The sequence below is a fragment of the Alicyclobacillus sp. ALC3 genome, from assembly GCF_028751195.1.
Taxonomy (GTDB): Bacteria; Bacillota; Bacilli; order Alicyclobacillales; family Alicyclobacillaceae; genus Alicyclobacillus_L.
On the sequence record NZ_CP066784.1, the window covers coordinates 3,629,051 to 3,686,721 of the forward strand.

Consider the following 57,671-nt stretch of genomic DNA (forward strand, 5'->3'; position numbering starts at 1 on the left):
GGTGTCCCGCGCAAGGTCGTGGGGTTGCAGATGACGGAGCGCGGCATTCCGCGGGCAGGCTATGCCGTCTACGACGGTGACCGTGAAGTCGGCTTCATTACGTCCGGTACGATGTCACCGACCTTGCACCAGGCCATCGGCCTCGCCCTCGTCGCAACGGACGTGGCGACGGTTGGGAATCCGCTCTACGTCGACATTCGCGGCAAACGAACCGCGTGCGAGATTGTGAAGACGCCGTTTTACAAGCGGCCCAAGGCGTAAGCCGTACCTAGAGGAGGCGCACCAGTGAGCACATTCAGCTACATTCCTCACACAGAGGAAGACCAAAAGGCCATGCTGTCCGCGCTTGGCCTGACCGACATCTCCGGCCTCTTCGCTGACATTCCGGAGAGCGTGCGTATGAACCGCCCGCTCGATTTGCCGAAGTCCATGCCGGAGGTTGAACTCGAGCGCCACATGCAGACGCTTGCACGCAGGAACCTCGACCTCAGCCAGGTCACCAGCTTTCTCGGCGCTGGCGCATATGAACACTATCAGCCGAGTGTGGTTGATGCCATCATCAGTCGTTCTGAGTTTTACACGTCGTACACGCCATACCAGCCAGAGATTAGCCAAGGCCTGCTTCAGGCGACCTTTGAGTACCAGACGATGGTCGCCGAGTTGACGGGCATGGACCTCGCCAATGCGTCGATGTACGACGGCCCGACGGCACTCGCCGAGGCGGGGCTCGTCTGCTGCGCACAGACAGGGCGCAACAAACTGCTCGTGGCCCGCTCGGTGCACCCGGAATACCGAGCCGTACTCCAAACTTACGCTTCCGGACAGTCTGTGGAAGTCGTCGAAATTCCATATCTAGACGGCGTGCTTGACCTCGACGAGCTCTCGGCTGCCTGCGACGACACGGTGGCTGGAGTGCTCGTGCAGTACCCGAACTTCTTTGGCGCCATCGAAGACCTTGCGGCCATCAACGATGTCGCACACAAGGCGGGGGCGCTGTTTGTGACGAGTGTCTACCCAATCGCGCTCGGCCTGCTCGAACCGCCAGGCAGCTTCGGCGCCGACATCGTGGTGGCAGAGGGCCAGTCGCTTGGCAACGGGATCTCGTTTGGCGGCCCTTACCTCGGCGTCATGGCCGCGAAGCACGACCTGATGCGCAAGATGCCAGGGCGCATTGTTGGTCAGACGACTGATCACGATGGTCGTCGCGGCTTCGTCCTCACCCTGCAAGCCCGTGAGCAGCACATCCGGCGCGAGAAGGCGACGTCGAACATCTGCTCCAACCAGGCACTGAACGCCATCGCGGCCGCCGTCTTTCTCAGCTACGTTGGCAAGCAGGGGATTGGCGAACTTGCCGAGCAAAACTACCACAAGGCACACTACCTGGCGAAACGCCTGGGGTCCCTGCCTGGCGTTGAGCGCGTGTTTGACCGGCCGTTCTTCAACGAGTTCGTCGTCCGCCTCGACCGCCCGGTCGCCGAAGTGCAAGAGAGAATGCTGACCGGTGGTTACCTCTTCGGACTTGACCTCGGCCGGTACTACGAAGAGTTGCCGAACACGGTGCTCTTGAACGTGACAGAACTGCGCACGCGAGAAGAACTCGACGCCGTGTGCGACGCTTGGGAGGCGATCCGATGAGTCTCGTCAAAGAGGGAGATTTGCCGCTTGTCTTCGAACGCAGCCACGCGGGGCGCACGGCCTGCCGCTTGCCTGAGCTCGACGTGCCGGTCGCAGATACGAGTAGTCTCGGCGCCTATCAGCGCAAAGAAGCCCCGCATCTGCCGGAGCTTTCGGAAGTGGACGTGATCCGCCACTTCACCGCTCTGTCGACACGCAACCACGGCGTCGACTCTGGGTTCTACCCGCTTGGCTCCTGCACGATGAAGTACAACCCAAAGCGCAACGAACGCGCCGCCCGTCTGCCAGGGTTTGCGCAGATTCACCCGTATCAGCCGGAGTCGACCGTGCAGGGTGCTTTGGCGTTGCTGTATCGCTTGCAACTTGACCTCGCCGAAATCACAGGCATGGATGCCATTAGCTTGCAGCCGGCCGCCGGCGCGCAGGGGGAGTGGACGGGTCTGATGATGATCTCGGCCTATCACCGCGCGAACGGTCAGCACCGAGACAAGGTCATTGTGCCGGACTCCTCCCACGGCACAAACCCGGCGAGCGTGTCGATGGCGGGCCTCAAAGCGGTGACGATTCCGTCGACGCCAGACGGCTCGGTCGACCTTGCGGCACTGCGCGATGCGGTCGGTCCGGACACCGCCGCTTTGATGTTGACCAACCCGAGCACGCTTGGGCTGTTTGAGCAGGACATTATCGAGATCGCGGAAATTGTCCACGCGGCTGGCGGCCTGCTGTACTACGACGGTGCGAACGCGAACGCCATTCTCGGCAAAGCGCGCCCTGGCGACATGGGCTTTGACGTCGTGCATCTCAACCTGCACAAGACGTTTTCGACGCCGCACGGCGGCGGCGGGCCAGGCGCTGGCCCGGTCGGCGTGAAGGCGCACCTTGCACCGTACCTGCCGAAACCGGTCGTGGCACAGGAAGTGGACGGTGTGTACCGGCTCGATTGGGACCGGCCGCAGTCCATTGGCAAGGTGAAAGGGTTCTACGGCAACTTCGGGATCCTCGTACGTGCCTACAGCTACATCCGCACGATGGGACCGGACGGCCTGCAGCAGGTGTCGGAGTCGGCGGTGCTGTCGGCGAACTACCTGATGAAGCGGTTGTCGGAGGCCTACGACGTACCGTTCAATCGCGTCTGCAAGCACGAGTTCGTGCTCTCCGGGCGGCGGCAGAAGAAATCTGGTGTGCGGACACTTGATATCGCGAAGCGACTGCTCGACTTTGGCGTCCACCCGCCGACGATTTACTTCCCGCTCATCGTTGAGGAGTGCCTAATGATTGAGCCAACCGAGAGCGAGAGCCTCGAGACGCTCGACGAGTTTGCGGACATCATGCTGCAGATTGCGAAGGAAGCCGAGGAGAATCCGGAGCACGTGAAGTCGGCGCCGCACCGCACGGTGGTGGGACGCTTGGACGAGACGAAGGCTGCTCGGAGTCCGGTCCTGCGCTACGAGTGGAAGTAGGTTAGAACTGCACGGAGAATTTCATCGGGACTGTCCGCCAAGATGCTGGTGGGCAGTCCCTTTTCATGTGCTGAAAAGGACATATAGATTTGGGAAACTGCATCGATGTAGGCCTGCTGTAATGACTAAATATTGAGAATAACTTCCGCGTGAGGCTCATATTCGTATTGATATGAACAACATTTTCGTTGCCGAAGCGCGCTCTGCTGTGAGCGGTGGTCCTGTTGCGCCCATATCATTACCCCACCCGGTATGTTTAAGTTGCCTTGCCTGGATTTGTGTGTGATGGCAAGGATCGCATGTGAGCGCGGGCGAGCCTGGGCGCGGTGGGGCGCGGTGGGGCGCCTATGTGATCGAAAGGATCGCATGTGAGCGCGACTGCGGGCCCTATGTGATCGAAAGGATCGCATGTGAGCGCGACCTGGGGCGCTATGTGATCGAAAGGATCACATGTGAGCGCGACTGCGGGCCCTATGTGATCGAAAGGATCGCATGTGAGCGCGACCTGGGGCGCTATGTGATCGAAAGGATCACATGTCAGCACGACTGCGGGCGCTATGCGATCGAAAGGATCGCATGTGAGCGCGATCACGCCGCCTATGTGATCGAAAGGACCGCATGCCAGCGCGACTGCCGCACCATGCTGCCTGTAAGCGTCCTCGCTGAACACTTTCACGGAAAGGGGTGTACCAAAATGGCTGAGCGGAACAATCGTGTTGCCATTATCGCTTCTGGCCCAGGCATCGAGACAGCGTACAAGGTATTAAACATTGCCACAGCCGCAGCTGCAAGTGACGCGGAAGTAACTGTCTTCTGCACATTTGATGGTTTGATGATGATTCACAAGGACGCTGCAAACATGCTTCACCTTGGGCCAGGAAGAGAGCATTTGGCCGCCGGGTTTAAGCAAGCCAATGTGCTCACCGTACCAGAGATGCTGGAACTGGCGAAGGACACCGGTGTCAAATTTATTGCCTGCCAGATGACGATGGATGTGATGGGCATTCGTCGCGAGGATCTGATGGACGGCATTGAAGTTGGCGGAGCCGTGGCATTTTTAGACTTTGCCTTTGATGCGGACATCTCGGTGACTTTTTGAGGCAAGGTGCACACACCGTGTTACGTGGATAAATTCCTGGCAGGGGGGAGTAACTTGGACGGTTCTCAATATACAGCTAGCAAAACGATCGACTGTCAAGGACTATCATGCCCACTTCCTGTGGTAAGAGCCAAGAAAGCGATTGACGAAATTGCTGTCGGGGAGGTACTTGAGGTTCTTGCGACCGACCCAGGGTCGGTGAAAGACGTGCCAGGTTGGGCCAGACGAGTTGGCCATGTCTTTCTGGAAACCATTCATGACGGAAAGGTCTACAAGCACTACATTCGCAAGGCCGGGAAGGGGGCCGTTCATTCGTGACAGAGCCGGAGGCGTCACCGACTCCAAGGACTTCCGTAGCGGAAGTGTTTGCGCATATTATTCAGCACGATCCGCTGTTTATTCTCGATGTGCGAAATGAAGAGGACTACCGGGATTGGCGAATTGAAGGGCCGTCCGTACAATCTGTCAACGTGCCGTACTTCGATTTGCTTGATGACCTAGGCCCACTCGAAGGAAAGCTTCCATCAGACACCTCTGTGCTTGTTGTCTGTGCGAAGGAGGGGTCGTCCGACTACGTCGCGTTGCAATTGCGCGAACAAGGGCGACACGACGTGTCTGTCCTTGAGGGTGGGATGAAACAGTGGAGTCAGCACTTGCACGTGGTGAAAGTTGGGGACCTTTCTGGTGGTGGAGCGCTGTATCAGTGTGTGCGGGTCGGCAAAGGCTGCTTGTCCTACATCATTGCCGGAGGAGGAGAAGCAGTCGTCGTCGATGCCGCTCGGATGACTCAGGTGTATGAGTCGTTTGCGAAGGAGTTAGGCGTGCAAATCCGTCACTTGATGGACACACACCTGCACGCCGATCATATTTCAGGGGGCCGGAGACTGGCAGCGGGAATAGGTGCGGACTATTGGTTGCCGCCAGGGGATGCAGAAAACGTGAACTATTCATATAGCCCATTAGGTGACGGGATCACGGTCACAATCGCGGACGGGACGATCAGTATCAGGGCTGTTGCCTCACCAGGGCATACGTCTGGGAGTACAAGTTTGGTGGTCGACAATACCTACCTGTTGTCTGGCGACACCCTGTTTGTCAAATCCATCGGTCGACCAGACCTTGCTGGTAAAGCTGGCGACTGGGCATACGATTTGTACACTACACTCTACCGGACCTATCAAAACTTGAATCCAGACTTGACCGTGCTGCCGGCGCACTACGCCAATTCAGACGAGTTAGACGGGGCAGGGCGTGTACTGTCGAAACTTGGCACTTTGTTTCAGGAGAACCGTGCCCTGTCGGTTACAGATGCATCCGAGTTTCATCGCCTCGTCACGGAACACCTGCCTCAGCAGCCGAACGCATACCAACAAATTCGGGAGGTCAACATGGGCAGATTTAGCGTCTTGGAGGACGCTCAACTCGAGGAGATGGAGATCGGCCCTAATCGTTGCGCTGTCAGCGGTTAGCGCGAGGCCGCACGAGCAAAGCGGCCACTTGGGCCCGGCGGTCCGGTCCCCACCGAAGGTCTGGGTCCCCCCCGAAGGTCCGGTCCCCACCGAAGGACCGGGCCCCCACCGAAGGACCGGGCCCCTACCGAATGGGCTGTCCTGCCAGGCATCTGTTGCCTGGCAGGCAGCCTCCACTTTGGTCTTTGAAGTCCGGGGTCATCTTGCTGGTACCGCTGAAGAGTGGTTTTAAGTGTGCTGTGGCGACAGTTCGCGCCACAAGATGCGGACGTTGCTTTTGTGGAAGGATGTGATTCCCTTGGCTAACGGCTGCCCGTCAAACGTCAGCACCTGCGCAGATACGTTTGCCACGTCGTCGACGGCACGACCTTGTTGCAGGCCTTCACGAACCGTAGTTTCCAACGCAGCAAGGTAGTCCTCAGCAATGGCAAATCGCCGCTCGACCTCCGCGCTCCCCTCCGCGTACGGCCCGTGTTGTGGAATCACGAGATTGACCTGATGCTGTACAAACACTCCCCGGAGTCCCTTCAGAGTCGCGCAGTAGTCGTAATATGATGTGTAGATAAATGGAAACTCCAGCGCCGACAGGTAGTCGCCGACCACTGCCACGTGGTTCTTGATGGTGACGAGACCATCGTTTGTGTGCCCCTTGGCATGCACAAAGTGTACGTCCTGATACGACTCTCCGTCCGCAAAGTGCCGCGCAAATTGGATGCGGTTCAACACCCCGTGCCAGGGGCGGTTCACGTAGTACTGACTGTCAAACAGTTCAATTTTCGCCGCAGCACGCTGTTCGTTGTCCGTGTCCCAGGTCGATGCTCCCCAGACCCCGTACTCCGGCGCAAAATAGGGAACGCCAGCAATGTGGTCAAAGTCCGAGTGAGTGAGAATCAGATTCAACTCGCGTCCGTGTTGATATGGTGCGACAAAAGAGCGGATCTCCCGGATTTCATCGTCGAAGTAGCACGGGTCAAACAGGTACACTCCACCGTCGTCTATCACCATCACGCTCTGCAACTGCTGCATGTGACTCGTTCGCACGTACACGCCGTCTCGCACGGACTCAATCACTCGAATTCCCCCGATTTTCCTCTGTTCAGCGCATCTCACTGGCTGGTATGATTCTATCAAACAATGGACGTAGGGGGTGAGCAGGTGCTACCCGAGAGTCATATGGCGGGAAAGCTCGAGCGAGTCGAGCAAACGAACCAGGAACTCGAGATGATCCTCGATTCTGTCTATGACGACATCCTCATTGCAGACGGACAGGGGGTTGTCCTGCGTGCATCCAAGTCCATGGAGAGCAGTTACAAGCTGTCGATTGAATCGATCATCGGTCAGAGCGTGTTTGAACTAGAACGGCAGAAAATTTTCTACCCCTCTGTGACAGCGCGTGTGATTCGAGAGCGCACGCGGCAGTCCATGATTCAGGAAAGCGCGAGCGGCAAGAAGTTCCTCGTGACCGGCATCCCGGTCTTTGACGACGAGGGTGAAATCTATAGGATTGTCACATACTCGCACGACGTGACAGAGCTGGTAGAACTCCGGACGCTGACGGCAGAGATGTCATCGGAAATGGAGAAGGTCCGGACGGAACTCGAGCAGTTGCAGACCCGCGATGCGCAACTGCATGGCTTAATCGCTGTCAGTCACGTGAGCCAGTCGTTTGTACGCACTGCGCTGCAAGTCAGTAAGCACGATGTACCCGTGCTGCTGCTCGGAGAATCGGGCGTGGGGAAAGGTGCGTTTGCGCGCTTCATTCACCGTGCGTCACCTCGGTCGGATGGGCCGTTTATCGAGATCAACTGCGGGGCCATCCCAGAATCCCTGGTCGAGTCGGAGCTGTTTGGCTATGAGGAAGGTGCGTTCACAGGCGCGCGCCGTCGAGGCAAGCCCGGCTTGCTCGAGTTGGCAGAGAACGGGACGCTGTTTTTGGACGAGATCGCGGAACTGCCGCTACGCGTCCAAGTCAAGCTGCTGCACGTGATTCAAAACAGACAGTTCATCCGCGTCGGCGGCAGTCAGACGCTCACGGCAAACTTTCGGCTGATCACGGCGACGAACCGCAACCTTGAGCAGATGGTCGAAGACCGGCTCTTCCGCGACGACCTGTACTTTCGACTGAACATTGTCTGCCTGCAGATTGAGCCAGTTCGCGAACGCAAGGACGACATAGTTGCGCTGACTCGGCACTTCCTTGACGCCATCAATGACAAGCACGGTCTTCACAAGGCCTTGTCACCGGCCGTCCTGCGGCGGTTTTTGGAGTACGATTGGCCGGGCAACGTTCGAGAGCTAGAGAACCTCATTGAGCGTTTGGTTGTGCTGTCGGAGGAAGACCTGATTCTGGAGCGCGACCTCCCGGCTCGCATGGTGCCATCTGACGTGTTGAATCGGTCGGAGAGTGTCGAGACAGTAAGCTTGCCCGAGCGGCTGGAACAATACGAGCGAGAACTCGTCGCCGAGGCGAGACGCCGTGCCAAGACGACTACCGAGTTAGCGGAGTTACTCGGGGTCAGTCAACCAACGGCTGTGCGAAAGCTCCACAAGTACTTTCCGCAAGACCCGCGCCTCTCTTAACTAATCACATGTGAATAACATTATTCAACACTGCATAGACGGTTCAAACCCTTGCGCTAACTCAAAATTCTTGCAAGTCGCTACGTGATGGGAGCGTGAGTACCCTGCTGGGTATTCGCTCCTGAATAAAACCGACCCGCTGAAAAGGGGCTGGGAAGCCTCGCAACCGACATTTTCTCTGTCCGTGTGCGCATTTTGGCAACATTCTTCGGATTGGCATAGTTCTTGCGAGAGTTATGAGGCAGTGAGAAAGCGTATTCAGTCACAAGGGGGTATGGAAATTGCCGAAGTACGAACCCAGGAATTCGTTTGAATCACCACGGTTCTCCGGTCCAAGAACGTTTATGAGGTTGCCCTGGGTCGAGAAAGCCGAGGAGGGGGTGGATTTCGCAGTCACTGGCATCCCGTTTGATGGAGGACAGTCGTTTCGCACTGGCGCTCGGTTTGGTCCGGAGGCGATTCGCGACTTTTCCGTCCTACTGCGTCCGTACAACCCGGTGCAGGACATCAGTATCTTCGACTACCTGTCTGGCATCGACTACGGAGACATCCCGATTATCCCGGGGTACATCCAGGAGAGCTACGACAAGATGGTGGAGGGGTTAACGCCGCTGCTCCAAGCTGGCATTAAACCGATTGTCCTCGGCGGTGACCACTCTATCACGCTTGGCGAACTGCGCGCGGTCGCGAAACAGTACGGCCCGGTTGGATTGGTCCACTTTGACGCCCACTCTGACACCTGGGACGCCTATTTCGGGATGAAGTACAACCACGGGACCCCGTTCCGGCGTGCCATTGAGGAAGGGTTAATCGTCCCTGAGCGTTCTATCCAGGTCGGGATGCGTGGACCCCTCTACGCACCGGATGACCTCGATGTGGCAAAGAACCTCGGACTCGAGGTCTACACAACGAACGAACTGCGCCAAGTCGGCATCGAAGCGATGATTGACACGATTAAGGAGCGCGTCGGGCAAGGCCCAACTTTCTTCTCGTTCGATATCGACTTCCTCGACCCGGTTTACGCGCCAGGTACCGGTACTCCCGAAGTCGGTGGCGTCACGACGACGGAGGCGCTGGAGTTGGTGCGGGGACTGACCGGGATCAACTTTGTGGCCTTCGACCTAGTCGAAGTGTTGCCGGCGTTCGACCACGGGCAGTTGACCGCGTGTGCGGCGGCGAACGTGGTGTACGAGTTTATCTCACTCATCGCTTTGCAAAAAAAGGCCAAAATGGCCAAGGACATGGGGGTGGCCACGCATGCAGGTTGAACAGCGCAGTATTGAGTTTATCCCGGAAGGGGAGCGCCACGGCAAAGCTCGTGACCTGTTTAACGTCTGGTTCAGCGGCAACATGGTTTTGACGAACATCACTGTCGGAGCCGGCGTTTTTGCACTCGGATTAAACGTCTTCTGGTCCATCGTGGCTGTTGTGCTCGGTAACATTATTGGTGGTTTGTTTATGGCAACTCACTCTGCGCAGGGGCCAAAGCTAGGTGTCCCGCAGATGATCCAAAGCCGCGCGCAGTTTGGCACCATTGGTGCCATTCTGCCGCTCCTGCTCGCACTCTTCATGTACATTGGGTTTTTGTACTACACTGGACTTTTGGCAGCGATGTCGATTCACAGCGCGTTTCCATGGATTTCGGTTTCGATGTCTCTGGTCATCGCCAATGCCATCACGCTCATCATCACGGTGTACGGTTATGACCTGATTCACAAGGTGTACAAGTACTTTGCGTTTCTTGCTGGCATTGTCTTCTTGATTGTCACGGTTGCGCTGTTCCGCGTTCACGTTCCGGCAGGCAGTTGGTCTGTCTCAGACTTTCATATGGGGCCATTCCTCGAAGGGCTCAGCATTGCAACGACGTTCCTGCTCACGTTCGCGCCGTACGTCGCTGACTACTCGCGCTACCTGCCGAAGAAGACCTCGACTGCAGCGACGTTTGGGTGGACGTACTTCGGGAGTGTGCTGAGCAGCGGCTGGACGATGATTCTGGGTGTCGTCCTGTTGGCAAGCGCTGCGAAGTTTGGTTCGGACCCATCTGGGTACTTTGCACAGTTCCTCGGGCGTGGGTTTGCGCCCATCATGTACGTCGTCATCATCTTCGGTGTGATTTTTGCGAACATCCTCAACTTGTACTGCGCCTACATGGCGATTGTGACAACCGTCGAACCGTTCACAAAAGCGAAGTTCACGCCGGGTAAGCGCTTTGGCATCACGGTCGGTGTAGCGATTGTCGCGACGTTCATCGGCATTGCCGGTCAGGGCGAATTGCTGAAAATCATCAACGACTTCATGTTGATGCTGCAGTATGTGATGGTGCCGTGGAGCGCCATCAACCTTGTCGACTTCTATTTGCTCCGCCACGGAAATTACGATATCAAGGAGATTTTCAAGCTGCGCGGACGGTATGGGATGTTCAACTGGATCGCAGTCTTTGCGTACTTTGTGACGTTTGCCGCGGAAATTCCGTTCATGAACGTGTCATTTTTCGAAGGGCCCATCTCGAGAGCGCTTGGCCACGGTGACATTGCTTGGGTTGTAGCGCTCATCTTGCCGAGCATGTTGTATTACTTCCCAATGAAAGCGAGACTGTCGAGAAATGGTGAGTTGGCTGAGATTCACGGTGGCTTGTCGGCGAGTTAACGCTGAACTGAGCAACTCTCATTGACAAACGTAAGCTTTGCAACGCCTGGCCTGAACAGTGGCATTGGAAGTCACTGTTCAGGCCAGTTGACGTCCGTGTGGCTGTAGTCAGTTCGGTTCAGGGACTGGACGGCATGAGAAGGAGTGGAGACTCATCATCTTTGGATTCTGATGGTAGGATAACTGTAAGCCGTGAGAGAACGACTTAAGGAGGCTAGCGATGGCTACACTTGGTGCTTGGCCTAGTGAAGCAGCCTCCTTTTGAACCGAAAGCCAACGGGGGATTGATTTGAACACCTTTCCGGTCATGCACAGCTTGCTCGCGAGTGAGGCGCTGGCGAACTTCGTGAGTGAGAATTACAGCGTAGGTCAAGTGGTCACGTGCAAATTACTGAGCAAAGGGTTAAACGACACGTATCTCATTGGCACCAGTGACGACAGCTATGTTCTACGCGTGTACCGCACACCGTGGAGAAGTAAATCTGAGGTGCTGTATGAACTGGAAGTACTGGACTTCCTCGCTCACCACGGGGCGTCCGTGTCAGCCCCAGTCCCAAACGGGTTCGGCCAACTTGCCTGCGAAGTGCCTGCGCCCGAGGGTATGCGCTGTCTGGCCTTGTTTACGTACGCCGAAGGAAGACGGACACGTCTAAACCCTGACATCAGTTTTGCTTATGGGCAGACGGTCGGTCAGCTTCACAGCCTAACCGATGACTTCGTGTCTACACATACCCGTCCGGGGTTGGACTTTGCACAGTTGTTGGACGAGCCAATCAGACGCTTTTCGTCGGTCATGACGGAGTTCGGTGGGGACATCGCGTACGTCCAGGCCTTCGCGTGTGCCATCCGTGATCAGCTGTCTCAGTGCGATTTAAACGTTGGCTTTTGTCACGGAGATGTTCATGACTGGAATGCCCATTGGAATGGGAATGAGTTGACGTTTTTCGACTTCGACTGTTGTGGGCCAGGTTATCGTGCCTATGACCTGGCGGTGTTTCTGTGGAATCTGAAAACGAACTACAAAGGAGAAGAAGCACAGAACTGGGCGTCCTTCATCGACGGATACCGAACGGTGAGAACCCTGACCGACAGTGAGCTTCAGTCCATTCCTTGGTTTGTAGCGGCAAGAAGGATATGGCTTGCCGGTGTGTACTTGTCCAATGAGGACGTCTGGGGAACGGGGATTATAAACGAGGGGTTCTTCCGCGCCTTTGTTGACCAACTCAAAGGGGACGAAAGTGACCTCGGTGTGCAGATTGGATAGTACGGCCAGCTGTGTGTCACCTTGTCGCGCTTGGTACTCCGTTCAGTGGCACTCGAACTTGACGCTTGTCTGGGGTATCCGAGATACTGGAAGGTGGAACTGCTGGAAACTAAAATGTGGGGCGGAGGGATACATGTGAAGATGCGTAAACTTGGCAACCAAGGCTTGGTCGTCTCTGAGCTTGGACTCGGGTGCATGGGCATGTCCGACTTCTATGGCGGGCGCAATGACGAGGAGTCCATCGAGACCATCCACCGCGCCATGGAACTTGGCGTCACGTTCTTCGATACCGCCGATATGTATGGTGTCGGGAAGAACGAAGAACTCGTCGGCAAGGCGCTCAAGGGTCGGCGCGACGACGTCATCATAGCGACAAAGTTTGGCAACGTCCGGGATGCAGAAGGCCGCTTTCTCGGCATTAACGGTCGCCCAGAGTACGTGAAGAGTGCCTGCGACGCGAGCTTGAAGCGGCTCGCTGTGGACCACATTGACCTCTACTACCAACACCGGGTCGATCCCGATGTTCCGATCGAAGAGACGGTCGGCGCGATGGCGGAACTGGTGCAGGCTGGTAAGGTGCGGTACATAGGCCTGTCGGAAGCTGCAGCAGGCACGATTCGCCGTGCGGCAACAGTCCATCCAATCACGGCGCTGCAAACGGAGTACTCGCTTTGGACGCGTGACATTGAGGATGAGATTCTGCCGACGTGCCGCGAACTCGGCATCGGCTTTGTCCCGTATAGCCCGCTTGGGCGGGGGTTCTTGACGGGGCAGATTCAGACCCCGGACGACTTCGAAGACGGGGATACGCGGAAGACCTCTCCGCGCTTTCAGGGTGAGAACTTCCAGAAGAACCTCGACCTTGTCGATCGCATTAAGGAGATGGCGGCTGAGAAAGGAGTGCAGCCGTCACAGTTGGCACTGGCCTGGCTACTCGCGCAAGGGGAAGACATTGTGCCGATTCCGGGCACCAAGCGCCGCAAGTACCTGGAGGAGAACATCGCAGCGGCCAACATCACGTTGAGCCAGCACGACCTGGCACGGATCGACGAGATCGCCCCGCAAGGCATTACGGCCGGTGCACGGTACCCTGAGCACGCCATGCGGGCGGTCAACCGCTAATATATGCCAGAGTGCATCACATAGAGGCGCGGCCGCGGCGGGGATGTGGCCATGCCAGCCGCCCGGGGCCGTCTATGTGATCGAAAGGATCACATAGAGGCGCGCCCGCGGCGGGGATGTGATCGAAAGGATCACATAGCCGCGCGCCCGCGGCGGGGATGTGATCGAAAGGATCACATAGCAGCGCGCCCGCGGCGGGGATGTGATCGAAAGGATCACATAGGGGCGCGCCCGCGGCGGGGATGTGATCGAAAGGATCACATAGCCGCGCGATCACGGCCGGGATGTGATCGAAAGGATCACATAGAGGCGCGATCCCGGCGGGGATGTGATCGAAAGGATCACATAGAGGCGCAATCCCGGCGGGGATGTGATCGAAAGGATCACATAGAGGCGCGATCCCGGCGGGGATGTGATCGAAAGGATCACATAGAGGCGCAATCCCGGCGGCGATGTGATCGAAAGGATCACATAGCCGCGCGATCCCGGCGGGGATGTGATCGAAAGGATCACATAGAGGCGCGCCCGCGGCGGGGATGTGATCGAAAGGATCACATAGCCGCGCAATCCCGGCGGGGATGTGATCGAAAGGATCACATAGAGGCGCGCCCGCGGCGGCTATGTGCCGCGCCCGCGCCCGCGGCGAGATCACGTTGGACAATCCCGCCAATGTGGCGCAAATGGCCCCGCAACGCCAAAATGCCTCATGCTCCTGCGGAGCACAAATTATGATCAAAATAGCCGCAAACGGCTATTTTCCCATCAATGCCGCCGACCAGGTGGCCCCTAGTCCCCCTCGTAGACTACGGCACTGTCGCGTAACAGTCTCGGCGACAGGCAGGCCCTCAATGCCCACTAATCTATCGAATTCCGCGACGTTTGCCCGCTGTGTTATGATCATATTTCGAGAAAATAATAGGCGGAGGGTGGAACGAAGTGTCTTCATCTCAGAAATCGGAGGCGACGGGTCACGTCCCTGCGTCGCAGTCCGAACACCAGCCCGACCACCGCCAGCCGAGTCACGACTGCCAGCCGAGTCACGACTGCCAGCCGAGTCACGACTGCCAGCCCGACCACCGTCAGCCGAGTCACGACCGCCGGCATGAATCCGAACACCCCGACCACCACCACGCCCCCGAGCATAAATCCGACCGCCGGCCCGACCACCATCAGCATGAGTCCGAACACTACACGGTCGGCCGGACGGGTGGGGATAGTCGCTCCGTTAACCCCTGGTTGGTGTTGTCGGTCACCGCACTTGGTGTGCTGCTTGTCATGGTCAACGTCGGCTCCATGAACGTGGCGCTGCCAGCGATTGCGCGGCATTTTCATACCGGCGCGGCACTCAGCAACTGGATCTTGCTGTCCTTCATGCTCGTCAACACGGTTCTGATTCTGGTATTCGGCCAATTCTCCGACTCCTTCGGGAGGCGCAAGCTGTACCTTTTGGGTATGGCCATCTTTACGTTGGCGAGCTTCGCAGTCGGGTTTTCGCCCAATATCGGAACCTTTCTCATCCTGCGGGTTTTGCAAGCTGCAGGTGGGGCACTCGTGATCACTAACAACACGGCACTTATCACCGACGCTTTTTCAGAGAGCAAGCTAGGGACCGGGCTCAGCCTGAATGTCCTCATCAGTTCGGCGGCGCAACTCGTCGGTCCCGTTGTCGGCGGAGCCCTCGCGTCTAACCTGGGGTGGGAGTGGGTGTTCTGGGCGGGGGTGCCGATTGGTGTAATCGGGGTCGTCTGGGGAATATTTGCTCTACGTGAGTTGCCTTCCATCGGATCGGGCGCGAAGCTAGACTGGTGGGGCGCCGTCATCACCTTGATTGGCACGAGCGGGTTTATCATCGCATTGTCTGAGGGGACATCGCTCGGTTGGGGCAGTCCCCTCGTCGTCAGCGGGTTTGTCTCCTTTGTTGTGCTCATCCCTCTCCTCCGGTGGGTGGAGAGGCGCGCACAGACGCCAATGTTCGACTTCCGCGTGTTTCGTGACCAGGCGTACTCGATGGCGAACATCGCGACGTTCCTGAACTCTTTCTCGCGGATCTCGGTGGTACTCTTGGTCAGCCTCTACCTGCAATCGGTGCTGCACGACAGCGCGTTTCGCGCTGGGCTGGTTGTGCTGCCGGTGACCATCGGGATCTTGCTGGCGTCTCCTGTGACGGGCGCGCTCAGCAACCGCCTACCGGCGCGGATTCTCTCGACCGCGGGCCTCGCGCTCAGCGCGATCGGACTGATTCTGCTCGTGTTCGGGCTGCGTCCGCACTTGTTGTTTACGCTCAACGCAATCGGGATGGGGTTGGTCGGGTTCGGATCTGGCGTCTTTCTGACGCCAAACACCCGCTCCATCATGCTCGCAGTGCCCACGGACAGGCGCGGGTTTGCAAACGGACTGCGCTCGATGCTGCAGAATATGGGCCAGGTGTTTAGCACCGCCATCAGCCTGACGATTGTCACAGCCATGCTCCCACGGCGGCTGCAGGACGCGGTCTACGTGGGGATGAATGCGCCGTTCAGCGCGCGCGACTTACACCTGCTCACGGTGGGATACCGCTATGCAGTGTTGGCGTTGCTACTAGCGACGCTGCTCAGCATGGTAGCGTCGTCGCTGCGGGGGCAGCCGCAAGAAGCAGTTTGATCCACAACGCGGCTTGACACACTTGTCCTGTGCTCGTTGACACGCCGCACACCATTCGAGATGATGGCGTCGAGAGGTGATAGTAAAGATGACAGAACTGTTTGGACCGAAAGGGCTTATGGAGGTCGTGGAATCTGGTCGAATTCCGCCGAACTGCGATGTGACCCTGCAAATGAAGCCGACTTTCGCGGCTGACGGTGTAGCCCGGGGTGAGTGGACGATCGACGAGAAATTCGTCAACGGCATCGGCGTCTGCATGGGCGGCTACCTGGCGGCCGCTACGGACACGATGATGGCGTACGCCATCGCAAGCCAACTCGGGGAGGGACAGACGTTTTCCACGATCGATTTACATACGACGTTCCACCGACCAGCGTTTGTCGGCGTGGCTGAAGTCGAAGCTCGAGTCGAGCGACTTGGGCGGCAGGTGGCTTACCTGACGGCGGACGTGACGCAAAACGGGAAGAAGGCTGTCAGCGCTGTGTCTTCTGTGATGATTTTTTCCAACCCGGAGGAGCGATGAGGATGTCAGATGAAGGTCGCGAGGCGTTGGAGTACACTGTGGAGTCGACTGTGCATACGGACTTTCGCGAGGAGTTGTCGTACACCTCGTACCTGCAGTTGGACCGAATTTTGGACAGCCAGACGCGTCAGTCCGGCCACCACGACGAGATGCTCTTCATCATCATTCATCAGGCGAGCGAGTTGTGGATGAAGCTCATCCTGCACGAGTTAGCCGCCGCTGCGGCTGCCATCCGTGCTGACAACCTCGAACCGGCCTTCAAAATGCTTGCGCGGGTCGCGCGTGTTCAAGAGCAACTGATTCAGTCGTGGGGTGTGCTGTCGACTCTGACGCCAGCCGAGTACATGGAGTTTCGTGACTTGCTCGGGCACGCGTCAGGCTTTCAGTCGTATCAAAACCGCCTGATTGAGTTTGCGCTCGGCTACAAGCGCGCCTCGGTGCTGCCCGTGTACGCTCACGACCGGGATCTGCATAATCGGATGCAACAAGCACTGACACAGCCGTCAATCTACGACGTGGCGATTGCGGTCCTCGCAAAGCGGGGCTTTGCCATTGATGCAAATTGCCTCGAACGTGACTGGTCACAGCCGCATCAAGCGAATGCGAGTGTGCAGGCCGCGTGGCTAGAGGTGTATCGCAACGTGGGCCAGTACTGGGACTTGTATGAGCTGGCGGAAAAGTTGGTGGACATCGAAGACCGTCAGTAACAGTGGCGGTTCAACCACATGAAGACGGTGGAGCGCATCATCGGGTACCGCATGGGGACGGGTGGGTCGTCTGGTGTCGGCTATCTGAAACAGGTGCTCGACCACCGCTTTTTCCCGGAACTGTGGCAGTTGCGAACTGAGCTGTAGGGGAGTATCGATAGGTGAAGAGGAACGTCTTTCTGTTGGTCACCGCTTTGTTTATTGCCTCACTAAATCTGCGACCTGCAATTAACTCGGTCGCTCCACTGCTCGGGACGATGAGCGCAGACTTAGGCATGACCGCAGCGACTGCAAGTTTGCTCACGTCCATCCCGGTGCTGTGTATGGGGGTCTTTTCACCGCTTGCAGCGAAGGCAAGCGGTAAGTGGGGTATGGAACGTGTGGTTGGTATCTCGCTGCTCGTGATTGGCGTCGGCACGGTGTTGCGCCTGTTTACTCACTCGGTGGATGTTTTACTGTTGACTGCTCTTGTCGCCGGTGCTGGCATCGCGTTTATCGGCCCGCTGCTGCCAGGCTTTATCAAGCTACACTTCCCCAACCACGTGCCCCCGCTGATCGCCGTCTACACGGTTGCCCTGACCCTCGGCGCTGCAGTGAGCACTTGGCTGTCCATCCCTTTGCAGCATGGCTTTCATTCGTGGCAAGGTTCACTCGCATTTTGGGCGGTGATTGCGTTTGTGGCGGCCGCCGTGTGGTGGCTGTTCGTTCAGGTTCTGATGAAGAATCCCGCTTCCGCACACCCAGCAGGGGTGAGCGTGAAGTTGCCTTGGGGGAGTGGTCGGGCCTGGCTGATCACGCTGTCCTTCGGTCTGATGGGCTTTTTGTTCTACTCGCTGACAGCGTGGCTGCCGCAAATCATTGAAGGAATGGGCTACTCCAAGTCCTATTCGGCAAATGCTCTGACGCTCTTTGTTGCGATTCAGATTCCGGTCAGTTTGGTGCTGCCACTTGTACTGAGGAGATACCCTTCGCGCCGATTGTGGCTGGTGGTTGAGTCGCTGTTGGAGTTGGCCGGGTTGCTGTTACTGGTGTCCCACGTCGACCCGTACCTAGCGTGCGCAACGATTGGCATCGGAGCAGGCGGACTGTTTCCCTTGAACCTTCTGCTGCCGATCGACGTGACCAATCACCACCACGAGGCTGCGGCATGGTCCGCCAAAGCACAGTCAGTCGGCTATGTGATGAGCGCCTTAGGCCCCGTCGTCTTGGGCTGGATTTACGACGGCACCCACAGTTTTGCCTCGGCTATGTTCGCCATGATCGCGATCATCGTCGTTATGGTAGTGGTCCAAATCGCAGCGACGGCGAAGCGTGCGGTGCCCTCGCGCGAGCACGAGCATCCTGTTTCGACGCCAAGCTAAGCGCCACTTGTGTTTCCCGGGGCGGCGTGCGGTGGCGCTGGCGCGGTGCGGGCCTGTCAGGCACATAGCCGGCAGGATCGCGCTGCTAAGTGATCCTTTCAGGCACATAGCCGGCCGGTTCGCGCTGCTCAGTGATCCTTTTTGACACATAGGCGGCGGCATCGCGCAGCTAAGTGATCCTTTTTGGAACATAGCCGCCGCTGTCGCGAGGCTATGTGATCCTTTTTGACACTTAGCGGCCGGGATCGCGCTGCTAAGTGATCCTTTCAGGCACATAGCCGCCGCTGTCGCGAGGCTATGTGATCCTTTCAGGCACATAGCCGGCCGGTTCGCGCATCTATGTGATCCTTTTTGGCACATAGCGGCCACGGACGCGCGGCTATGTGATCCTTTCAGGCACATAGCCGCCGGGGACGCGCGGCTAAGTGATCCTTTTTGACACATAGCGGCCACGGGCGCGCATCTATGTGATCCTTTCGATCACATCGCCGCACGCCCCCGGGAGTTCTCGCCTGGGCACACGTCATTGTTTCATATTTAGCTATTTAGCTATATGATGAAACCAAAGTGAAATATGCGGAGGGCAGGTGACCGGAGTGAACGAGAGCGTCTTCAAGGCGATGTCGGATGGCACGCGGCGCAAAGTGCTCGAGTTGTTGAAGAACGGGCCGATGACAGCGGGGGACATCGCCAGTCGCTTTCCGCACGCACAGCCCACCATTAGTCGGCACCTAAGCGTTCTCAAAAACGCGAACTTGGTAGTCGATGAGCGGGACGGAACGTTTATCATGTACCGCCTCAACACCACAGTCCTGCAGGAGTGGTTGGCATGGGTCATGGAGCATTTCGGAGGGGGAGACGGTCATGAAGATGAGGATGAGGATGAAAATGAACTCGAAAGCGACCGTGAAGACGGCTAAGGAATCGCCCGCGAAGCCTGACACGAAAACGACCGCGAAGCCGGACACGGAAGCGCCCGTAACGCCGGACACGAGCACGGCCGTGAAGAAGGGTAACGCCATTCCGTGGTGGGGTTGGCTGGCGTGGGGTCTCATGGTGGCGTGTGGCGTCGTCGCGTTTTTCTTTCTGCCAGTCCATGTACCGAAGGTTCGTCTGAACGGGCACCATGCCGGGTTCTCGACGCCGCGGGACTTCGTGGTGGCGTACGAGCCAGCGCTTATCCTCGCCATCATGCTGCTTTGGCAAGTGTTTTGGCGCATTGACCCGAAGCGGCGCAACTACGATCGCTTTTGGGGGACCTACCGCTTTATTGGAGGTGCGGTTGTCGTCTTCATCGGGCTCGTCTACTTGTGGGTGCTCGGGCGCGCGCTCGGGATTCTCGCATCCCAGACCATGCGCTTCGCGCCGACCTTTGTCGGACTGATGTTTCTGGCCATCACGAATGTCCTGCCCCGTCTCCAACCCAACTGGTGGGTCGGCGTCCGCACACCGTGGACACTGTCGAGCGATGCGGTATGGGTGCGGACACATCGGTTCGGAGGGTACCTTGGCATCCCGACCGCGATCGTCATCATCGCCCTGTCCTGGGTTCTTCCGCCGTCGCCGTTGCTGGTCCTGGCCGTCGCGGGACCGGTTGTGTTGTGGGCCAGCGTTACGGTTGTGGCATCCTACTTCTACGCGCAGTCGCCCTAATGGCGAACCGTGCGGTACGATAGACGCACACAAACTCAAACCAGTCCGGAGGTGCCTCATGCAGCAGCAGTACACACTTCGTCACGCGAGGGAACTCGATGCCGCAGACCCGCTCAAGTCGTTTCGCGAGGAGTTCTACTTGCAGGAAGGCGTCGTCTACCTCGATGGCAATTCGCTTGGCCTGTTGTCGAAGCGCGCAGAGCAGACGACGCTGGCGCTGCTTGAGAGCTGGAAGCGATACGGGATCGACGGCTGGAGCCAGGGCGAGTACCCGTGGTTTGACCTGTCCGAGCGCCTTGGTGCAAAGATGGCGGCACTTGTTGGAGCTCGGCCGGATGAGGTGGTGGTGACAGGGTCGACTACGGTGAATCTGCACCAACTCGTTTCGACATTCTATCAGCCGACGCCTGGACGGGCCAAAATTGTCGCCGATGAGCTCGACTTTCCAACCGACATCTACGCCCTGCAAAGTCAGTTGCGGCTGCACGGTTACGACGCGGATGAGGACCTCGTCCGCGTCCACAGCGGTGACGGCCGGACGCTTGATGAAGACGACCTGATTGCTGCCATGACGGAGGATGTGGCGCTTGTTCTGTTGCCATCGGTGCTGTACCGCAGCGGCCAGTGGCTCGACTTGCCGCGGTTGACGAAGGCCGCGCACGAGCGCGGCATCCCGATTGGGTTTGACCTTTGTCACTCGGTCGGCGCACTGCCGCACGAGCTGTCGGCTTGGGACGTCGATTTCGCGTTTTGGTGCGACTACAAGTACCTCAATGGCGGACCGGGAGCGGTCGCTGGGCTCTACGTCAATCGCCGCCACTTTGACCTCGTGCCGGGCCTCGCAGGCTGGTTCGGTTCGGACAAGGCCGTGCAGTTTGACATGGAACACACCTTGCGCAAGGCGGCGCATGTCGGCGCCTATCAACTGGGCACGCCGCACGTCCTCAGTGCCGCCCCCATCATCGGGTCGCTCGAGATGTTTGAAGCGGCCGGGATCGAACAGGTTAGGGAGAAGTCGCTCAAGCTCACACGGTTCCTGATGGAGTTGATTGAGCAGGAGATCCCGAACGCCGACTTCACCATCGCCAACCCGCAGCACGACGGCGCGCGCGGCGGCCATGTAGCGCTCGTGCACACCGACGCAGCCCGCATCTGCAAGGCCCTGAAGGCGGTTGGAGTGGTGCCGGACTTCCGGTCGCCGGACATTGTTCGACTTGCACCGATTGCCCTCTACACCAGTTTCACCGACGTGTTCGAGGCTGTCCAGAGGCTGAAGCGCGTGATGGCGGAGAAGATGTACGAGCAGTTTGCGAATGAACGGGACGTGATCGCTTGAGTAAGGAGTGGATTGACGTCTCACAGCGCCTGACGAGGGGTGTTGCCACGTGGCCTGGAGACACGCCGTTTTCCTATGAACTTGCCTGGACGAAGGCCGACAGTGGGTCCGTCAACGTCGGGCGCGTCACGATGAGCATTCATACCGGGACGCATGTCGATGCCCCGTTTCACTTCGACGACGCTGGGCTTCGTGCAGCTGACCTTGACCTTACCGCCTTCATCGGGCCGGCGCGCGTGGTGCACCTTCCGCTCGGCGAAGACGGTGTACTTGGACCGGACGCGCTCTCGGCGTTCGACCTCACAGGGGTAACGCGGTTGTTGGTGCGCACCGACGCCTGGCGGGACAGAGCCAAGTTCCCGGAGCACATCCCACCGCTACATCCCGCTCTTGGGCCGTTTCTCGCTGCGCTTGGCGTCCGTTTGTTTGGCGTCGACTTACCGTCCGTCGATGTCCTCGACAGCAAGCCGCTGCCGACGCATCACGCGCTGACGGAGGAGGGCATCGCGATTGTCGAAGGACTGGTGCTTGACGACGTTGCGCCCGGTGACTACGAGTTCATCGCGCTGCCACTTGCGCTTGCCGATGCCGACGGCAGCCCGGTGCGCGCCGTGTTGCGGCCACTGTAGAGCCATCGCGAGTGTCATGCAGGAGCGACTGTCATCGAGACACTCACGATGGGGCCTTCATGCGCTCCCCTGTCGAACGCGCGCGCGGACGCAAAGCAAACGTCGTGCCGCCGAGGACGACACAGAGCACAATCAGCGCGATAAACGCGTGTTGGTAACTGCCGAGTACGTCCTTGATGTAACCGACAAGCATGGGGATGAGGCTGCTGAAGATATAGCCGCCAAACAACATCGCCGACGTCCAATCGTTCACGCGCTGTGGCGAGTCCGCCTCCGTGAACGGGAGGAGAAGTGTGAGTGGGAATAGACCGCCGATGCCAAGTCCGATAAAAACTGCCCCGACCCATGGTGTCAAGACCGTGGAGAAGAAGTTGAGCAGCACCAGGCCTGCGAGCAACACGAGGGCGTTGACCAAGAGCCAGCGGTCCGGGCGACCCGTCCTGTGGACCAGGATGGGAGTCAGCAAATTCGCCACCAGTTGGACAACGGAGTACACCGTCAACACAGCGCCGGAGACCGCAAGTGTTGAGCCGTTTTCGTGAACCAACGGCGCGAGCCACGTGCTAATCGCGTAGTAGAGCCCGGACTGCAGCCCGAAGACGAGCATCAACAGCCAGACACGCGGAACGCGCCAAGGCAGTTCGCGAAGCCGCACAGGCGTAACATTGGTTTCTAGGGCTGGAGCGTGACGGTGGACGGTCGGGATCCAAAAAACTAAAGCGATCACGGCGTATACGACCCACACTGCAAGAGCCGCGCGCCAGGAACCGTTGAAACCGCGCATGACAGGGACCACGAGGCCAGCACAAAGCGCAGAACCAATGCCCATCCCGACTGTGTACACGCCGACCATGGCAGCCGCACGGCTTTCGAAGTAGCGCTTGATGAAGGCGGAGACAAGTGGGCCCGCGACCGCCATGCCGACGCCAGCGAGGAACGCTGTGCCAAGCAGCGACCAGGCTGTATTCGTAAAGGCACGCAGGCCGATGGCCCCGCCGATCAGCACAATACAGGCGGTCAGGGTGCGTTCGACGCCAAAACGCGAGCCTGCGAGTGCGGCGAGCGGCGCGAAGATGCCCATGCACAGCACGGGGATAGACGTCAACCAACTCGTGACGAGGCCGTTCATACCGAGGTGGCTTGACACTGTGTCCAGCACCGGTGAGAGCGACGTAATGGCAGGTCGGAGGTTCATGGAGACGAGAAACAGCAACAGAATTAGAAACGACGCGCGATTCCACGCGCGTGGACGCCCGGGGGCGGGAAATGGTGAAGTCGACATGCCGAACCTCCAGCTGATAATTTCAGATGAGCCGAATCTATGCACAGTCTAGCAGAAAGTGAACTGTGACACGCATACCGTGTGGCGCGTGTGCGCACAATGAGCGCGATAGGGGGGCTCACAGATGAGTACCGATATGACGCTCGACAGACGGCGGGTGATGGAGCGCTCCTTTGAGGCCATCAGCCCGTTTGAGTTGAAGAATGAGTTGCTTGACCTCGCGCACCGACGCGATCGAAAGAGCGCACGGGTGCTGCTTGACGCGGGGCGAGGGAATCCGAATTGGATCGCGACCACTCCTCGCGAAGCATTCTTCGTCCTCGGTCAGTTTGCTCTCGACGAGAGTCACCTTGTGTGGTCGGACGGAGACCTCGGTGGCAAACCTGCGACGAAGGGTGTCGCAGACCGACTTCGCAGTTATACGCAGCGGCATGGCGAGGGCGGCCACGTTGGCGAAGGTGCGGCACTTTTACAGCGCATTGTCGACTACGGGATTGACCAGTGTGGATTTGATCCGGATGAGTGGGTCCATGAACTGGTCGACGGAATCATCGGCGACAACTACCCGACGCCTGACCGGATGCTGGTGCACGCCGAACGAATTGTGCACGACTACGTCATGCAGGAACTGTGCGCTGGCGAGTGCGAGGCGAAGTCTGGTCGGTTTCAGCTGTTTGCGGTGGAAGGCGCCACGGCGGCGATGTGCTACATCTTCGACACGTTTCAGGCGAATGGGTTGCTCGGGCGCGGCGACAAAATCGCCATCATGGTTCCCGTCTTTCCGCCGTACGTCGAGATCCCGGAACTCGACCGCTACGCCTTTGACGTTGTCGAGATTAAGGCATCTGGCCTCGACGCACAAGGGGAGCATACGTGGCAGTACCCGGACGAAGAGTTGGATAAACTGCGCGACTCCTCGATTCGCGCACTCTTTCTTGTCAACCCGAGCAACCCGCCGTCTGTGGCTCTAAGCCCCGAGAGCAGGCAGCGTTTGACGGATATCGTTCACCGTGACAATCCTCAACTGATGGTGATCACGGACGACGTCTACTCCACATTCGTCGATGATTTTCGTTCACTTATCGCAGACATCCCGTACAACACCATTGGGGTGTACTCGTTTTCCAAATACTTTGGCGTAACTGGATGGCGACTTGGCGTGATCGCGGTGGCAGAAGACAACGTCTTTGACGACCGCCTGGCGCATTTGCCAAAAGAGCAGCGTGATGAACTGAACAGGCGCTACAGTTCGCTCACCAGGCACCCGGAGCAGTTGAAGTTTATCGACCGCTTGGTCGCTGACAGTCGGCAGGTGGCGCTCAACCACACGGCGGGCCTGTCGACGCCGCAGCAAGTGCAAATGACCCTCTTCTCCGCGTTCGCGCTGCTCGACCGCGAGGATGTGTACAAGCAGCAGACGCAGGCGATCTGCCGGCGGCGCATGCGGCTCTTGTACGAAGGACTGGAACTTCCTGAGCCAGCGCTGTCGTACTGTGCGGACTACTACACGGAGTTTGACTTGGCCGAGTGGTCGAATCGGCATTACGGTGAGGCGTTCACGGAGTACCTTCAGGACCACTACGAACCGGTTGACATCCTGTTTCGCCTCGCGGAAACGTCTTCGATCGTGCTCCTGAACGGCGGCGGCTTCCACGGACCGACTTGGTCGATTCGGGTGTCACTCGCGAATCTCGCCGACGACGCCTACACGCGCATCGGACAGGAGTTGCACAATTCGCTTAAGAAGTACGTCTCGGAGTGGCAGGGGAGCAAGTAACAGTGCCACGGCGCGGCAGCGCTGCTGGGAGGCTGGCTGAACCTTGCCGCCCGCTATGTGTCGATCTCGATCACATAGCCGAGTCCTACCGCCGGCTATGTGTCGGTTTCGATCACATAGCCGAGCCTTGCGCGCCGCTATGTGTCGATTTCGATCACATAGCCGAGTCCTGCCGCCCGCCATGTGTCGATTTCGATCACATAGCCGAGCCTCGCTGCCGGCTATGTGTCGGTTTCGATCACATAGCCGAGTCCTACCGCCAGCTATGTGTCGGTTTCGATCACATAGCCGAGCCTTGCGCGCCGCTATGTGTCGATTTCGATCACATAGCCGAGCGGTCGCACCAGCTATGTGTCGGTTTCGATCACATAGCCGAGCCTTGCGCGCCGCTATGTGTCGATTTCGATCACATAGCCGAGCCTTACCGCCGGCTATGTGTCGGTTTCGATCACATAGCCGAGTCCTGCCGCCCGCCATGTGTCGATTTCGATCACATAGCCGAGCCTTGCCGCCACCTATGTGTCGATTTCGATCACATAGCCGAGTCCTACCGCCGGCTATGTGTCGGTTTCGATCACATAGCCGAGTCCTGCCGCCCGCCATGTGTCGATTTCGATCACATAGCCGAGTCCTGCCGCCCGCCATGTGTCGGTTTCGATCACATAGCCGAGCCTTGCCGCCAGCTATGTGTCGATTTCGATCACACAGCCGAGCCTCGCCGCCAGCTATGTGTCGATTTCGATCACACAGCCGAGCCTCGCCGCTAGCTATGTGTCGATTTCGATCACATAGCCGAGCCTGACGCGCCGCTATGTGTCGATTTCGATCACATAGCCGAGCCTCGCCGCCAGCTATGTGTCGATTTCGATCACATAGCCGAGCCTCGCCGCCAGCTATGTGTCGATTTCGATCACACAGCCGAGCCTCGCCGCCAGCTATGTGTCGATTTCGATCACACAGCCGAGCCTCGCCGCCAGCTATGTGTCGGTCTCGATCCTGAAATCCCTCCCCCGAAATGAATGTGAAAAATGTCGCTAACACGGATAAGTTAAGACACCGTGACTAGCGACATTTTATCAAGTAGAGGTACAGCAGGTTGGCTCAGCATGCGGGTGCACCGCAGGGCCCCTACACAGCCTGGCACGCAGGCAGTCCACCCGCACTCAAGGTATAGCTGATTAGGCTTGTGTAGCCTGAATGTCGAAGGAGATCTTCACTTGGTCGCTGACCAATACGCCGCCTGCTTCGAGTGCAACGTTCCAGCTCAGGTTCCAGTCTTTGCGGCTGATTTTCGTCTCACCCGTGAAGCCGGCCTTCTGATTGCCCCATGGGTCCTTGTAGGTCCCCTCGTAGGTCACGTCGAACGTTGCCGGGTGAGTCACATCACGGATGGTCAAGTCGCCGGTGATGGCGTACTCGTTTCCACCCTTCGCCTCAATTTTGGTGGACTTAAACGTCATCGTCGGGTATTTCTCAGCGTCGAAAAAGTCACCAGACCGCAGGTGGTTGTCGCGATCGGCGTTGCGGGTATCGACTGATGCCGTATCAATCGTAAAGTTGATATCAGCGTCTGCCAGGTTCTCCGGGTCGGCGTTGACATCTGCGGTAAAGGCTGTGAACTGTCCGCGCACCGTCGTAACCATCATGTGCTTGATTGAGAAGTCGATGCTGCTGTGAGCTGGGTCAACGGTCCATTTAGCGTTTGCCATTGTAAGAGTATCCTCCCTTTAAGTATGTTACATTACGTTATCTACTTCTAAATGTATAGTGTGCACTAAGCTAGTATCCTCTTTACACTTACTATTGTCAAGTGGCTAATCAACAAAATGCGGAGTATCCGCGTGTTTTCGTCCTCCTCGACGTTGAACTCCAGCGATGCTACGATGATCGCATCATCTACTGTATCAGGGGGGGGAAGTATGGCGAGAATTGATGGGCCGTTGCAGGCACTATCCGGCCAGTGGGTAAAGCTTGTTCCGCTATCTGTCGACCACATAGACGCGATTTATGAGGCCGGTCGACACGAACTAATTTGGGACTACATGTTCGACCGCATTCACACACGAGACGATGCGGTTGCGTATGTGGAAAATGCGTTGAGTAATCGCGATGTGGGGACAGAGTTGCCGCTCGTCAACGTAGAATTGGCGACCGGTCGCGTGGTCGGAAGCACGAGGCTGTTTGACTACTCGCCAGTTCACCGCCAGGTGGAAATTGGTCACACGTGGCTCACTCCATCGGTCTGGAGGTCGGCCATCAACACGGAGTCGAAGCTTTTGCTTCTAAAGTACTGCTTCGAGGAACTCAAGTTACTGCGTGTGCAACTGAAGACAGACGGGCGCAATGTCCGTTCTCAGACGGCCATTGCGCGCCTTGGTGCTAAACAGGAGGGCGTGCTGCGCAAACATCGGTTGCTACCGGACGGTTACATCCGTGACACCGTTATGTTTAGCATCCTGGATGACGAGTGGCCAAGTGTGCGTGATCGTCTACAGGGATTGCTGTCCGCACATTGATTGAGGAGAACTCACGGACGCTGCGCACGCATCGAACGGCGGTAGCGATACTGCGACCACTGGAAACGAATGAAGCAGCCGATGCAGAATCCGAGAATCGCGACAAACGCCGCGGCGGCAACAAGTGCGGAGAAGATGTCCGCGATCCACATCCAACCAAGGGTGTACGCGATTAGGCTGATGACCAGACACGTGATGGCGATGACTTGGTTAAACTGCTGTTGATCACGGTCTTCTTGCGCGTACTCCTTCGGCGCTTTGCGCAAAAACAGTTTTGCGAAGCGCATGATGGGATTAAAACCTGTCACGAGTCCGAGCAGTCCTGCCACAAGCGGCACAGCGAGAATCCAGTAGAGTCCAGTCACCCATGTGGTGACAACGGATGCCACGATGAACCACTGGTTCGTTCGTACCAATGGGCGGGGAATAGAAAACACCACAGTTGGCCCAGGAGCAGGCGTTGTCTGCACATGGGCAGACGCAGTGTTAGATACGTTGGTTTTACTCACGCTAAATCACACCTATCATATCGGAATTATGAGTATTACACCGTCATAATACCGCACGTTCGTGAATTTGCCAAGGAGAAGTCGACATAAAAAAGCCGTCGGCGGACATTCACCGACGGCCGTACCAGTTCTAATTGACGCTCGTGCTACGCATTAATGCTCGTGCTACGCATTAACGCTCGTGCTACGCATTGACGCTCGTGCTACGCATTGACGCTCGTGCTACATACTGCGCGTGTTTCCGGTCTTCGATACCGGCTCCTCTGGCTCATCGCCAGACAGCGCACTCTCCATTTTCTTGTGCAAAGCCCGGTAGGCAAAGTAGCCCGCGACCAAGATGAGCACTGCAGGGATAATCGCTAGCTTCCAGTGGGCCACAACAAACGACAGAGCCCGCCCAATCAGTGTTCCGGCGGCTAGAAAGCTCGCGGTCCAGAGAATGGAAGACAGGAAGATAACCGGGACAAAAATTCGCAGTTTGACCTTGTTTATTCCGGCGATATAGGGTATCACGTCTCGCACAACCGCAATGTAGCGGGAAAGGGCTAGGGTGAGAATCATTTGCCGCTCAAACAGCCGCTCACTCTGGCGCAGCCGCGCTTCGGTGAGAAACACGTACTTGCCGTACTTCAACACAATCGGTCGGCCCAGAAAGCGGCCAATCGCGTACGCAATCATCGCGCCGGTGAACGTGCCCAGGCTCGTAGCCGCCAACAGCGGGAGAAAGTGAAAGTGCGACGAACCGTTTTTCCACAGGATTCCAACCGTTGTAAGCGTCGTCTCACCTGGAACAATTAAAATGATGTACTCCAACGCGAGCATGACGAACATACCGGTGTAGCCGTACACTTGAACCCAGTGCATAAAGTTCATTGTTCGCCATCCTTGTCTGTAGCATAGTTTGTCTGTTAATTCTCTAACGGCAGTGTCATTGTAGCATGCACTCCTGTAATAGATGTGAAGACAATGTTCAAAGTTCACCGTGAAGGCCAATGGCCGGATATTTCCGTTTGGGCGGATATTTCCGTTTGGCCGGATATTTCTCTTGCCTGCCACAGTATAATGGTGATTGGCGCGAGCAGCCGAAGCGCTCGCTGCCCTGAGGAGGAACAACCCATGAGTGCGGCGTACGACGTTGTGATTGTCGGTGCGGGCCCAGCTGGACTCTACGCGGCTTACGAATTCACGCGCAAGGCTCCGGAGCTGAAAGTGCTCCTAATCGATAAAGGTATGGAAGCGAAATACCGCCACTGTCCCATCATGGAGGGTAAGACAGACAAGTGCCCGCCGGCGAACAAAATCAAGGACTACGCCAGTTGTTGGCCTGCCTGTGGCATCATCAACGGAGCAGGTGGAGCGGGCAGCTTCAGCGATGGCAAGTTTAACATCACATCCGAATTCGGTGGCTTTCTGACAGATTACCTGCCACCGTCAAAGGTACTCGAACTGATCCGGTATGTAGACGACATCAACCTTGCCCATGACGCACCTCAGACGATCACGGACCCGACTACAGAGGCAGTCGCCGCGATTGAACGGCGCGCCATGGGGGCAGGGTTGAAACTGCTGCGCGCCCAAGTGCGTCACATCGGCACAGACCGTAACCTTGAACTCATGAACAGCATCTTTAAATACCTCGATCAACACATCGAAATGCGCTTTCGGACATTTGTGGAAGACCTAATTACAGAAAACGGTGAGATCCGCGGCGTCACCGTTCGCGGCGGGGACACGATTTACACCAAACGGCTGCTTCTCGCGCCAGGGCGGGACGGCGCGACTTGGCTGTCGGAGTTGTTCCGGAGACACAAATTAAAGATGAGCAACAACCAGGTCGACATCGGCGTGCGGGTCGAGACCTCGAACGTGATCATGAAAGAGATTAACGAACACCTGTACGAAGGTAAGTTTATCTTCAACTCGCCTTCGACCGGGCTGCGGGTGCGCACCTTTTGCAGTAACCCGTCCGGTCACGTCGTGGTGGAAAATCATACCGGGATTATGGCTGTGAACGGACACGCTTACAAAGACCCAGCGCTTGGCACGCAAAACACCAACTTTGCGCTGCTCGTGAGCCACCGATTCACCGAACCGTTTGACCGGCCAAACGAGTTTGCCCGACAAATCTGCGCCCATGCAAATGCCCTCTCCGACGGGTCCATTATGGTGCAGAAGTACGGAGATATTCTCAAGGGGCGGCGCAGTACGCCGGCGCGAATTCAGGAAGGGTTTGTTGAGCCAACGCTGAAGGAGGCGGTTCCCGGTGACCTCGGTCTGGTACTGCCCTACAAGACGATGGTAGCTTTGCAGGAAATGGTCGAAGCACTCGATCACGTAACGCCAGGCATCGCGAGCGAACACACGCTGTTCTACGGCGTCGAAGCGAAGTTCTACGCTTCCCGTGCGGACGTGGACGACAAGCTTCAGACGCGGGTGGGCGGTCTGTACTGTGCGGGTGACGGGCCGGGAATTTCTCGCGGGATCTCGCAGGCAGCAAGCAGTGGCGTGTACGCAGCGAGAAACATCATCAGTGAACTCAACTAAGTGACGTGGTTTGCGCGAACAGTCAGGGCTTGCGGTGGAATGCCGCAAGCCCATTTTCATGGTCGGGATTTTGTGCTTTGCAGATGCTCTTCTCAGCGGGCGAACTCAGAGGCGGCTTTGATGCCTGGAATGTAGGTGAGCAACTGCTCGACGTCTGTGTGGGCACTTGCAAACAGCATCAGCCACATATCGTCGTGTGCAGGCAGGAACGACATGACGCCTTCCTGCGCGTCGACGTGAAAGCGAACAGCGTGTAGGGTGCCCATTTTGTCGCACAGTTTCTCTGTGGCTTGGTAGTAAGTGGCGAGAGATGCGACGAACGCCGGGTCATAGGCGTGATCGGCGGCAGCCAACACACCGTGATGAAAGGCAACCCACCCGAGAATACGCTGGTCGTCCGACAGCCGGTTGAAAGCGGCAATCCATGCGTCGCGCACCGTTCCCTCGAGCTTCAGGTCTTCGACATGGAAGCTGTAGCTTGGTTTACTGACCACTCTCAGCGGGGAACTGTCTGCTGGTTCAGGGATTGGTCGCGGTTGGCCAGGACTTGAGTCGGGTGCCGTGTTACTTGGGCCTTGCAGGTCCTGGCGCACGAGTTCGGCGAGTTCTAATAAGTCCGGCTCGCGCCGCGTGGACACTGTCGTCTCGTCGACAGGTCGCTGTCGGGTGGCCTCTCCCATTTGCGCAGGAATGTCGGGCGCTTCACCCCTACGTTGGGTTGCAAGCAGACCCAAGACGCGCTCCATCAAAGCGTCAAGGTCCGTATCTTCCATTGGCACGTGCTTGAACAGCGAAGCCACGTTCTCTGCGTCCGCTGCGGCCTTGAGTTGGGTTTCGGTCGCACGCTCGGTCGCACGTGCGGCGGAGCGCTCGGTCGTTCGCTGGGCGGCTCGTTCGGCAGGTGCAGCTCGAGGCGGTCCGTACATCGCTATCAGTTCGTCAATCGCTCTGGTCAACATACCGTCGAGTTCTTCCGGACTCGGCAGTGGCACACCGACCGCTTTCACTGTGTCCGGGTGTTCCGCTGAAGCTTGGCGCCCAGCAACCGTTTCAAGCAATTTTTCCATCCGCTCGTCAAGGTCGGACGTAGCAGGAGACGAGTGCCTCACCCGGTCGAGCTCGAGTTGTGCCAAGCGATTAATCATGCGTGCCAGTTCAGCGCTTTGGGCCTGGTCTACATCACTCATGGTGCGCTCGCCTCCTTTAGCCCTGTGGTTTGAGCTTCTCTTCCTGAATGGCTTCGAGTAACGTTAGGGCTCGCTCGAGTTTCCGGCGGTCTTCAGCAGAAGCGCCTGGTTTCGCTGCGTCACGGGCCTTCCACGCGGCGAGCACGCCGAGCAATTGGAGGTCACGCAAGACCGCTGCGTGACCGTCTTCAACTCTCGCGACCGGAGTCGTTTCTTCCTCATAGACAAAGTGTCGGCCGCGGAACAACGACGCAATGGCGGCGGCCAGCGACAATCCAAACGAGATCCAAAACGCCTCTGCCAACCCCTTCATGAAGGGGGCGCCAATGAGGTGAGGGAAGAACGTCTTTCCGAGTAGCAGTTTGTAACTCGCTGCCGGCAACGCCGCAAGCGCCGCTACCGGAATCATGTGCGCCATCGGGTTGTAGCCGAGCAGCGCCGAGAACAGCGCCATCGTCGGCGGGAGTGACGCCGCTTGTTTGACAACTGCGGCAGGTAGGCCCTGCGCGGTCAAACCAGTGGTCAGAGCGTGTGGCAGATGTGCTGCGAGTCCGGCGATCACGATGCTGAAAAACACACCCATGCTCATCATCTGACCGGCATTCATAAACGTCGCGCGCATGCCAGATGCAGCGCCGCGAAAGCGGGGGGGCACCGAGTTCATGATCGATGCGCTGTTTGGCGAAGCGAACAGGCCCATGCCACAGCCAATGATGAACAGGTACACTGCAAACGGCCAGTAGTGGAAGTTGAATGGCAAGGTTAAGAGCAGGAGAAAGCCAATCGCGCTGACGACCATGCCGCCTGTGGCAAACAGGCGAGCGCCAAAGCGGTCCGACAGATAGCCGCTGATGGGACCCGCCAACAGGAAGCCAACCATTTGTGGCAGCGTATCGATGCCGGCCCGCAGAGGTGTGTTCGTGTACGATACTCCGTGCAGAGGCAACCAGATGCCTTGCAACCAGATAATCAACATAAACTGCAAACCACCGCGGGCCAGAGCTCCAAAAAAACTGCTCATGTTGCCAAACGCGAACGCGCGAATCCTGAATAGGTGCATGTAGAACATCGGGTCTTCGACGATATTCTCAATCCATACGAACAGGAGTAACATCACGACGCCGACGACGAGCGACGTGATCACAAATGGACTGTGCCAACCCATGGTGTACTTCTTGTACGGCATGATGCCATATGTGAGCCCGAGCATGATGCCGGTAATGCCGAGACCCAGCGTAATGTTGCCCCAGAAATCTATCTTGTGCCGCTCAGGGCGGGTGGTCAATTCACGCAGTGCGACGTACGCCCAGACGGTTCCGATAATTCCGATTGGAACGTTGACGAGAAAAATCCAGCGCCAGTGCCCTGTGGCAGCGAGCAAGCCGCCAACGACTAGACCGATGACGCCACCGCCGACCCCGGCGATTTGGTTGAGGCCAAGTGCCAGCCCACGCTGGTTGCCAGGGAAAGCGTCTGTCAGGATGGCAGCGCTGTTGGAAAACAGAAATGCACCACCGACACCTTGGACGATACGGAAAATAATCAGTTCAACTTCGCCGTTCAAACCTTTACTCCACGTCAGCGAGCACAAAATTGAGCCGATAGTGAAAATCAGAAACCCCAAGTTGTACAGTCGGACGCGCCCGAACAGGTCGGACAACCGCCCGAACGTCACGAGCAGTACCGTCGTGGCGACGTTAAAGCCAAGCAGCACCCACAACAGGAGACCGGTCTGTCCACCTTGCAACGGATTCACCTGGATGCCCTTGAAAATAACAGGCAGTGCAATGATGAGGATGGTCCCGTTGATGGCGGCCATCAAGATACCTAACGTTGTGTTTGAGAGCGCAATCCACTTGTACGCAGTGCCGCGCCTCGAGATTGACGCAGTTGCCAACAGTACCACTCCCTTTGTCTGTTTTGAAACAAAACTAGGTCACGCCATCCACAAATTTCCCACAGAAGATCTTAACAAACATATACATCTTACGTCAACGTTACATTTATCGTTTCCGGGAAATTTACTGCGTCTGGAAATGGACGTTCACGTGAGAGTCATGCTATAATGTCGCCGCAAATCCTCAGGCATTGGAGGCCCGTCTACGACATGGGCAAAGAACAGGACACGGAGCACCTCGACGACGACAGGTTGTCGTTTACTGTTGAGGAAGTCGTTAAAGAGCTAGGTGTGACACCGCGGACCTTGCATTACTACGAGGAAGTGGGCCTTGTCGAACCTGCGTCTCGGACTGCAGGCGGACACCGCCTGTATGACCATGCCGGGGTAGAGAAACTGCGGCGCATCCTGCGGCTAAAGGAGTCACTTGGCTACTCCTTGCAGGAGATTAAGTCGGTCCTCGATCACGAACGCGTGCTTGACGAGATCAGAGCGACTTGGCACACTCAGGAGATGACCGACGAACAGCGCCAGCAGTTGCTGGATGAGTCTGTTCGCCGTATTGAAGAGGTTCTCGGTAACATCGATGAAAAGCTGAAACGACTGAAGACGATCCGTAAAGGGTTCTCCGATCGCTTGCAACGCATCAGGGACTTCCAGGAACAACAGGTGAAGTTTTGATGGATTGCACACAACGCCTACATGAAGAAAGGGATGAAGACATGTCAGTAAAAACGGAATGGGTGCGTTATGGCGCTGACAACCAGTACCTCGGCTTTGCAGCTGTGCTGGAAAACGCGAAGACACCGCTGCCAGCCGTCATTGTGATTCAGGAGATTTGGAGTGTCGACGAGCACATTCAGGATGTCACGACCCGTTTTGCCGAGGCAGGATACGTCGCCTTTGCGCCTGACCTGTACGCTGTGAACGGTGAACGGCCGGAAACCCTGCGGACAGAGCGCATTGGGTTGGTGAAACAGTTCCTCAACTCTGTACCGCCGTCAGTCTGGCACAACGCCGACGACCGTGCAGCGGCGCTTGCGAAGTTGCCGGAGGAAGAACAAAAGGCCATTGGCGAGACATTTTCGACACTGTTTGGCGGCCTGCAGATGGACCGCTACATGCCGCAAGTCACGGCGACTTCAGCCTTTTTACGCGAGACCTACGAACCGAGCAAAGGACAAGGTGTCGCCTCTGTTGGCTACTGCATGGGCGGCAGCCTGTCCGCTCTGCTGTCGGCGAGTGACCCAGACCTGCGTGGCGCAGCCGTCTATTACGGTAGCGTATTGCCGGATGAAGCTGGGATCGACCGAATTACTTGCCCCGTGCGCGCTTTTTACGGGGAAGACGACGTCCGTCTCATCCCGGCCATCCAGACGTTCGAAGAGAACATGCGCAAAGCAGGCAAATCTGTGGAAGTTGACATTTACAAGGGCGCGAATCACGCCTTCTTCAATGATGGTCGTCCATCGTATGAGGTGAATGCGGCCCGTGACGCGCTCGCCAAGACACTGTCCTTCTTCAACGAAGTGTTGGGTCAGACGTCGAAGTAGGGCTGACGTGAACAGTCAGTTAGGCAACAACAGTGGGGCAGGAGTGAACCGATCGGTTCACCTGCCCTGTTTTGCCTGTGTACTCTGCCAATTCATTAGACGCGGCATGCATTTGGCAACAAATCCTGATACACTAAAACGAGGAGGCTGATACAGATGGAACGACATCAAGTGATGATTCTCGGCACCGGACCAGCAGGTCTGACTGCAGCGATATACGCCGCTCGAGCAAACCTGAAGCCAGTGGTTGTAGAAGGTAATGAACCTGGTGGGCAGTTGACACTGACAACCGAAATCGAAAATTTCCCGGGCTTCCCGGATGCTATCATGGGTCCAGAGCTAATGGACAACATGCGCAAACAAGCCGAGCGTTTTGGAGCGACGTTTGTGCATGGCTGGGCGACGGCAGCAGACTTGTCCAAACGTCCATTTCGAGTGACGGTAAACGACGAAGATGAGTACGAGGCGGAAGCATTGATTATTTCTACAGGCGCATCCGCCAAAATGCTCGGCATCGCAGGCGAGTCAGAGTTGATTGGACGTGGCGTTTCAACGTGCGCCACGTGTGATGGGTTCTTCTTCCGTAATCGGCCGATTTTGGTGGTTGGCGGTGGAGACTCAGCTATGGAAGAAGCGACCTTCCTGACCAAATTCGCCAGTGAGGTCACGATTGTGCATCGTCGAAACGAGCTGCGGGCGTCAAAAGTGATGCAAGAGCGTGCTCGCAACAATCCGAAAATCAAATGGGCGCTGAACGTCACGCCGGTTTCGGTGCAGTCGCAGGACGGCAAAGTCTCTGCCCTCGAGGTCAAGGACAATGAGACTGGGGAAACGCGCACGCTTCCGACGGAAGGCCTGTTCGTAGCAATCGGTCACCAGCCCAACACCACCTTCTTAAATGGGCAGGTTGAATTGGATAGTGTTGGCTATATCAAGACGCAGGGCGTCTCCTCAGCGACGACTGTCGAAGGGGTCTTTGCGTGTGGTGACGTCATGGACCCACACTATCGCCAAGCCATTACGGCTGCAGGCAGTGGCTGCAAAGCTGCGATGGACGTGGAGAAGTTCCTCGAGGGTTCGAGTTCCCACGACTGGTCGATGTCTTCTGCAGGTGCGCACTGACCCGTTCATGCGTGACGTGATTGGTCTGGCGTACAAGTCGTATAACCGTGCAAAATCGTTTGTTGAAGGCAAGCCTGATCGCGAAATTCGTCACCCCGAGTGGACGCGTCTCCTCCTCGACCAGTTCGACCGTCCGGATGACACGCGCAACGTCATGGTGACAGGCAGCAAAGGGAAGGGGTCGCACGCGATTCTACTCGCAGCTATTCTGCAGCGGGCAGGGCTTCGCGTCGGCCTCTTTACTGGGCCACATTTAGTAGACTTCATGGAGCGGTTCCGAGTCGATGGCACCCCAATTCCGGAATCAGACTTTGCGCGTCTGATGAGGCAAGTGTCGCAAGTCTCAGAGACCCTGCCAGTGCCAGAAGGACAGTACATAGGCCCTGTCGGCTTGTTGGCCGTCGTCGCCGCACTGTGGTTTCGTGAACAATCGACAGACGTGAACGTCTACGAATGCGGACGCGGCGCGCTGCATGACGACGTCAACCAAGTCCTGCATGCAGTGGCCGTTGTGTCACCGATTTTTCTCGAACACGCCCGAGAGTTAGGACCCACATTGGCCGACGTCGCTCGCGAGAAGGCGGGAGTGGTGACTGACGCGACCAAATTTGTCGTCAGTCACCAGCAGACGAGTGACGTGTTGACCGCACTGCACGCTGCCTGTCTGCGACACGGCACACGCCTCGAAATTGTCGAAGCTGAAGGCTTGCAGGCGCCTAGGGTGTATTTGCCTGGCCCTGGTAGCCGGGCCGTCGACGTCGAGCTGCCAAGCGGGGGCCCTTACCTGGCTGTAAACGCAGAAGTGGCCGCGGCGGGGGCGACCGCCGTATTCGAGGTGTGGCCGGAACTAGCAAGGCGAGTGCCAACTCCAATTGACCTGCGGCAGTTACAACTACCTGGTCGTATGCAAGTCGTCCGAGAAAGGCCTCTCACTGTAGTCGACGGCACCATTCACCGTGACTCTGCGCGCTTTGTCGCCGCGTGGCTAAACAATTGGCTTGTTCGTCATGCAGACCGCCAGGTTGGACTGGTGTTCGGGCTTCCGGCGGACAAGGATGTGACGGGAGTACTTGAGGTGCTGTGCCCGTTGGCCTCATTTGTCGTCGTGGCCAAGGCGAGAAACCCACACCTGCACTTCGATGCAGGCGTGGCTTCCGTTTCGCGCACCTTCCTCGCGGACGTAGAGGAGTGTACGGACATTGGTGACGCCGTGCGGGCTGCAGACAGGCGGTTGGGCGATGACGACCTCTTGTTGGTGCTTGGTACCCAGTCGTTCGTCGGAGATGCTTTGCTTTATTTTGCTGCGCCCACACAGTCGCTGTGGACGGTGAGTCAACCGGGAGGGGTAGTGCGGTGAGTTGGCAACTGGTGATGCTGGCACTTGCTCTGGCACTCAATAACAGCATCGCCGCGATTGCGCTTGGTTCGGCAGGAATCAGCCGCAAGCGGCAGTTCGCTACCGCCGTGTTGTTTGCCTTGTTTGAGGCGCTTATGCCGGTGCTAGGCGTTGCACTGGGTGAAGGGGCTGCGCGTCTCATTGGTGCCCCAGCTCGCTACGCGGGCATCGTTGTTTTGGTCGGTGCAGGCGTGTACTCACTACTTCAGATGCGGACCGACAGCCACTCTGAGACGAAGCACGACCTTTCCGGATTTCGCCTTGTCGTTCTTAGCGTTGCGATGAGTTTGGACAACCTGACGGTTGGCTTTGGGCTTGGCATGTTCCATGTTTCCCTGGTCGAATCAGCCTTCGTCTTCGGTGCAGTCAGTCTCGTGATGACGTTTGTTGGACTTGAACTCGGTCGCTGGATTGGCCGCGCCGTCCGCCTCTCCACGGACTTGTTGACAGGTTTAGTGCTGATTGCTACCGCCGGATTGATGTTGTTTCGCTGACCGTGGTACTCCTTTGAATCCCCGGCACGCCAATTGGCACCTGCCCATATACTACTCGCGTCAGACCGATGTAAAGGGGCGGGTGCAGTGGAGTCAAAGTACTGGAGTGCACATCTGGAGGATGCGTTAGCGGGGAGAGTCGACAAGCCGCGGATCGGCGGGCTGACGATGGTCATTGACAAAGGATTGCCGATCACGATGATGCGCGACTTGTTTCAACTTGCATCTGGCTACATTGATTACTGGAAGTTTGGATTTGCGAGCGCCAGCGTCTGTCCACCGGAGCGGATCATGGATAAGGTCATGTTGTGCCAAGAGTACGAGATTGAAGCTTACCCGGGCGGAACTTCGCTGGAAATCGCATACGTTCAAGGGCGCTGGCGTGACTACCTTGCCGCCCTGCAAGAGGCTGGACTCAAAGTGGTAGAGGTGTCGGATGGCACAGTGAACATGCCACTGCGGACACGCCGCGAAATCATCCGCACGGCTCGCAAGATGGGTTTCACTGTGTTGTCCGAAGTCGGCAAGAAAATCCCCGGAACATTTTTGCCAGTGTCTGAACAGGCGCAGATTATCCACGGCGATTTAAACAGCGGAGCCAATTACATCGTGGTAGAGGGACGTGAAGCCGGCAAAGGAATTGGCGTTTACGATTCAGATGGCAACGTTCGCACAGAGGACGTTGATGCTCTGCTGCATACGGTGGGACCGCTCTGCACGCGGCTCATCTGGGAAGCCCCACTTGCGAAGCAACAGGTATTTTACATCAATCACATGGGCAATCAGGTCAACCTCGGGAACGTGGCGCCACTCGACATCGTGACGCTGGAGGCCACTCGGCGAGGCCTTCGCAGCGACACGCTGCGCCCAACGCTGAGCGGCGAATACGCCATGGCGGATGCCGTCGGAGAAGCGCGACGGATGCAAAATGGCGAAAATCCTTCTAACAGCTCATTTTCGCTGCGGCGTCGCAAAGGAAACCAGGGGGGCGACGGAATTACTTTGTGGACTCCGTCGGGGTGACCATACCGGGCCGACCAAACGTTCGGGAGTCGGTGCTCCCGTTGGCGTGTGAGACTGCGCTCTCGCGCGCCCCGCTTAGGAAGACAAGCTGTGTCAAAGCTGCGTCAAGAAGCTCCAAAATGCGTCAAAATACTGTCCGACGTTTGTGCAGCCCAATCACGGTTAGTATAATGAAAGCGGATGGGACTTTGCAGGGCGGCGTCGCGGGGGCAAGACCTGAATGGGAATGCAGCACTGGAGAGGGAGGGAACTCTTTTGGCCAAAGACACTGGGTTCGTCGCAGGTTTGGAGGATGTGGTTGCCAACACGTCTGAAATTTGCTTTGTCGACGGCAAAGAAGGCCGACTGCTATACCATGGATTTGATATTCACGATTTGATCAACGGACATGCCAGTTTCGAAGAGGTCGTGTATCTGTTGTGGCATGGTACCTTACCTACGCGTTCTGAACTGAACGACCTGCGCAAGGACCTTGCTGACAACCGGGCACTGCACCCGACGGTATTATCGTTCCTGCATGAAGTCCCGACTGACGCAAACGCTATGGCGGTACTTAGAACAGCCGTGTCATACGCTGCACTGTACGACCAGGATGACGGCGACGAGTCGCGCGAGGCAAACGTTCGCAAGGCGATTCGCCTGGTTGCACAGGTTCCTACGATTGTCACCACATTTGAACGAATTCGCCAGGGACTGGACCCGATTGAGCCCAACCCAGAGTTGAGCGCAGCGGCCAGCTTCTTTTATTTACTGCGCGGTGAGGCCCCCGATGAGTTCACCGAGCAGGCGTTTAACACGGCACTTATTCTTCATGCAGACCACGAACTGAACGCGTCGACGTTCTCAGCGCGCGTCACGGCCGGCACGTTGTCGGACATGTACTCCGCGATTACTTCAGCCATCGGCACGCTCAAAGGCCCCCTGCACGGCGGCGCCAATGAGCAGGTCATGAAAATGTTGTTGGAAATCAACGATGCTTCAAAGTCACATGACTTCATTACCAACGCGTTGGCTGAACACAGGAAAATCATGGGCTTCGGACACCGTGTGTACAGGACCGACGACCCGCGTGCTACGCACTTACGCCGTTTGAGCAAAGAGGCTGGAGAACGCGCAGGCCAGACAAAGTGGTATGAAATGTCGCAGGTCATCGAGAAGGAAGTTATGGCCCAGAAGGGACTATATCCCAACGTCGACTTCTACTCTGCGTCGACGTACTACGCTATCGGCTTGCCGACCCACCTCTTTACGCCGATCTTCGCCTGTAGTCGGACCGCGGGCTGGACTGCGCACGTGTTGGAGCAGTATGCGAACAACCGCCTGATTCGGCCACGGGCGGAGTACACAGGTCCAACGCACGTCGCGTTTCAACCGTTGGATGAGCGGTAAGCAGCAGGCTTTGCAATCGACTGTTCGAGATGGAACATGTAGCAGAATGTAACAGGTGTACTGCCTCCGTGGGCGGGGACAATAACGCCCATAAGGAGGTGATACCACATGGCGCAAGGACAAAAACGTAATCAGCCAGTGGTGACAAGTGCAGCAAAGGCTCTCGATCAACTGAAGTACGAGGTTGCTTCTGAACTGGGCATCTCGACCCCTCAGGATGGCTACTGGGGCACGATGGCAACGCGTGACACCGGTGCGATTGGTGGACACATCACTCGTAAACTGGTGGCCTTGGCGGAACAGCAACTGGCTGGCCGCTCCTAATTGAATCGCGAGTCGGGTATTGAATAGGGAAGGGCCCTGTCTCAGACAGGGCCCTTCCTGTATTGTACGCCCGGCATGGGCAGCGTGCGCCTCTCCTTCATACGATGTGCTGTCAAGAGCGGTCCCCGATTCCATCGGGTCACCGCATCTCCACATCGGGAAGGAGGAGCAGCCCGTGCAACAGATCTGGATGAACGTGTTAGACCGTGCTGTGCTGGTCTTGTTGCAACTCGTCATCATTTCACTATTGGTTTTGCTTCACCGCAGTATGCCAATGCTGAAGCGGTGGCTGGACAGCCACACGACGCTCAAGGAGCGCCAGGTGCTTGGGCAAATTGGCCGTGAGGCATTCCGTTATGCTGAGGCGGCATTCTCGACGTCATCGGGACAGGAAAGGCTCAGTCATGCGCTCAGTTACGCGAGCACAGTGGCCAGTCGTCAGGGGCTACATTTGTCGGAGTCTGAACTCCGCGCAGCGATTGAGCAGGCCGTATCGGAGGCAAAACAATTGAACACAAAGAGCAGTGGCCCAAGCCCCGGGCAAAGCGCTTAAAAAGAAACGCGCTTTCGTGTCAGAACGACAAAGTGCCTCAGAGGAAGGTTCCTCTGAGACACTTTGTTCGTTGGTTAGTTACTCGCGCAATCAGTGAATGGCGTTTGACGTGTCCGTCGGGACAGAAATCTTGCTCAGGGCATCCCCTGCCTCATTGATGTGAATATCCACCGTTGCCAAATCACCAATTGCGCAGATTCCACAGAGTTTGCCGTTCGCATCAACAACAGGCAACCTCCGGATCTGGTGTTGCGCCATCAGGTCGGCGGCTTCGTGCGCATCCGTGTCCGGCTTGACTGTCACAACCTCACGCGACATCACGTCGCGGCACGTCGCATTCTGCTTTCCGTTCCCAACAACTTGAATCGCGATGTCGCGGTCGGTTACCATGCCCGTGACGTGTTCTTGTTCATCACAGACCGGAACGGATCCGCAGTTAACCTGCGCCATAATCTGCGCTGCACGTTGCACCGGTTCACTGTCACGAACACATTGGACGTCTTTCGTCATCAGGTCTTGGATTTTCATCGGTTCGCCCCCTTTGACCTTGTCGCATTTGACCGCACGCAGGGTTTCCCCCGCGCGTTAGTATGCGCAGGCAGGGACGGGATATGAAGGACTCAGGCAATGTGGCGCCGCCATTCATTGACATCATGGACAGCGACATACATGCCCCAGAGTCCGCAGACGATGTGTACAACCACCTCGAGTGGCTCCGCTGTCCCAAGCACAGATTGTGGCCAAGCCAAACCCCAGATGCCCCAGAGCAGGAGTCCGACCCCGACCAGTGTCGCACTGACGGTAGACGTGCGTGTTCGGCGCCTTGCCGCGCTCATGCCGGCGAGACCGACACTCAGGTTGAGGATTGTTTCGGGTCCAGTCAGTACAGCGTATGTTGCCAGGTGTTGAACGAACAAGCCGGCAATACCGAGAGCAAAAAACAACCAGCCGACGAGGCGATCATAGGTCCGCGCGTACATAGGGTGTCCTCCTATCTTTCATTCCATGGATATGAGGCAGTTGGACGAACTATGAACTGCATAGCGTCGGTGATTTATCACATCCTAACGGTGTGTCACAGTCCAAGGGATTGGAGGTGTCGGCAATGGCAGACGAATCGAGGACAGAACCGGGCAAAGACGTTCCGTTGTGGCGGGAGACACCGCTCGATCACTGGTCGAAGGACATCGACCCTGCCATGATGGCGGGGGATGAGTGGGCCAGCCTTAGTGCTCAGGAAGACCCTGGTGCACAGCGAATTGCAGAAGGGCAAGGCGGCACTCAGGTTGGTGCCCAGTTCATGCACCCGCAGCACGACACCACGTATGGCCTAGAGGACGATGTGTTCACTTCGGAAGGCGAAGGGTAAATCGCAAAGGAGGCACGACACCGCATGCATCAAATCATTCAAGAACTGCAACAGTTGCAACACCAGGCGCGCCAAATAGCCCAGGAGTGTCAGTCGCTGCAGAATCGACTTCAGATGGTGACGGGCGATGTCGAGCAAGAAGAGCAGCGCAGACAGTCGCAGCAGCAGTCCATGATGGGCAGTCAAAGTCGCAGTTATGGGAGTTCGCAGTACGGCGGTACCAATTTGGCGGGGTCCTACGGCTCGCAGTATCAATCAGCTGCACAGTTTGCTTCGGCGTCACAGCCGCAAGGAATGACCACTTCTCAGTATCAGGGCGGCTCGTCCTACATGGGCGCGACTCAGATTCAGGGTTCGTCGTACGGCGCGGCGCGGCCCCAGGGTGTCTCGCAGTACCAGGGGAACGCGAGCGAAACGGCATCGCAGTATCAGGGGATGTCGAACCGTTCGTCTGCCGCTAGTGTCAATCAGACTTCACTCCACGCGGTTCTGCAGGCGGATGCTGCGTTCAACCAACAAAACGCGAGCTTACGTCAGTCAGAACAACCGTCGTACCGTCGTTCGAACTAAGTCGGCCGACGCAAGTCACGGTAGATGTCAATCAGCTATACGCACAGTCTTTAGGGCAGGTGGCTTTATGCCGTCTGCCCTTGTTACGTTGCGGCAACCTGAACCCTTTATGAATCGCGCTGTACGTGGTGTAATGTGAGGGTGGGGTGAGGAGCGTGAAAGAGCAAAGCAGGTCTAGACGTTGGTGGATTCTGGGCATTACCGTTGTCGTGGCAGTTGTGATCGCAGTTGTTTGGCTATGGCTGGCGAACCGCGTAGCAACAGTGCAAGTGACGACCGTACGCACGCAAACCTTGAAGAACCAGGTTTTTACCTCCGGTACAGTCCGGCCTACAGAGCGCCAGGTCATCGACTACACGTCTTTGCCCCAGCCTTTCAGTCAGTTTGACGTGGCGCCGGGAGCGCAGGTGGCGAAGGGGCAGACACTCATCACCCTTCAGAACGCTCCTCAGAAATCTGCATTGCAAAGCGCACAGCAAGCCTACAGCGCTGCAGAGCGCACGTATTCCCAGGCACAAGCGCAGTACAGTGCTGCGCCCGTCACGCTGCAGCCTCAGTTATATCCCGCGCTGATGAATGCACAGGCTGCGGTTGGACAAGCCAAGGCACAATTGGCAAATGCACAAATGGCTTACACTGCGACACTGATTACGGCAAATTTTGCAGGAAAAGTCTTGATGGAGAACCCGATGGGTGTGGCGCCGGGTGGCAGTTCGGCGCCGCTGCTTGAACTTGTTGGTAGCCAGTCGCAGGTGCTCGTGTACGTGTCAGAGGTCGATGCAGTTCGGCTGAGAACCGGGATGAAAGCTACGATTACCAGCGACGCTTATCCGAACAAGACATGGACTGGTCACATCACACTGGTTGCTCCGTATGCAGAGCAGAGTACTTCGGGCAGCGGTCAAGTTGAAGTCGACATCAGCGCACCGACAGGTTTCAACGTACCGCTTGGGTACGCCGTGAACGTGCAGATTGTGAGTCAGACTCACAGGAATGTCCCAGTCGTACCCTACAACGCGTTGGTCCAAGAAGGTGCGAACTACGCCGTGTTTGTGTACCAAAATGGGCGTGTGGAAAGTCGGCCCGTAACCCTTGGAATCACTGGTGCCTCGGTGGTTGAGGTGACGAAGGGACTGACCGCAGGCATGCAAGTAGTAGACAACCCGCCGGCCAATCTCCAAACCGGCCAAGTCGTGCGTGCCCATGATTGAACTGCAGCATGTGAGCAAGCGCTACCGTGTGGGACCGGAAGAGCTTGAAGTACTGCGCGGAATTGACTTGACTATCGGGGAAGGCGAGTTCGTCAGCATCATGGGTCCGTCGGGCAGTGGCAAGTCGACGCTGATGCACATTCTCGGGTGTCTTGACACGCCAACGACAGGCTCGTATAGGCTGCGCGGGCGGGCCGTGCAGATGCTTTCATCGACTGAATTGGCGCAGCTTCGCAATCAAGAGATTGGTTTTGTGTTTCAGAACTTTCACCTGTTGCCGCGCATGTCCGCGCTGCGCAACGTCGAACTGCCACTCGTATACGCTGGCACAGCGAAACGACTACGTCGCGAACGGGCCGAGGCGTTGCTTGCGCAAATGGGTCTGCAAGACCGCATTCACCACCTGCCAAACGAACTGTCTGGTGGTCAAAAACAGCGAGTCGCCATCGCGCGGGCACTCGCCAACGAACCTGCGCTTTTACTCGCCGACGAACCGACCGGAGCCCTAGACAGCGCCACCGGCCAGGACATTATGCAGTTGTTTCGATCCCTTAACGATACGGGTGCAACCGTCGTCGTGATTACGCACGATGCGAACGTCGCATCTGTCGCCGATCGAATCGTGCGCCTGCAGGATGGTCAGGTAACGGATGATGGTCAACGGAGTGGGGGGAGTCAGCCATGAGTGCCGGAGAAATGCTGCTGTCGGCTCTGACCTCGCTGCGAGCCAACCTGCTGCGCTCCAGTCTGACCATGCTGGGAATCTTCATCGGGGTGGCTTCCATTATTGCCATTGTGGCCATCGGAAAAGGCGGGCAAACCGCAATCGTCTCTACCATTGAGAGTCAGCGCGTGCAAAACACTATCCAAATCATCCCGAGCGAGTTGGTAGCGCCCGGGCTTCCTCAACCCGGACAAATTTTGCAGTTCACTCAGTCCGACTTTGACCTGGCCCGTACCTTCCCTGGGGTGCAGAACGTGTATTACACACTGTACGGAACAGCCACCATTCAAACTCCGACTAAGTCCCTGTCCATCAGTGTTGATGGCGGGCCGAGTTACCTGAACGAGATTGGCCATTTTGCAGTCGTGAGCGGTCGGATGTACACCCAGGCAGACGTCATTGCGCACCGTCGCGTTGTGCTCATCAATCAATCGTTGGCGCAAAAGTTGTTTGGAGCACAGAACCCAATCGGTCAGGTAGTCACTATCGGTGGCGTACCCCTGCAGGTCATCGGCGTCACCCAGTCGACACAGGTCAACTTCCTCTCGGCCGTGTACGGGTCAGACACCGCGTACATGCCGGCGACCACCTGTGCAGACTTGTTCCCGAACTGGGGCATCACGGAGATGGACATCCAAACCTACCCAGGTGTCAACAAAGCGCAACTGTCGAAGCGAATCGTACTCGCGCTCAACATCCACGACCACCAGGCGGGTGCCTTTGAAGACAGTTCCGGCTTCCTGCTTGGCATCGAGAAAACGGTCGGTACCGTGACGCGTATTTTGACGCTCGTGGTTGGGGCGATTGCTGGCATCGCGCTGCTTGTCGGTGGCATTGGCGTCATGAACATCATGTTGGTGTCCGTCACAGAGCGGACACAAGAGATCGGGATCCGCATGTCACTCGGTGCAACACGCAAGGCAATTCTGCTGCAGTTTCTCGTCGAGTCAGTGATGATCACGCTCATCGGCGGCGGCTGTGGCATCGGTTTGGGGGTCCTCGTTGCCGCCATCGTGCACTGGGTATCTGGGTTGCCGGCCGCAGTGTCTTGGTGGGCTGTGGTTGGAAGCTTCGTGTTCTCCGGTGTGATTGGCGTGTTGTGCGGGTTGTACCCGGCAAACAAAGCAGCCCGCCTGAATCCAATCGACGCCTTGCGTTACGAGTAAGGCATGGCAATTGGAATGGGGGCTGTTGTCTGATTTACGTGGACCGTGTGCTTGCGCAGTGCGTACCTACATTATCCGTGCACTCTCATTGCACGCAGTCGCCGGATGCGCTCTGCTGTCGGCGGGTGTGTGCTGAATAACTGCACCATCTGCTGACCACGCAACGGGTTTACGATGAACAGGTGCGAGGTCGCTGGGTTAACGCGGTTTGGGATACGCCGACTGTAGCTCTCCAAGTGTTCAAGGGCATCTGCGAGAGGATTCCCATCTCCGACCAATTTCGCACCTGTTGCATCGGCTTGATACTCACGTGAACGGGAAATTGCCAGTTGGACGACCATTGACGCAATCGGCGCGAGAATCACCATGGCGAGTTCTGCGATGCCACCGCCGTCCCGGTTATCGCGATTGCCCATGCCGAACCACATTCCCCACTGCAGGATGTTGGCAATATACGTAATGACCCCAGCCAACGTTGCGGCCATGGAACTGATTAAGATGTCTCGGTTGCGGACGTGTCCAATCTCGTGAGCGAGCACGCCCTCCAGTTCACGCGCTGGCAAAGCGCGCAGAATGCCCTGGGTGACCGCGACTTTCGCGTGTGCAGGGTTGCGCCCCGTAGCAAAAGCATTGGGCTGATCCGATGGAGTGACATAGATTTCGGGCATCGGTAACCCGGCGCGCTGCGTGAGCCGTCGAACCATGTCGTACACCTCTGGCAGTTCCGCCTCCGAGACGCGAACCGAACGCGTCATCGCGATCGCCATACTGCCACTTGTCCAGTAGGCGATGGCGTTCATGACGATGGACAGCACGAGGAACAGCAACATACCGCCTGCACCGCCGATGAAACGCCCAATCAGGACGAGAATGACCGTCATGAGCCCCATCAGAATCCACGTCTTAATCGTGTTCACAGTCGAACCCCCTTCCTGACTCCCACTTCATTTTACTGCGCCAAGGGTCTTCCGAAAAGCACGAGGCGTACAGGCTATTTGTCTGCCCTAAGCTGTTCCGCTATACTTTGTTGTGAGCCACCACCCGGTGGATTGTCATTCGGAAGGAAGTGTCCGGGTTGCGCTTAGGCGTCAACATCGAGTACGACGGTAAAAGTTACGATGTTCTGGAACTGCCTATTGACGGGTTCTTGCATTTGATTCACGGCTTAAGCAAGCAACAGTACAAACAAATCGAAAGTACCTTTTCGGTGTTCTGGCCAGACGAAAGTGTGAGGCGGCATCATATTCTCGGCTTTGTTGCAGACCAGCTCGGCACCTCAATCGACTTTTTGTTGTTGAATCGTGAAGCAGTACGTTTTCATGAAGACGACCTACAGGCGTACATAGAGGAGCACACAAAACAGGGCAACCGTCCGTCCTGACCATAGCGGGGAAGGGAAGGCGCGTTATGTCGGAGTTTCCACCGCACTTTGTGTTTGGTGTTGCCACGAGTGCCTATCAAATCGAAGGGGCCGTCGAAGAAGACGGCCGTGGGCCGTCGATTTGGGACGTATTCAGCCACACCCCCGGTAAGACGGCGAGAGCGCAAACCGGGGATGTGGCCTGTGACCATTATCACCGGTACGTGGGTGACGTCCAGTTGATGAAGGACCTCGGCGTTCAGTCCTACCGTTTTTCCATCTCTTGGCCGCGCGTTCGGCCGGAGGGAGTCGGCAGAGTCAACGAGGCAGGTCTCGACTTTTACGACCGCCTCATCGAGGCCCTGCTGGAAGCGGGCATTGAGCCCATGGCGACGTTGTATCACTGGGACCTACCGCAAGCACTGCAAAATCGCGGCGGTTGGACCAACCGAGACACAGCCAAGGCGTTCGCGGAGTATGCGGACGTCGTTTTCGCACGCTTCGGGGGGCGCGTCTCTCGCTACATCACCGTGAACGAACCCTGGTGCAGCGCGGTTCTCGGGCACGCATTTGGCATCCACGCGCCAGGGTTGCAAGACTTCGGCGCAACAGTGGCAGCAGCCCATCACCTTTTGCTCGGTCATGGCATGGCAGTGGAAGCGTTTCGCGGCCGAAACATGACAGCAGAGATTGGCATCACGAACATCTTGACTGATGTCTTGCCGGCCTCTGCGCGGGCGGAAGACACGGAAGCCGCGGCACGTATGGATGTCTTTCTCAACCGCTGGTTTCTTGACCCTGTCTTTCAAGCATCCTACCCTGAGGAGATTGGCGCCCTGGGTGTGGACAGTGTAGTTCAACCTGGCGACCTCGAACGCATTTCGACCCCGCTTGACTTTGTTGGGGTCAACTACTACCAACGCCAGTACGTTGCCGCAAACCAGGAAGACCCGTTGTTGCGGGCTGCGCTGTTGCCGCCAAGCGGTGAACGCACAGCATCCGGGTGGGGAGTCGAACCGGACGGTCTGGTCCGCGTCCTGCAGCGAGTGACGAGTGGTTATACAAAACTACCCATCTACGTCACGGAGAGCGGTGCTGCGTTCGCGGACGTGCTGGAGGGGGGCGCGATTTACGATGACAAGCGCACCGCCTACCTGGAGCGGCACTTGCAGGCTGTGCTCGCTGCTTCCGTTGCCGGGGTGGACGTCCGCGGGTATTACGTGTGGTCGCTCCTCGACAACTTTGAATGGGCTGAAGGCTACGATAAGCGGTTCGGACTTGTCTACGTCGACTACGAGACACAAGCGCGCACTCTGAAAGAAAGTGCGCTTTGGTATCAGCGAGTCATCGGAACTCGCACCTTGCATCGTGAGGGCTGAGCGGATGCGCCAGGTCTACGTGCTCGCTGCTGGCAATGAACGGGGCGGTGCCGCGTCACACCTCGTCTCATACGCCAAAGCACTGGGGAAGTCCGCTCAACCAGCGGCGGCAGAGGTCACATTCTTAATCGCCGGTAAAGGGGACTTGGACTCCCGTTTCAAGGAACTGGAATCGCACGGTGTGAGAGTGCGGCGAGTGAGCGCAGAGAGTCGCCGGGCCTTTGTGGAGGTTGCGAAAGTTCTTCAAGAAACTCCTGGGGCGGGATTGCACTCTCACGGGCCACGCTGGAACGTACTTGCAGCGCGCATTGCAAAGCGGACAGGTTGCCGGTGGACGTCGACTATCCACAGCCATCCTGATTTGGACTTTTTGGCCAGCCGTTGGAAGACCCTCATCCTGCCTCGATTGCACCGCAGAGCACTTCGCTCAGCGGCAGGAGTGTTTGTGGTTAATCCAGACTTTTCCGCCTTATTTCCGGGGAAACCGTGCAAGTTTGTACCGAACGCGGTCGAACCGATTGTACTGCCTGAACCGCGTGCCATGTATCGAGCCTTGCTCCGACAGCAACTTGGGGTCCCGGATGATGTACCAGTCATCGGAGTGGCAGCGCGCCTCGACAAAGTGAAGGACCTCGGCACGCTCATCCGTGCTGTAAAGAACTTGCGATCTGTGAACGTTCACCTTGCGATCGCAGGTGACGGGCCTGAGCGGGACCCACTTGAACACCTGGCGAAGGACCTTGGTGTAGCCGATCACGTTCACTTCCTTGGCTTTATTTCGGGCGTATCCCAGTTTTACGCCGGGTTGGATGTGCATGTACTAACATCAAGAAGTGAAGGTGCGCCATCAGCCGTGATTGAGGCCGGATGGGTCGGAACACCGAACGTTGGCACAAACATTCCGGGTCTCGTCCACTTGATCGATGACGGTAAAACGGGGGCTCTCGTGCCAGTGGGCGATGCGGTGGCATTGGCCGGCGCCATCTCTGGCCTAATCTCTAACCCCGAACTTGCCAGGTCGTACACGGAGAAGTTTGCAGCGAAGGTGTTGCCGAAGTACCTGCCGGAGAAAATGGTGTCCTCTTACCTGGAGGGCTATGAGACGTTTTTGGGGAGTGTGTCTAGATGAAAGTTGTCATTACTGGCGGCAGTGGTCTGATTGGCAGCGCCACTGCGCGTGCGCTTGTCGCTCTCGATCACGAAGTTGTCATCATCGACCGCCGTGCAGGCGCAGACGTGAATCGTCACTACGCGATTGACATTGCCGATAGCGCAGCTGTCAAAGAAGTGTTCCAACGCGAAAAGCCAGACGCGGTCATGCACCTCGCTGCACAAGTCAGCGTGCCCGTGTCAGTGCAGGACCCAATTGGTGACATGCGCGATAACGTGCAAGGTTCCTTGGCGGTGTTTGAAGCCGCGCGCCACAGCGGTGCGCGGCGCGTCGTTGTGGCCTCATCTGCAGCTGTGTACGGAGATGCGGCTGTTCCGCCAATTGCAGAGACTGTGCCGGTGTTGCCGCAATCCCCGTACGGAGTCGCAAAAGTGGCTATGGAGCAGTATGTCAGCGGGTTTTATAAGGAATACTTCAATTATGGTATCTTCCGCTATGGCAACATTTACGGCCCACAGCAACGGCACCAGTCCGGAGCCGTGATTGCTAAGCTCGCGTACGATGCGGCAACGACTGGACACGTCCGCGTCGACGGCGACGGGACACAAGAGCGTGACTTTGTGCACGTCGATGACATTGCCGCCGTGAACGTGCTGGCGTTGACAACAACCGACAACTGGGTGATTAACATCGGGAGCGGCAAACCGGTGCAAGTACTCGACCTCGTGCGGATGATTGGACAGATTCTGGAGCACAACGTCGAGATTGATTTTGCGCCGACCCGTCCGGGCGACATCCACTCCAGTTACTACGACGTAACGCGCATGCGTCAAATCCTGAAGTGGGAGCCGAAGATATCGCTGCATGAAGGACTCAGGCAAGTCGTTGCGGCCGTACAAAAACAGTAACAAGGCGCGTCAAGACGCCGAGATGGGCAAAACTAAGTGTTGCAAATTGGAGGTTCGCACCTTATACTATCACTCGTAATCTACACCGGGACACACCGGTGGTTCTTTTTTACTTGATGAACGGAATCGGCGTCACTTAAAGGGTTAGGACCTCACCGGACTAACTTTCCCCCGTGGTGAATGAACCGACTCCGCATGCCGAAATGGCATGGATTTCGCTTGAATAGGGGGAGTATTTGTCATGGACACAATGGGGCGTCACGTTATCGCTGAATTGTGGGGTTGCTCGGCTGGTAAATTAAACGACGTACAAGGCATCGAGAAGATTATGGTGAATGCAGCTTTAAGGGCTGGGGCCGAGGTTCGGGAAGTGGCGTTTCACAAGTTTGCGCCTCAGGGTGTCAGTGGCGTGGTCATCATCTCGGAATCGCATCTGACCATTCACAGCTTTCCGGAACACGGGTATGCCAGCATTGATGTGTATACGTGCGGTGATCGCATTGATCCGAACGTGGCGTGTGACTTTATCACCGAGGCACTTGGGGCCACCCAACGGGAGTCCATCGAGGTGCCGCGCGGTGTCGGGCCAATTAACGTGTCAGAAGTACGGTCTCAGTCGTCCGTCCTGTCTGTTTCGCAAAATCATTAATTCTGCCAACAGCCGTTGGTTGCGACTGAACTCGTGGTCATATAAATCAGGGGGTGCCAAGGCGGCACCCCCTTTTGTGAGCCTGATGTTTCCCGTAAGTTAGTGGTCAGAGAAAACTCGTTCATGTCGAGTGGGTAGAGGTCTGTCCATTAAGACTCGGCCGTTTCCTGCGTCGATCACGACGAAGAACTTGTCCTGGTCATCCTCCGCAATTGCCATGTACACGAGATTTGTTCGCATGTTGCGCAACTGAACATCCTCCACCTTCATCCCTGGGTGAGCCTCCAAGACCGCTTTCTGGGCCTGCGCGGGCGTACACTTCGCATACTTCTGGAGTTTTGAGGTGTACGCTTGACGGCTGGCGAGATAGGCCTCACGGAGTACGTTTCGGGAGAGTTGTACGCTCGAGCGAATGTCTGGTGAATGTTCAGCGGGTCCGTCGGCAGGTGTACTGGCTGCATCGAAATTGACATCACGCATGTGCAGTTGAGCCTCGGTACGTGCTTGAAAGGCAGCGACGGGCTTACCGACTCCTTCTGTGTCCACTACGGGAGTAGAAGCGGCAGGAGCCCCAGCAGGAGCGTTGTGAGAACGCCACAGCGTATTTTCAGCCCACACGTTTGGGGTTGAGGCCAGCACGCAGGCGGCAGCCATTGTACCCAAGAACCACTTTTTCAATTTGATACTCCTCCTCGCGAAGAAACTAAGCGTATGCTTTCCTAGCGCAAGGCAATATATGTATAGAAATAGTCCTTGATTTTTACCGTGCCGAGCCAGTATAATAACACTCGTTGACAACGCAAGCAGGTCATCGCGGGGAATTAGCTCAGCGGGAGAGCACTGCGCTGGCAGCGCAGGGGTCAGGGGTTCAAATCCCCTATTCTCCACCACATGTAGAGCCTTCGAATGCCGTGAGGTGTTTGAAGGCTCTTTGCGTGTCGAGCATGTTTGATATATGCCCAGGCATAAAAGGCTGGCAACTTGCGTAATGACCCTGGGTCAATTAAAATGACCTCGGGTCATTTTAATTGTATATGGGGAGATGCATGACATGGTGGAGCGTGATCCGAGGAAAGTGAGAAGGTCGAGTTCTCCAAGACGGCGGTCACCCGAGGAGCGTAAGGAGCAATTGGTGTTGGCAGCCGTTCGTGTCTTACGCGACAGAACTGAGGTTTCAAATTGGGTTTCCGAAGTGACTAAGGAAGCGGATGTGGCGAAGGGGACCTTTTACGTGTACTTCTCGTCTTGGGAAGAGATGCTCGCCATCGTGCGCCGCCGTCTTACCGAACAGGGCAGTCTTCCCATTCGTGCTGCGCTGACCAGCAACCATCCCATCGATTATTGGAGCCTGCTTAAGCAACAGTGTGAGAGCTTCATTGACTTGGCGATGGAGTTTAGGCTGAATCACTCTCTGATATTCCATTCTGCACTCCTTGACCAGCCTGGCGATGCGAGCAGCAGTGCTTCTCTGCTGGAGGCGCTGATCAGACGTGGCATAGAGGATGCGGCCTTCACTCCGGTCGACGTGGAACCCGCAGCCCATCTCCTCTTTGCGGTTATTCACGCTGCGACCGATGCGGTGCTTGCGGGTGGAGACACATCGCGTTGGGTCGCCGCTTGTCTGTCGTTGGCTCGTGGTTACTTGTCCGTACCGGCAAAGTACGAGTCTAGTGGGATCGATCACGGAGAGGGGGAAGGTCGTCATGAGTGAGGCTTTTGATGCGTCAAGTATCCCCCCTCGTCGCAAAATTCTTGTTCTAAGCATCTCCTGCCTGAGCATCTTCATCGTCGGGCTGGATTTGACAAACGTTAACATTGCCCTGCCAACGATTCAGCAGAGTCTCCACACTGGCATTCCAGGGCTTCAATGGACCATCGACGCATATGCGCTGGTGTTGAGTAGCCTACTTCTCCTATCTGGGTCATTGGCAGACAGAATTGGGCGCCGCCGCGTCTTTCAAATTGGATTGGTTGCATTCACACTAGGATCGCTTCTCTGCAGCACGGCGCCAAACATACAATGGCTGATTGTTTTTCGCATGATTCAAGGGGCTGGAGGGTCGATGCTCAACCCAGTGGCCATGTCGATTATCAGTGTCATATTTACGGATGACAAGGAACGTGCAAGAGCTATCGGTATCTGGAGCGGAGTTTTTGGTCTGAGTATTGCGCTCGGTCCAATGATAGGTGGTTTGCTCATAGGTGCGTCGTTGGGATGGCGTTCAATATTTTGGATCAATGTGCCCATCGGGATAATCGCAATCATCCTCACCGCCCACATCGTACCCGAGTCACGAGCCGTAATCCCTCGACGGGTCGATCCGTTGGGTCAGGCCCTCGTCATCCTATTTCTCGTTTCACTCACGTACGCCATCATCGAGGGGCCGTCATTCGGATGGGCTTCGACCTCTATTGTGGGTAGTTTCTTGCTTGCCACTGTGGCACTCGTTGCCTTGGTTGCAGTGGAACAACGACAGAAGGAAGCGCTGATCGACCTGCGTTTCTTTTCCAGTGTGCCCTTCTCTGGCGCCACGGTAGTCGCAGTGTGCGCGTTTGCTGCGATGGGCGGTTTCGCACTGATGAACACGATTTATCTGCAAGACGTGAGGGGTTACTCCGCACTTCGAGCCGGTCTTCAATTCCTGCCAATGGCGGGCGCGGCAATCCTCTTTGGTCCGCTTTCCGGGAGGCTTGTTGCAAAGCGCGGCCCGCGACTGTCCCTTGTGCTAGCTGGAGTGTCCTTGGTTGTTTGTGCCGTTATGCTCACTGGACTGACCGCGAAGTCGTCAATAGCTTGGTTGCTCACCTCGTATGCCATTTTTGGGCTGGGCTTTGGCATGGTTAGCCCCCCGATTACCAACACGGCTCTTTCCGGCATGCCGCGTGCGCAAGCAGGTGTTGCGGCTGGTATTGTCTCTACTGGCCGTCAAGTCGGTCAGACGCTCGGTGTGGCGGTCGCAGGGGCGGTCATCGCGTCTCGCTTACACGGTCCGCTACCTTCGGGCTTCGCTGCAGCCAGTCATACGGGTTGGTGGGTGATTGCCGGATACGGAGTTGCTGTTGCGCTTTTAGGCCTTGTCATCACGACAAGGTGGGCAGACAGTACGGCCGTCACTACGGCGCAACGAGTCTTTCCAAATGTGTCGTGATTGCCGTCGATGTGTGGATTGATGGGAAGGTCCCCTCCCAAGTTCTAGTGTGTCGGGTAAGGTGGAACGAATCCCGGCAGGAGAGCAGCGCGCTGATACACGGAAAGCGTTGAGTGAGTTGCATCGGATTCACCATGGGGTCGTGGCCTTCTAGTGTGGGTCATGATATGTCCCTGGCGTGCGGCACCCAACACTTTTCGAGAAATTCGGAAGAAGGGAGAGTCAGTTGACACTGCAACCGCAGATGTTGTATAGTCAACAATGTTCCGCTCATCAAGGCTCGGTAGCTCAGTCGGTAGAGCAGAGGACTGAAAATCCTCGTGTCGGCGGTTCGATTCCGTCCCGAGCCACCATGTTCGGTTCAAAATATCAAGGTATGCGGAAGTGGCTCAGGGGTAGAGCATCGCCTTGCCAAGGCGAGGGTCGCGGGTTCGAATCCCGTCTTCCGCTCCAAAGGTACTTACAGTGCAGCATCGCGGATGACGCGATTCACGCCCAGGGGTTCACACCCTTCGGGAGGCTAGGGGGGTTAGTTCCCAGCTGGAATCCCGTCCTCCGCATTTTGCATCTCATGGCGCCATAGCCAAGTGGTAAGGCAGAGGTCTGCAAAACCTCGATTCGCCAGTTCGAATCTGGCTGGCGCCTCCAAAAGCGAGAATCATGCTACTACAACAGGGCTCTTTGATTGCCAAGTGTAGTGGGGTAAAGCAGAGGTTTCGTCTGTGAAAAGACGAGACCTCTGCTTGTTTTTGCGGCTGTTCGTCGACGTCCAGCGGCAACAAAATGTTGGAGGTCAGATACAGTCCACGGATGATAGACGACTCGACAAGAGAATCGGGAAGAAGCCTGTCCCGGGGGCAGTGGAGGGCAAAGCGAAGTCGCGCGCTCGTGTATTCTCTTTATTTTTGTACACGTGACGAGCTGCCTACACCCGGTACCCAACCCTCTAACCGAACTAATTGTGCCTCATCATCCGACAAGAAGACTGGGGGGCGAAGCAGAAACCTCTGTTCATCGTATTCCTTCATCCAGGTCACGCAGGCCCGGGCATCGTCTTCGTCTGACCTCAGTCCATCGTTGTACAACGTGGGGTACACTTCCAACAGAACGTGTGCTGCGCGTGGCGGTTCCCAGCCGTCAAACGGCCAAGCAAAAATCGAAATGTCTTTGTCCTCACAGAATCTGAGAAGCTGATGGAGATAACTCATTCCGTACAGGGCCTGCAGTCCTACACTGCCATTACCCCCGATCTGGTAAATCGACTTCATGGTCATACGGTTCAGGGACTGGCAGTACGTCTCGACAAGCCGCTTTTCACGGATGTCCGGTCCGAATGGGAAGGCCGGTTTTGTGATTTGACTGTGGAAATTCGGGCCCCAAAACGGACCCCCCAGGGGGTGCGCGAGGTAGTTCTTGGCGAACCATTCGTTCACTGAGGCAGCCCAATCCCGTGGGAGGGTTGTACTTTCAAATCGCGCGGCAAGCCATTTCAGGGCCTCCTGCGAAGACGCATCTGTGTAGTAGGTCTTCACGAGTTGGCCGTAGTGAGCGACGGGGATGGGTTCTCCGAGTGGTGGCAGCGTGTCGTTGCCCTCCGAGAGGAAGGTCAACAGTTCGCTCCACTGGCTGACCTCTTTTCCCATTAGAGTTTGGTAGAACCCAGACGGGAAGGTGTACGAATGATCAAAACCGAACAGGACACGCCGACCTTCGGTTGTTGCCTTCGCCAATAGGGAGTACATTTTGATCCAAAGTTCCGCCCTCGAAAGTCCCCGGAGTGTCTGGACTTTTCCATGTTGTCTGTCGTATAGAGCGAGCACGATGTGTTTACGCTGTTCACTGATTGGCGAGCTTGCACTGTAGTCCGCAAATGCATAAATGTCAAAGGTCACTTCAACGCTCCTTACCATGTGGTCTACCATCGTGATGGTCAGTGTGACGACCTACGTGCTGGATTGCTCCATGGTGACCTATGGGACAAGACAGGGTCGCCTCAAACAGAGGCGGTGTGAGCGGTGTGTGGGTTTGTTTGGAGCTAGAGTCACTTAGGTCGCCATTTCGGTATGTATATTGGTATCAAAGAGACAAGACATGCAATACGCGACGATTCGACAACGTGTACCATGTGTACAGTCTATAGAATATATTATCTTTGGTCATCTCGGTTGCTATTCGACTGGGACGTGAGCGATTACGACCTCGACCGCGAAGTCAACAGATGACAAATCAAGAGCGAGACCGCCTGGCCACGAAGAACGTTATGTGAGGTGAGCACGGTGAGACAAGATTCGGACCGGATTTACATTCGTAGGCTGGAGATGAACGACCTTGACGCGCTGCTGGATTTACGAGTGCGAAATCGTCTTTTTCTGCAGCCCTTTGAAC

Annotated in this window: 56 protein-coding genes, 4 tRNA genes and 1 pseudogene (2 of these 61 running past the window's edge); 48 read left to right on the plus strand and 13 right to left on the minus strand. The window is 56.9% G+C overall.

Annotated elements, in window-relative coordinates; translation table 11 throughout:
* From gcvT to JC200_RS16685, 6 genes are all read left to right on the plus strand, one after another.
* Window positions 1-261, plus strand: the 3' end of a protein-coding gene (gcvT, locus tag JC200_RS16660; RefSeq protein ID WP_274432814.1) for a glycine cleavage system aminomethyltransferase GcvT. Its footprint begins 840 nt before the window's first position; 261 of the gene's 1,101 nt are visible here — the last part of the coding sequence; the start codon falls outside the window, past its left edge; the stop codon is at window positions 259-261.
* 24 nt (window positions 262-285) lie between these two features.
* Window positions 286-1,635, plus strand: coding sequence for an aminomethyl-transferring glycine dehydrogenase subunit GcvPA (gene gcvPA / locus JC200_RS16665; protein WP_274432815.1), 1,350 nt, complete (start codon window positions 286-288; stop codon window positions 1,633-1,635).
* Complete coding sequence (gcvPB, locus tag JC200_RS16670) at window positions 1,632-3,095, plus strand: aminomethyl-transferring glycine dehydrogenase subunit GcvPB (protein ID WP_274432816.1); 1,464 nt, start codon at window positions 1,632-1,634, stop codon at window positions 3,093-3,095. The genes gcvPA and gcvPB overlap by 4 nt, the downstream gene beginning before the upstream one ends.
* 694 nt (window positions 3,096-3,789) lie before the next feature.
* A complete protein-coding gene (locus tag JC200_RS16675; protein ID WP_274436576.1) occupies window positions 3,790-4,194 on the plus strand; it encodes a DsrE/DsrF/DrsH-like family protein in 405 nt (134 codons plus the stop codon).
* A 54-nt stretch (window positions 4,195-4,248) separates the two neighbouring features.
* Entirely contained in the window at window positions 4,249-4,512 is a 264-nt protein-coding gene (locus JC200_RS16680; protein ID WP_274432817.1) for a sulfurtransferase TusA family protein, read from the plus strand.
* Window positions 4,509-5,663, plus strand: a complete 1,155-nt coding sequence (locus JC200_RS16685) for an MBL fold metallo-hydrolase (RefSeq protein WP_443111830.1) — start codon at window positions 4,509-4,511, stop codon at window positions 5,661-5,663. Before JC200_RS16680 ends, JC200_RS16685 begins: the two co-directional genes overlap by 4 nt.
* Before the next feature lie 228 nt (window positions 5,664-5,891).
* Here the strand turns inward: JC200_RS16685 and JC200_RS16690 are convergent, their stop codons facing one another.
* Window positions 5,892-6,734: an MBL fold metallo-hydrolase gene (locus JC200_RS16690; protein ID WP_274432818.1), complete on the minus strand. Its 843-nt coding sequence runs from the start codon at window positions 6,732-6,734 to the stop codon at window positions 5,892-5,894.
* Between the two features lie 84 nt (window positions 6,735-6,818).
* On the opposite strand from JC200_RS16690, the gene JC200_RS16695 reads away from it, so the two are divergent.
* The 5 genes from JC200_RS16695 (at window position 6,819) to JC200_RS16715 (ending at window position 13,275) form a co-directional block, all read left to right on the plus strand.
* Window positions 6,819-8,243, plus strand: coding sequence for a sigma-54 interaction domain-containing protein (locus tag JC200_RS16695; RefSeq protein WP_274432820.1), 1,425 nt, complete (start codon window positions 6,819-6,821; stop codon window positions 8,241-8,243).
* Window positions 8,244-8,524: 281 nt separating this feature from the next.
* The gene (gene speB, locus JC200_RS16700) at window positions 8,525-9,511 is read left to right on the plus strand and encodes an agmatinase (RefSeq protein ID WP_274432821.1); all 987 of its coding nucleotides are present in this window, start codon (window positions 8,525-8,527) and stop codon (window positions 9,509-9,511) included.
* On the plus strand, window positions 9,501-10,889 hold the full coding sequence (locus JC200_RS16705; protein ID WP_274432822.1) for a purine-cytosine permease family protein: 1,389 nt from the start codon (window positions 9,501-9,503) through the stop codon (window positions 10,887-10,889). The genes speB and JC200_RS16705 overlap by 11 nt, the downstream gene beginning before the upstream one ends.
* A 289-nt stretch (window positions 10,890-11,178) precedes the next feature.
* Window positions 11,179-12,153 (plus strand): phosphotransferase enzyme family protein, encoded by a 975-nt coding sequence (locus JC200_RS16710; RefSeq protein ID WP_274432823.1) that lies wholly within the window; start codon window positions 11,179-11,181, stop codon window positions 12,151-12,153.
* A 135-nt stretch (window positions 12,154-12,288) separates the two neighbouring features.
* The gene (locus JC200_RS16715; RefSeq protein WP_274432824.1) at window positions 12,289-13,275 is read left to right on the plus strand and encodes an aldo/keto reductase; all 987 of its coding nucleotides are present in this window, start codon (window positions 12,289-12,291) and stop codon (window positions 13,273-13,275) included.
* Window positions 13,276-13,548: 273 nt separating this feature from the next.
* On the opposite strand, the gene JC200_RS16720 is transcribed toward JC200_RS16715, so the two are convergent.
* Window positions 13,549-13,872, minus strand: a complete 324-nt coding sequence (locus JC200_RS16720; protein ID WP_274432825.1) for a hypothetical protein — start codon at window positions 13,870-13,872, stop codon at window positions 13,549-13,551.
* 339 nt (window positions 13,873-14,211) lie between these two features.
* On the opposite strand from JC200_RS16720, the gene JC200_RS16725 reads away from it, so the two are divergent.
* From JC200_RS16725 to kynB, 8 genes and pseudogenes are all read left to right on the plus strand, one after another.
* Window positions 14,212-15,915, plus strand: a complete 1,704-nt coding sequence (locus JC200_RS16725; RefSeq protein ID WP_274432826.1) for an MFS transporter — start codon at window positions 14,212-14,214, stop codon at window positions 15,913-15,915.
* Between the two features lie 88 nt (window positions 15,916-16,003).
* A complete protein-coding gene (locus tag JC200_RS16730) occupies window positions 16,004-16,438 on the plus strand; it encodes a PaaI family thioesterase (RefSeq protein ID WP_274432827.1) in 435 nt (144 codons plus the stop codon).
* Window positions 16,439-16,440: 2 nt separating this feature from the next.
* Window positions 16,441-17,292, plus strand: a pseudogene (kynA, locus tag JC200_RS16735) (tryptophan 2,3-dioxygenase).
* A gap of 14 nt (window positions 17,293-17,306) precedes the next feature.
* Window positions 17,307-18,506: an MFS transporter gene (locus tag JC200_RS16740; RefSeq protein WP_274432828.1), complete on the plus strand. Its 1,200-nt coding sequence runs from the start codon at window positions 17,307-17,309 to the stop codon at window positions 18,504-18,506.
* Between the two features lie 596 nt (window positions 18,507-19,102).
* Window positions 19,103-19,426, plus strand: coding sequence for an autorepressor SdpR family transcription factor (locus JC200_RS16745; RefSeq protein WP_274432829.1), 324 nt, complete (start codon window positions 19,103-19,105; stop codon window positions 19,424-19,426).
* A complete protein-coding gene (locus JC200_RS16750; protein WP_274432830.1) occupies window positions 19,395-20,159 on the plus strand; it encodes an SdpI family protein in 765 nt (254 codons plus the stop codon). Before JC200_RS16745 ends, JC200_RS16750 begins: the two co-directional genes overlap by 32 nt.
* Before the next feature lie 58 nt (window positions 20,160-20,217).
* On the plus strand, window positions 20,218-21,495 hold the full coding sequence (gene kynU / locus JC200_RS16755; RefSeq protein ID WP_274432831.1) for a kynureninase: 1,278 nt from the start codon (window positions 20,218-20,220) through the stop codon (window positions 21,493-21,495).
* Window positions 21,492-22,124: an arylformamidase gene (kynB, locus tag JC200_RS16760; protein ID WP_274432832.1), complete on the plus strand. Its 633-nt coding sequence runs from the start codon at window positions 21,492-21,494 to the stop codon at window positions 22,122-22,124. Before kynU ends, kynB begins: the two co-directional genes overlap by 4 nt.
* Before the next feature lie 43 nt (window positions 22,125-22,167).
* On the opposite strand, the gene JC200_RS16765 is transcribed toward kynB, so the two are convergent.
* Complete coding sequence (locus JC200_RS16765) at window positions 22,168-23,406, minus strand: MFS transporter (protein ID WP_274432833.1); 1,239 nt, start codon at window positions 23,404-23,406, stop codon at window positions 22,168-22,170.
* A gap of 124 nt (window positions 23,407-23,530) precedes the next feature.
* On the opposite strand from JC200_RS16765, the gene aspD reads away from it, so the two are divergent.
* A complete protein-coding gene (gene aspD / locus JC200_RS16770) occupies window positions 23,531-25,183 on the plus strand; it encodes an aspartate 4-decarboxylase (protein WP_274432834.1) in 1,653 nt (550 codons plus the stop codon).
* A gap of 1,178 nt (window positions 25,184-26,361) precedes the next feature.
* Here aspD and JC200_RS16775 read toward each other — a convergent pair.
* Entirely contained in the window at window positions 26,362-26,892 is a 531-nt protein-coding gene (locus JC200_RS16775; RefSeq protein WP_274432835.1) for a YceI family protein, read from the minus strand.
* Window positions 26,893-27,102: 210 nt separating this feature from the next.
* On the opposite strand from JC200_RS16775, the gene JC200_RS16780 reads away from it, so the two are divergent.
* Entirely contained in the window at window positions 27,103-27,699 is a 597-nt protein-coding gene (locus JC200_RS16780) for a GNAT family N-acetyltransferase (protein ID WP_274432836.1), read from the plus strand.
* An 11-nt stretch (window positions 27,700-27,710) separates the two neighbouring features.
* Here the strand turns inward: JC200_RS16780 and JC200_RS16785 are convergent, their stop codons facing one another.
* Both JC200_RS16785 and JC200_RS16790 read right to left on the minus strand, forming a co-directional pair.
* Window positions 27,711-28,139, minus strand: coding sequence for a DUF4395 domain-containing protein (locus tag JC200_RS16785; RefSeq protein ID WP_274436578.1), 429 nt, complete (start codon window positions 28,137-28,139; stop codon window positions 27,711-27,713).
* Window positions 28,140-28,430: 291 nt separating this feature from the next.
* Window positions 28,431-29,081: a DedA family protein gene (locus JC200_RS16790; protein WP_274432837.1), complete on the minus strand. Its 651-nt coding sequence runs from the start codon at window positions 29,079-29,081 to the stop codon at window positions 28,431-28,433.
* A 243-nt stretch (window positions 29,082-29,324) separates the two neighbouring features.
* Here JC200_RS16790 and JC200_RS16795 point away from each other — a divergent pair, with 243 nt between their 5' ends.
* A complete protein-coding gene (locus tag JC200_RS16795) occupies window positions 29,325-30,752 on the plus strand; it encodes an NAD(P)/FAD-dependent oxidoreductase (protein ID WP_274432838.1) in 1,428 nt (475 codons plus the stop codon).
* A 92-nt stretch (window positions 30,753-30,844) separates the two neighbouring features.
* Here the strand turns inward: JC200_RS16795 and JC200_RS16800 are convergent, their stop codons facing one another.
* Entirely contained in the window at window positions 30,845-31,939 is a 1,095-nt protein-coding gene (locus tag JC200_RS16800) for a hypothetical protein (protein ID WP_274432839.1), read from the minus strand.
* A 16-nt stretch (window positions 31,940-31,955) separates the two neighbouring features.
* The gene (locus JC200_RS16805) at window positions 31,956-33,836 is read right to left on the minus strand and encodes an MFS transporter (protein ID WP_274432840.1); all 1,881 of its coding nucleotides are present in this window, start codon (window positions 33,834-33,836) and stop codon (window positions 31,956-31,958) included.
* A gap of 210 nt (window positions 33,837-34,046) precedes the next feature.
* On the opposite strand from JC200_RS16805, the gene JC200_RS16810 reads away from it, so the two are divergent.
* From JC200_RS16810 to JC200_RS16850, 9 genes are all read left to right on the plus strand, one after another.
* Window positions 34,047-34,517 (plus strand): MerR family transcriptional regulator, encoded by a 471-nt coding sequence (locus tag JC200_RS16810; protein ID WP_274432842.1) that lies wholly within the window; start codon window positions 34,047-34,049, stop codon window positions 34,515-34,517.
* Window positions 34,518-34,558: 41 nt separating this feature from the next.
* Complete coding sequence (locus JC200_RS16815; protein ID WP_274432845.1) at window positions 34,559-35,389, plus strand: dienelactone hydrolase family protein; 831 nt, start codon at window positions 34,559-34,561, stop codon at window positions 35,387-35,389.
* Between the two features lie 156 nt (window positions 35,390-35,545).
* Window positions 35,546-36,511 (plus strand): thioredoxin-disulfide reductase, encoded by a 966-nt coding sequence (gene trxB, locus JC200_RS16820; RefSeq protein ID WP_274432846.1) that lies wholly within the window; start codon window positions 35,546-35,548, stop codon window positions 36,509-36,511.
* Window positions 36,501-37,868 (plus strand): glutamate ligase domain-containing protein, encoded by a 1,368-nt coding sequence (locus JC200_RS16825; protein WP_274432847.1) that lies wholly within the window; start codon window positions 36,501-36,503, stop codon window positions 37,866-37,868. Before trxB ends, JC200_RS16825 begins: the two co-directional genes overlap by 11 nt.
* Window positions 37,865-38,401, plus strand: coding sequence for a manganese efflux pump MntP (locus tag JC200_RS16830; RefSeq protein ID WP_274432849.1), 537 nt, complete (start codon window positions 37,865-37,867; stop codon window positions 38,399-38,401). Before JC200_RS16825 ends, JC200_RS16830 begins: the two co-directional genes overlap by 4 nt.
* A gap of 87 nt (window positions 38,402-38,488) precedes the next feature.
* Window positions 38,489-39,424 carry a phosphosulfolactate synthase gene (locus JC200_RS16835; protein WP_274432851.1) on the plus strand — a complete coding sequence of 312 codons (936 nt, stop codon included), beginning with the start codon at window positions 38,489-38,491 and terminating at the stop codon, window positions 39,422-39,424.
* A 255-nt stretch (window positions 39,425-39,679) separates the two neighbouring features.
* Complete coding sequence (locus tag JC200_RS16840; RefSeq protein WP_274432852.1) at window positions 39,680-40,813, plus strand: citrate synthase; 1,134 nt, start codon at window positions 39,680-39,682, stop codon at window positions 40,811-40,813.
* A 108-nt stretch (window positions 40,814-40,921) separates the two neighbouring features.
* A complete protein-coding gene (locus tag JC200_RS16845; RefSeq protein WP_274432854.1) occupies window positions 40,922-41,137 on the plus strand; it encodes an alpha/beta-type small acid-soluble spore protein in 216 nt (71 codons plus the stop codon).
* Window positions 41,138-41,312: 175 nt separating this feature from the next.
* Window positions 41,313-41,690 carry a phage holin, LLH family gene (locus tag JC200_RS16850; protein WP_274432856.1) on the plus strand — a complete coding sequence of 126 codons (378 nt, stop codon included), beginning with the start codon at window positions 41,313-41,315 and terminating at the stop codon, window positions 41,688-41,690.
* A 90-nt stretch (window positions 41,691-41,780) separates the two neighbouring features.
* Here JC200_RS16850 and JC200_RS16855 read toward each other — a convergent pair whose 3' ends face one another.
* On the minus strand, window positions 41,781-42,218 hold the full coding sequence (locus JC200_RS16855) for a CBS domain-containing protein (RefSeq protein WP_274432857.1): 438 nt from the start codon (window positions 42,216-42,218) through the stop codon (window positions 41,781-41,783).
* Between the two features lie 92 nt (window positions 42,219-42,310).
* A complete protein-coding gene (locus tag JC200_RS16860) occupies window positions 42,311-42,670 on the minus strand; it encodes a hypothetical protein (protein ID WP_274432858.1) in 360 nt (119 codons plus the stop codon).
* Between the two features lie 125 nt (window positions 42,671-42,795).
* Here JC200_RS16860 and JC200_RS16865 point away from each other — a divergent pair, with 125 nt between their 5' ends.
* The 5 genes from JC200_RS16865 to JC200_RS16885 all read left to right on the plus strand — a co-directional run bounded on the left by JC200_RS16865 (window position 42,796) and on the right by JC200_RS16885 (window position 46,730).
* Complete coding sequence (locus tag JC200_RS16865; protein ID WP_274432859.1) at window positions 42,796-43,059, plus strand: DUF3905 domain-containing protein; 264 nt, start codon at window positions 42,796-42,798, stop codon at window positions 43,057-43,059.
* 24 nt (window positions 43,060-43,083) lie between these two features.
* Window positions 43,084-43,629, plus strand: coding sequence for a hypothetical protein (locus tag JC200_RS16870; protein WP_274432860.1), 546 nt, complete (start codon window positions 43,084-43,086; stop codon window positions 43,627-43,629).
* Window positions 43,630-43,784: 155 nt separating this feature from the next.
* The gene (locus JC200_RS16875; RefSeq protein ID WP_274432861.1) at window positions 43,785-44,840 is read left to right on the plus strand and encodes an efflux RND transporter periplasmic adaptor subunit; all 1,056 of its coding nucleotides are present in this window, start codon (window positions 43,785-43,787) and stop codon (window positions 44,838-44,840) included.
* The gene (locus JC200_RS16880; RefSeq protein WP_274432862.1) at window positions 44,833-45,525 is read left to right on the plus strand and encodes an ABC transporter ATP-binding protein; all 693 of its coding nucleotides are present in this window, start codon (window positions 44,833-44,835) and stop codon (window positions 45,523-45,525) included. The genes JC200_RS16875 and JC200_RS16880 overlap by 8 nt, the downstream gene beginning before the upstream one ends.
* Window positions 45,522-46,730 (plus strand): ABC transporter permease, encoded by a 1,209-nt coding sequence (locus JC200_RS16885; RefSeq protein WP_274432863.1) that lies wholly within the window; start codon window positions 45,522-45,524, stop codon window positions 46,728-46,730. Before JC200_RS16880 ends, JC200_RS16885 begins: the two co-directional genes overlap by 4 nt.
* 71 nt (window positions 46,731-46,801) lie before the next feature.
* Here JC200_RS16885 and JC200_RS16890 read toward each other — a convergent pair whose 3' ends face one another.
* Window positions 46,802-47,647 carry a zinc metalloprotease HtpX gene (locus JC200_RS16890; RefSeq protein WP_274432864.1) on the minus strand — a complete coding sequence of 282 codons (846 nt, stop codon included), beginning with the start codon at window positions 47,645-47,647 and terminating at the stop codon, window positions 46,802-46,804.
* Between the two features lie 149 nt (window positions 47,648-47,796).
* Here JC200_RS16890 and JC200_RS16895 point away from each other — a divergent pair, with 149 nt between their 5' ends.
* The 5 genes from JC200_RS16895 (at window position 47,797) to speD (ending at window position 52,137) form a co-directional block, all read left to right on the plus strand.
* Window positions 47,797-48,111, plus strand: coding sequence for a hypothetical protein (locus JC200_RS16895; protein ID WP_274432865.1), 315 nt, complete (start codon window positions 47,797-47,799; stop codon window positions 48,109-48,111).
* A 26-nt stretch (window positions 48,112-48,137) separates the two neighbouring features.
* Entirely contained in the window at window positions 48,138-49,469 is a 1,332-nt protein-coding gene (locus JC200_RS16900; protein WP_274432866.1) for a GH1 family beta-glucosidase, read from the plus strand.
* Window positions 49,470-49,473: 4 nt separating this feature from the next.
* Window positions 49,474-50,598: a glycosyltransferase gene (locus JC200_RS16905; RefSeq protein WP_274432867.1), complete on the plus strand. Its 1,125-nt coding sequence runs from the start codon at window positions 49,474-49,476 to the stop codon at window positions 50,596-50,598.
* The gene (locus JC200_RS16910; RefSeq protein WP_274432868.1) at window positions 50,595-51,488 is read left to right on the plus strand and encodes an NAD-dependent epimerase/dehydratase family protein; all 894 of its coding nucleotides are present in this window, start codon (window positions 50,595-50,597) and stop codon (window positions 51,486-51,488) included. The genes JC200_RS16905 and JC200_RS16910 overlap by 4 nt, the downstream gene beginning before the upstream one ends.
* A gap of 241 nt (window positions 51,489-51,729) precedes the next feature.
* Window positions 51,730-52,137, plus strand: coding sequence for an adenosylmethionine decarboxylase (gene speD / locus JC200_RS16915; protein WP_274432869.1), 408 nt, complete (start codon window positions 51,730-51,732; stop codon window positions 52,135-52,137).
* A gap of 99 nt (window positions 52,138-52,236) precedes the next feature.
* Here speD and JC200_RS16920 read toward each other — a convergent pair whose 3' ends face one another.
* Window positions 52,237-52,815 carry a PepSY domain-containing protein gene (locus JC200_RS16920; RefSeq protein WP_274432870.1) on the minus strand — a complete coding sequence of 193 codons (579 nt, stop codon included), beginning with the start codon at window positions 52,813-52,815 and terminating at the stop codon, window positions 52,237-52,239.
* Between the two features lie 137 nt (window positions 52,816-52,952).
* On the opposite strand from JC200_RS16920, the gene JC200_RS16925 reads away from it, so the two are divergent.
* The 6 genes from JC200_RS16925 to JC200_RS16950 all read left to right on the plus strand — a co-directional run bounded on the left by JC200_RS16925 (window position 52,953) and on the right by JC200_RS16950 (window position 55,934).
* A tRNA-Ala gene (locus tag JC200_RS16925) sits at window positions 52,953-53,027 on the plus strand.
* A gap of 161 nt (window positions 53,028-53,188) precedes the next feature.
* Window positions 53,189-53,848 (plus strand): TetR/AcrR family transcriptional regulator, encoded by a 660-nt coding sequence (locus JC200_RS16930; RefSeq protein ID WP_274432871.1) that lies wholly within the window; start codon window positions 53,189-53,191, stop codon window positions 53,846-53,848.
* A complete protein-coding gene (locus JC200_RS16935) occupies window positions 53,841-55,286 on the plus strand; it encodes an MFS transporter (RefSeq protein WP_274432872.1) in 1,446 nt (481 codons plus the stop codon). Before JC200_RS16930 ends, JC200_RS16935 begins: the two co-directional genes overlap by 8 nt.
* Before the next feature lie 277 nt (window positions 55,287-55,563).
* A tRNA-Phe gene (locus tag JC200_RS16940) sits at window positions 55,564-55,639 on the plus strand.
* Window positions 55,640-55,664: 25 nt separating this feature from the next.
* Window positions 55,665-55,739, plus strand: a tRNA-Gly gene (locus JC200_RS16945).
* A 120-nt stretch (window positions 55,740-55,859) separates the two neighbouring features.
* Window positions 55,860-55,934, plus strand: a tRNA-Cys gene (locus JC200_RS16950).
* A 251-nt stretch (window positions 55,935-56,185) separates the two neighbouring features.
* Here JC200_RS16950 and JC200_RS16955 read toward each other — a convergent pair.
* Window positions 56,186-57,178: a hypothetical protein gene (locus JC200_RS16955; protein WP_274432873.1), complete on the minus strand. Its 993-nt coding sequence runs from the start codon at window positions 57,176-57,178 to the stop codon at window positions 56,186-56,188.
* A gap of 384 nt (window positions 57,179-57,562) precedes the next feature.
* Here JC200_RS16955 and JC200_RS16960 point away from each other — a divergent pair, with 384 nt between their 5' ends.
* On the plus strand, window positions 57,563-57,671 hold the 5' end (the start) of the coding sequence (locus tag JC200_RS16960; protein ID WP_274432874.1) for a GNAT family N-acetyltransferase. Its footprint extends 440 nt past the window's final position; 109 of the gene's 549 nt are visible here — the first part of the coding sequence; it begins with the start codon at window positions 57,563-57,565; its stop codon lies beyond the right edge, outside the window.

What these genes read in the sequence shown, in the direction of transcription:
- gcvPB (WP_274432816.1), top strand. Translation starts at nt 1,632, where the DNA reads ATGAGTCTCGTCAAAGAGGGAGATTTGCCGCTTGTCTTCGAACGCAGC.
- JC200_RS16675 (WP_274436576.1), top strand. Translation starts at nt 3,790, where the DNA reads ATGGCTGAGCGGAACAATCGTGTTGCCATTATCGCTTCTGGCCCAGGC.
- JC200_RS16705 (WP_274432822.1), top strand. Translation starts at nt 9,501, where the DNA reads ATGCAGGTTGAACAGCGCAGTATTGAGTTTATCCCGGAAGGGGAGCGC.
- JC200_RS16730 (WP_274432827.1), top strand. Translation starts at nt 16,004, where the DNA reads ATGACAGAACTGTTTGGACCGAAAGGGCTTATGGAGGTCGTGGAATCT.
- JC200_RS16750 (WP_274432830.1), top strand. Translation starts at nt 19,395, where the DNA reads ATGAACTCGAAAGCGACCGTGAAGACGGCTAAGGAATCGCCCGCGAAG.
- kynU (WP_274432831.1), top strand. Translation starts at nt 20,218, where the DNA reads ATGCAGCAGCAGTACACACTTCGTCACGCGAGGGAACTCGATGCCGCA.
- JC200_RS16765 (WP_274432833.1), bottom strand. Translation starts at nt 23,406, where the DNA reads ATGTCGACTTCACCATTTCCCGCCCCCGGGCGTCCACGCGCGTGGAAT.
- aspD (WP_274432834.1), top strand. Translation starts at nt 23,531, where the DNA reads ATGAGTACCGATATGACGCTCGACAGACGGCGGGTGATGGAGCGCTCC.
- JC200_RS16775 (WP_274432835.1), bottom strand. Translation starts at nt 26,892, where the DNA reads ATGGCAAACGCTAAATGGACCGTTGACCCAGCTCACAGCAGCATCGAC.
- JC200_RS16780 (WP_274432836.1), top strand. Translation starts at nt 27,103, where the DNA reads ATGGCGAGAATTGATGGGCCGTTGCAGGCACTATCCGGCCAGTGGGTA.
- JC200_RS16790 (WP_274432837.1), bottom strand. Translation starts at nt 29,081, where the DNA reads ATGAACTTTATGCACTGGGTTCAAGTGTACGGCTACACCGGTATGTTC.
- JC200_RS16795 (WP_274432838.1), top strand. Translation starts at nt 29,325, where the DNA reads ATGAGTGCGGCGTACGACGTTGTGATTGTCGGTGCGGGCCCAGCTGGA.
- JC200_RS16800 (WP_274432839.1), bottom strand. Translation starts at nt 31,939, where the DNA reads ATGAGTGATGTAGACCAGGCCCAAAGCGCTGAACTGGCACGCATGATT.
- JC200_RS16810 (WP_274432842.1), top strand. Translation starts at nt 34,047, where the DNA reads ATGGGCAAAGAACAGGACACGGAGCACCTCGACGACGACAGGTTGTCG.
- JC200_RS16815 (WP_274432845.1), top strand. Translation starts at nt 34,559, where the DNA reads ATGTCAGTAAAAACGGAATGGGTGCGTTATGGCGCTGACAACCAGTAC.
- trxB (WP_274432846.1), top strand. Translation starts at nt 35,546, where the DNA reads ATGGAACGACATCAAGTGATGATTCTCGGCACCGGACCAGCAGGTCTG.
- JC200_RS16845 (WP_274432854.1), top strand. Translation starts at nt 40,922, where the DNA reads ATGGCGCAAGGACAAAAACGTAATCAGCCAGTGGTGACAAGTGCAGCA.
- JC200_RS16855 (WP_274432857.1), bottom strand. Translation starts at nt 42,218, where the DNA reads ATGAAAATCCAAGACCTGATGACGAAAGACGTCCAATGTGTTCGTGAC.
- JC200_RS16860 (WP_274432858.1), bottom strand. Translation starts at nt 42,670, where the DNA reads ATGTACGCGCGGACCTATGATCGCCTCGTCGGCTGGTTGTTTTTTGCT.
- JC200_RS16865 (WP_274432859.1), top strand. Translation starts at nt 42,796, where the DNA reads ATGGCAGACGAATCGAGGACAGAACCGGGCAAAGACGTTCCGTTGTGG.
- JC200_RS16870 (WP_274432860.1), top strand. Translation starts at nt 43,084, where the DNA reads ATGCATCAAATCATTCAAGAACTGCAACAGTTGCAACACCAGGCGCGC.
- JC200_RS16880 (WP_274432862.1), top strand. Translation starts at nt 44,833, where the DNA reads ATGATTGAACTGCAGCATGTGAGCAAGCGCTACCGTGTGGGACCGGAA.
- JC200_RS16885 (WP_274432863.1), top strand. Translation starts at nt 45,522, where the DNA reads ATGAGTGCCGGAGAAATGCTGCTGTCGGCTCTGACCTCGCTGCGAGCC.
- JC200_RS16900 (WP_274432866.1), top strand. Translation starts at nt 48,138, where the DNA reads ATGTCGGAGTTTCCACCGCACTTTGTGTTTGGTGTTGCCACGAGTGCC.
- JC200_RS16905 (WP_274432867.1), top strand. Translation starts at nt 49,474, where the DNA reads ATGCGCCAGGTCTACGTGCTCGCTGCTGGCAATGAACGGGGCGGTGCC.
- JC200_RS16910 (WP_274432868.1), top strand. Translation starts at nt 50,595, where the DNA reads ATGAAAGTTGTCATTACTGGCGGCAGTGGTCTGATTGGCAGCGCCACT.
- speD (WP_274432869.1), top strand. Translation starts at nt 51,730, where the DNA reads ATGGACACAATGGGGCGTCACGTTATCGCTGAATTGTGGGGTTGCTCG.
- JC200_RS16930 (WP_274432871.1), top strand. Translation starts at nt 53,189, where the DNA reads ATGGTGGAGCGTGATCCGAGGAAAGTGAGAAGGTCGAGTTCTCCAAGA.
- JC200_RS16935 (WP_274432872.1), top strand. Translation starts at nt 53,841, where the DNA reads ATGAGTGAGGCTTTTGATGCGTCAAGTATCCCCCCTCGTCGCAAAATT.